Genomic DNA, 56,735 nt, shown 5'->3' with positions numbered 1-56,735 from the left:
AGCCGCCGAACTCCGCGCCCAGGCCGACGCGTACCGTCTCGCCGCCTCGGACAAGCGCCCGCACGGCATCCGTGTCCGCCTCGGCTGGACCCTCGTCGAGGTCGGCCTGCGTCTCGCCGCCGCCCCCAGAGCCGTACCCGCCCTCTAGCAGCTGGGCACGGGCCCCTTCCCCTTTTCCAGCGCCACCAGGGACGTCACCGCGCTTTTCAGTGTGGTCACCGGAACCAGCCGGAGCCCCTTCGGCAGTTCCGACCGGGCTTCGGTGCACTCGGCCTTCGGTACCAGGAAGACGGTCGCACCGTCCCGTCGCGCGGCCTGGGTCTTCAGGGCCACGCCCCCGACCGCGCCCACCTTCCCGTCGGCGCCGATCGTCCCCGTACCGGCGATGGTCCGGCCGCCCGTCAGGTCGCCGCCGCTGCCGTCGCCGTCCAGCTTGTCGATGATCCCGAGGGAGAACAGCAGCCCCGCGCTGGGCCCGCCGACGTCGGCGAGCTTCAGCGTGACCTTGACGTCCTGGCCGCTCAGACCCAGGTACTTCAGCGCCGCCACGGTCGCCGCGTCCTGGGACTGCTGCATCTGCTCGGCGTTGTGCCGCTCGATCTCCTTGACGCTGTCGCCGGTCGGATAGACCGAGTCGCGGGGCATGATCGCCCGGTCGGTGCGGAACCAGTTGTCGATCACATCGGCGAGTGAGACCTGCGCGTCCGGCGAGGTCGCCTCGATGGTCGTCATCCGGAGCTGCCCACTCGTCTCACGGGTCGGCGCACCGGAGACCGTGATCACCGCGGTGCCCTTGTTCTTCCCCAGCACGTTCGCCGTCATCCCGGGCTGTGCCACCGAGAACGGCAGCGGCGCGAACACCGCGGTGGCGACCAGCGCCACGACGGGCACAGCACAGACGGCGACGGCCTGGAGACGTGTGAGACGAGAGAGCACAGGATCAATCTACGGGACACCCTTTCAGCCGCCGCAGCGGCAACCCCGCACCTCATCACCGGGCAACCGCACCCGGCCGAGCTCAGCGCAGCGCCTCCGCCACCTCTCGCGCCGCGTCCACCACCCGCGGCCCCACCCGCTCCGGCACGGCGTCCGCCAGCATCACGACACCCACGCTCCCCTCCACCCCGGTCACCCCGAGCAGAGGAGCCGCCGCCCCGCTGGCCCCCGCCTCCAGCTCCCCGTGCGTCAGCGTGTACCCCGGCTCCGACGACGTCGAGTGCCGCGCCGCGAGGATCGCCTTGCCCGCGGCTCCCCGGTCCAGCGGATGCCGGAACCCTGCCCGGTACGCCACGTGGTAGTCCGTCCACGTCGGCTCGACCACCGCGACGGCCAGCGCCTCGGCCCCGTCGACCAGCGTGAGATGAGCCGTCGCCCCGATGTCCTCGGCCAGCGACCGCAACGCGGGCAGCGCGGCCTCCCGTACCAGCGGGTGCACCTGCCGCCCCAGCCGCAGCACCCCCAGTCCGACCCGGGCTCGCCCGCCCAGATCACGGCGTACGAGGGCATGCTGCTCAAGCGTGGCGAGCAACCGGTACACCACGGTCCGGTTCACCCCCAGCTTGGTGGAAAGCTCGGTGACGGTCAGCCCGTGGTCCGTGTCGGCCAGCAGTTTGAGGACGCGCAGTCCCCGGTCGAGCGTCTGAGAGGTCTCCGCGGTCACGACGCCCACTCCTTAAGTGGTGAGGTCGGCAACCTCTCAGCGACGGATGCGTCACCGAGTCCCGTCAGCGACGCGCTACAGAGGCTGCCGATCGGCAGGACGGCCCGGCGGCTCCGGGCCCAGTCGCTTCACGGCTGCGCTCCGCGGCGGCGCTGCCACGGGGCGTATGCGTAGCGGGACAGTAGCGAAGGCGGTTCGCTGAGCGGAAGTATCCGTCCAGAATCCGGGCACCGCCCGACATGACCTGCGACGTTCGTCCTGATACGTACAGCGCGTGCCCTCCGACACACGCCCCACCGGCACACGCCGCGCCCGGCACCGCCCCGCCCGCGAACCCGCGGACGCGTCACCGCATCCGCGTGGCCCACTCCTGCACCTTGGCGATCCGCTGCCGCAGCTGACCGGCCGTCGCCTCGGCGCTCGGCGGGCCGCCGCACACGCGCCGCAGCTCGGTGTGGATCACCCCGTGCGGCTTGCCGCTCTGGTGGACGTACGCGCCGACCATGGTGTTGAGCTGCTTGCGCAGCTCCATCATCTCCTTGTGCGAGACGACCGGCCGCCGCTCGGCGGGCAGTTCCAGCAGGTCGGCCTCCTCGTCCGGCTTCTTGCGGCTGTGCGCGATCTGCCGGGCCTGCCGCTTCTGCAGCAGCATCTGCACCTGATCGGGTTCGAGGAGCCCGGGGATGCCGAGGTAGTCCTGCTCCTCCTCGCTCCCGGGGTGGGCCTGCATGCCGAACTCGGCGCCGTCGTAGAGCACCCGGTCGAAGACGGCGTCGGACTCCAGCGCCTCGAAGGGCAGCATGTCCTGCTCGCCGGTGTCCTCGTCCTGCTCCTTGTTCGCCTCCTCCATCTCCTTCTCGGATTCGGCGTACGGGTCCTCCTCGCCCTCCTTCTTCGGCTTGTCGAGGGCGTGGTCGCGCTCGACCTCCATCTCGTTGGCGAAGGTGAGCAGGTCGGGAACGGTCGGCAGGAAGACGGAGGCGGTCTCGCCGCGCCGCCGGGACCGTACGAAGCGGCCGACGGCCTGGGCGAAGAACAGCGGGGTGGAGATGGTGGTGGCGTACACCCCGACCGCCAGCCGGGGCACGTCGACGCCCTCGGACACCATGCGCACCGCGACCATCCAGCGGTCGTCACTCGCGCTGAAGTCGTCGATCCTCTTCGAGGCGCCGGTGTCGTCGGACAGGACGAGCGTCGCCTTCGTGCCCGTGATCTCCCGGATCAGCTTGGCGTACGCGCGCGCCGATTCCTGGTCGGAGGCGATGACGAGGGCGCCCGCGTCCGGGATGGCCTTCCTGACCTCGGTCAGCCGCTGGTCGGCGGCGCGCAGCACGCTGGGCATCCATTCGCCGCGGGGGTCGAGCGCGGTGCGCCAGGCCTGGCTGACGGCGTCCTTGGTCATGGGCTCGCCGAGCCGGGCGGCGATCTCGTCACCGGCCTTGGTGCGCCAGCGCATGTTGCCGCTGTAGGAGAGGAAGATGACCGGCCGGACGACGTGGTCGGCGAGCGCGTTGCCGTACCCGTACGTGTAGTCGGCGGCGGACCGCCGGATACCGTCCTGCCCCTCCTCGTACGTCACGAAGGGGATGGGGTTGGTGTCGGACCGGAACGGCGTACCCGTGAGCGCGAGCCGCCGGGTGGCCGGTTCGAAGGCCTCCAGACAGGCCTCGCCCCAGGACTTGGAGTCGCCGGCGTGGTGGATCTCGTCGAGGATCACGAGCGTCTTGCGCTGCTCGACCCGGTTGCGGTGCAGCATGGGCCGGACGCCGACGCCCGCGTAGGTCACGGCGACGCCCTGGTACTCGCGGCCGAGCGGCCCCGCGCTGTACTCGGGGTCGAGCTTGATGCCTATCCGCGCGGCCGCCTCCGCCCACTGCTTCTTCAGGTGTTCGGTCGGCGCGACCACGGTCACCTGCTGCACGACGTGGTGGTGCAGCAGCCAGGAGGCGAGCGTCAGCGCGAAGGTCGTCTTGCCGGCGCCCGGCGTGGCGACCGCGAGGAAGTCACGCGGCTGCTCCTGGATGTACTTCTCCATCGCCCCCTGCTGCCAGGCACGCAGCTTGCTGGCGGTGCCCCAGGGGGCGCGGCCGGGGAAGGCGGGCGAGAGGTGGTGGGAGTGGGTGGAGGAAGCAGACATAGGGGTGGGCCCGGAGGGCCCTCCGTTGAGGGTGGTGGCGGGTGACGGGCGGGCGGTAGTCACGGTCTCCGTGGATCGATCTGGGGGGTCGGCTACGTATGACAACCGGGCCACCCTACCGGCGCCCCGGCGGTGCCGACGCGCGGACGAGGCCGGGTCGCCCGTGGGTGGGATCCACGTCACAGCACGCGCGGTGGCGCGGCGATCACAGCACGGCGCAGGCCGCCGTACCGAACGTCCGGGCCCGCGGCCGACGGTGAGTGTCCCGTCGCTCACCGCTCCCGCAGCCGCCTCGTCACCCACGCCCCGGCCAGCGCCACTGCGGCCATCGGCAGGAACACGGCGGCGAAGGCCGCCGGATGGGCGCCGGTCGCGGCCTGCGCCCGCGTGGTGGTCGCCGTGCCGCCCCCGCCCAGCGTCGCGAAGGCCGCGCCGGTCGCCGCGAGGAGGACGACGTTGGCGAGGGCGTCGGAGATCTGCAGGGCGGCCGAGTTGGCGCCGGCCTCCTCCGGGGCGGAGAGCTGGAGCAGGAGCACACTGGAGGAGGAGATCACCAGTCCCATCCCGAAGCAGCCGAAGGCCCAGGCGACGGCCACCGTCCAGACCGGGACGCCGTGGACCAGCACGCTGGGCGCGGTGGCGATGGCGGCGGCGACCAGCACCATCCCGAGGGTCATCAGCCGTTCCCGGTACGGCTCCACCCGCGCCCGCGACTGCACCCACGACCCCAGCGCCCACGTCCCCCCGCCCGCCGCGAGCGAGAACCCGGCCAGCGTCGGCGACAACCCCCGCTGGGTGACCAGCATCAACGGCACGAAGGACTCGGCGGCGATGAAGGACCCCGCGGCCACCCCGCGCAACAGCACGACCGACGGCAGCCCGCGCGCCGCCCGGTAGGTGCCGCGCGGGAGCAGTCCCCGCACGGCCGGCATCAGCAGGGCGGCGCCGGCGACGCCGGGGACCACGGAGATCCACCGCAGGTCCTGCGCCGCGTACTGGAGGAGTCCCGCCCCCAGGGAGATGCCGAGGGCGAGCCGGATCCGCCGCCGGTCGAAGGCGGCCACCATCCCCTTCGCGACAGGCCCTCCGGCCCGCAGCCGTATCTGCGGCAGCGCGAGCGCCAGCGGGAAGACGACCAGCACCGGGATGCCGATGAACACCCACCGCCAGCCGAGGTGTTCGGTCACCGCTCCCGCCGCCAAGGGGCCCACGACCGACGGCACGACCCAACTCGCCGCGAAGGCCGCCATGATCGACGCCCGCAGCCGCTCGGGATAGGCCCGCCCCACGACGACGTACAACGCCACGATCACGAGCCCGCCACCGAGCCCCTGCACGGCCCGCCCCACGATGAACACCCACATCGCCCCGGCCGTCCCGGCCACCACCAGCCCCGCCGCGAACGCCCCGATCCCGGTGGTCAGCGCCCCCAACGGCCCCCGCCGGTCCGACCACTGCCCGGCGAGCACCATCCCGAACAGGCTCGTCGTGAAGTACCCCGAGAACGCGAACGCGTACAGCGACACCCCGTCCAGCTCCCGCGCCGCGACCGGCATCGCCGTCCCCACCGCGGTCGCCTCGAAGGCGATCAGCAGCACGACGGACACGATCCCGACACTCAGCGCCCGGTAGGCCCGCCCCAACACGGTGTCCTCGGCTCCATCGGTAAGTGCGTCCGCGGCTTCGGTGTCGCGTGATTCAAGGGCGGTCATGGGCGAAAGAGTAAGGTGCGCAGCCCACTTTGGCCCCTGTCCGAAGTCTCCCCCCACCCCCGACCTTGGTCGTACGCTCCCCGTTCCACCCCCTTTCATGAACGCCGTATGGCAGTCCCATTGCAGCCCCGCCCCAGCCCTTGAGCCCCTCCCCCGCCCCGCCCTACGGTCATCTCATCAACACGGCCACATGCGGTCGTGAGGATAGGAAGTTCCTCCCGGCCGTGTGCCCGAGTGGTTTAGGGACTCGCCTGCAAAGCGAGTTACGTGGGTTCGATTCCCGCCACGGCCTCCAGCGCCTTCGCCAGGCAGAACGAAAAGGGCGGCACCCATCGGGGTGCCGCCCTTTCGTGCGGCGGCATCACCGGGCCCGGTCGCCGTACGCGGCCCTGCTGGCCTCGATGTCGGCGATGTGCTCGATCGCCCAGCCGGCGAGTGCGAGGGCGGGTGGGATGAGACTCTGGCCGGTGGGGGTCAGGGCGTACTCGACTCGTGGGGGGACCTCCGCGTACGCCGTCCGGGACACCAGGCCGTCGCGTTCCAGGTTCCGGAGTGTGAGGGTCAGCATCCGCTGCGAGATCCCGGGTATCTGCCGGTGCAGGTCGGTGAAGCGCAGGCGTCCCTGATCGAGGGTCGCCACGATCAGCAGTGTCCACTTGTCGCAGATCCGGTCGAGGACGGCGCGGATCGTCCGCCCGCCGTCGCCCCTGATCATGCACGTGTGCTCGTACTGCGACATGACAACCCCCTGTGCGTGGCGCACATGTGTGTGCCTTTTGTAAGCCCCTCGACAGGCCTTCATGATGGGGCAACTCACGCCTGGTAACCATCGTGCAGGGGGCCACTATGGACGTCGCTTACTGGATCGTCGCCGTGCTGCTGGCGGTGTTCTACCTCTACGCCGGAGGCAAGAAGGTCCTGCAGAGCCAGGAGCGACTCCAGCCCATGATGGGGTGGGTCGATCGCGTCCCCATGCCGCTCGTCAGGGTCATCGGGACACTGGAGGTCCTCGGCGCGGCGGGTCTGCTTCTGCCGCCGCTGACCGGGGTCGTGCCCGGGCTCGCCGTCGCCGCGGCGATCGGCCTCGTCCTGCTCCAGGTCGGCGGCATCGTGGTCCACGTCTCTCGCGGCGAGGCCCGGCTGATCGGACTCAATATCGCCCTGCTGGTGGCCGCCGCCGCGGCCGTCTGGCTGGGAACCACCTGGCTCTGACCGGCCCGGCGGTGCCTTCGGTGAGACCGTCGGCCCGGGGGCGAACCCTGGCGGCGCGTCAGGGTCGGCTCGGGGTGGCGCCGGGGGTTTCACTGATGGTGGCTCAGGTGGGGAACCGGCAGGCTGAGCAACATGCCGAACTTCACCGCTGATCGCCGCCGCCTGTCTCTCGCCCGCCGCGCCGGAGTTTCCGTCGCCGGTGCCGCCGCCCTCACGGGGGTCGTGGGGGCGTGCCTGCCGGGTGTCGCTCACGCCGCGCCCGCCGGCGGCGCCCCGTCCGCGGTCGGGGCCGAGGCCGATTTCGGTGACTGCCCGGACCTGCCCACCGGGGTCGATCCGGCGCGCTGGAGGTGCGAGGTGCACACGGCGGCGCCGAGACTGACGATCGGCAAGGTCACCGTGGCTCTCGCACCGATCACCATGACGCATGCCGAGGGACCGCTGGCGGACGGCGGCGACGGGCAGGTGTGGGGGGCGCTGCACAGTGCCCCGACGGCCCTGCCGGACGGGGTGCCCGGTGCGATACAGCCGGAGTACGGCGGGCGGTCCGACTTCTACACGGGGCAGTTCAGTCTGCGCTTCCGGCTGGTGAGCCCCTGGTTGCCGAAGAGCTGCGTCATCGGGGCGGGCGGGCCGGTCGACTTCCAGCTGAAGCGGTCGGGGCCCTCGGAGTGGGTCTCACAGGATCCGCCGGTGATCAGGTTCTCGGCGTACGACGACACGTTCGCCGCCCCGGCCGCCAAGCACTGCGGGCCGCTGACCGGGCCGCTCAACCGGCGGCTCGGGCTCCCGGCCACGAGCGGCAACCTGATCACCTACGACGCCACCTACACCTTCAAGACCTACGACCGGCTCCCTCAGAGCACACCGCCCGCCTCGTCCTGGAAGAGTTCCGTCCAGTAGTGCCAGTCGGCGTCGGTCGTGGTGCCGGTCGGGTCGAGGGCCGACAGGGTCTGGATCATCGTCGCGGCCAGCTGGTCGTAGGCCCCGGTGGTCAGCTCGCGGCCCAGGTGTTCGTCGATCGTCCGCTCGTGATGGAGCAGCCAGAGGGTGTAGGCGAGGGTGGAGATGTCCGTGTTCAGGGGGTAGAGAGTCGCCTCCGGCTCGCTCCAGTTGAACACCGCGCCCGTCGTGCCGTCGACCACCAGGCTGTTGTCCTCGACCAGGTAGCCGAGGCGTATCAGACGGTCGGCGTGGGCGGGGAGGTCCTCCAGGGAGTAGTCGTCGGCGCGTTCCGACGTGAAGTACTCGGTCAGCGTCGGCAGTGGCGGGTCCGTGTCCAGGTGGAAGAGGACCGCGTCCTCGGGCAGGCCGGTCTCGCGCAGGAAGCGGCGGGTCGGCTCGTGGGTGAGCGTGCCGGGGAAGTCGACGTCCTCGAAGCGGGCCACCCGGCCCTGGCCGAACTCCTGGTCCAGGAGGCGGGCGGGGAGGTCCAGGGTGAGGCCGGAGCCGGTGCCGGGGCCGGCCACCAGGGCGAGCGGGCGGATCAGCGCGGCGGCCTTCCAGTAGGGCGGGACCTCGCCGCCGGTGCCCTCCTCGAAGAGCGCCAGCAGCCGGCGGGACGCCTCGGTCACCGTCTTGGTGCCGTACTGGCCCGCCAGGGAGGCGAAACGGCCGCGCAGGCCGGCCAGTTCCTCCGTGACCGCGGCGAATCGCAGCAGGGTCTCCAGGGACGGAGCGAGCGGGCGGGGGTCGGAGGGGTCGAAGAGGTAGGCGGTCGTGATCTCGCCCGTGTCCCCGTCGAGCAGGATCGACTCCCGCTCCATGCCCGCGGGGCTGAGGAGTTCGCCTATCACCAGGCGGTCCCGCAGCTCCTCCGCCAGGCGGGACGGGCCGTCCAGGGCGTCCGCGAGCGTGCGCAGCCCGCCCGTTCGCAGGGACGAGAACGTCAGCAGGCCGCTGTCGGAGGGCAGTCCGGGGCCGGTGAGCAGGCCGCGCGTCGGCGCGTGCGTGACATAACGGTCCAGCTCGGCCTCGGTCAGCGTGATCGCCGCGACACCGGCGTCGGTCGTGCTCATCGCTCCCCCGCGATTTCTTGGCGCGACGACGTTCTTGCGTACGTCGTCGCGCGCAGTTCCTGGGCAGGGCATGTCCGGCCGTCCGGTCTCCCGTCGGAAGCGGCCGTCCCCCCACTGCCCAGAACACTACGCCGCACCACTGACAACGCCCCGCAGAAGAGGACGTCAGGCGACCTCGGCCCGTTCCGTCCCGGCGAGGATCGCGTCCACGGTCCCGTCCACCGTCAGCTCCGAGGTGTCCAGCCACAGGCCGATACGGGGAGTGCGCTGCCTCAGCTCCGCGTCCAGGCCGGCCACGGTCCAGGCCCCGTACCCGGTCTTGGCCCGCCCGGCCTCCCGCGCGGCCACCGTCCCGGGGCCCGGCGCGAGGACGACCACGTACAGGGGGCGGGTGCGGACCAGTGCGACGTACGCCGTCAGGTCCTCGCCCAGCAACACGTCCTGCACGACCGCGGTGAACCCGGCCGCCGCGTAGGTGTCCGCCGTCGTCGCCGACAGCCGGTGCCGCAGGCGGAGTTGGGCCTCGGCCTCGCCGCCGGGGGCGGATCCGGGGACGTACTCCTCGCGGCCCGACGCGATCATCCGGCGGAACACGTCCCCGCGCACATGGGCCGCACGCGGCAGCCGCTCCGCCAGGGCCTGCGCGACCGTCGACTTCCCCGACGCCATCACTCCGGTCAGGACGACGACCCCGCCGTCCCTCATGTGAGGTACACGCCGCCCAGCACCACGACCACCGCCGCGGCCAGGAACAGCAGGATCCACAGCAGCAACTTACCGACGGCGGGCGGCGGTTCGAAGCGCGGTGGCTCCTGCTCGGTCACTGGCCGGTCACCACCGCGGCCTGCGGCCGGATCGGGAGGCGGTTGACCGGGCGGCCGGTCGCCGCGCGGACGGCGGAGGCGATGGCCGCCGGGGAGGTGACCACCGGTACGGCGCTGACCGCCTTGGCGCCGAAGGGGGCGACCACGTCGCGCTCCTCGACCAGTTTGACGATCCGGATGTCGGGGGCGTCCAGGGCCGTGGGGAGCGCGTACCCGGTGAGGTCGGGGTGGCGGACCAGGCCGCGCGGGCTGCGCAGGTTCTCGGTGAGCGCGATACCGACGCCCTGGGTGACACCGGCCTCGATGCGGGCGGTGAGCTGCGCCGGGTTGAGGACCCGGCCCACGTCCTGGGCGACGGCCAGCTCCACGACCCGTACCGAGCCGAGTTCGATGTCGACGTCCACCACCGCGCGGACGGCGCAGAAGGCCAGGCCCACGAAGGCGTCGCCCTGGCCGGAGGCGTTCAGCGGCTCGGTGGGGTGCGGGCGGCACTGCGCGGTGGCCCACAGCTCCTTGCCGTCCAGCGCCTCGGTGACGGTGGTGGACAGCACACCGTCGTACGAGGTGATCTTGCCGTCGGTGATCTGCAGCAGTTCGGTCGACATGCCGAACTTGTGCGCCAGGGGTTGCAGCAGTTGCGTACGGACCATCTTGGCCGCGCGCTCCACCGCGCCGCCCGACACCCAGGTGTGGCGGCCCCGGCAGCCCGGACCGGCCGGGGGCTGGTCGGTGTCGACGGGCGCCACGTGCACCTCGTCGATGCCGAGGGTCTCCTGGACGATCTGGCGGGCGAGGGTGGTAAAGCCCTGGCCGGTCTCCACCGCCGCGCACAGCACGGTGGCGATGCCGTCGTGGACCTTCACGGTGGCCGTCGAGACCTCGTCAGCGCCCTCCGCGCCGAGCATGTGCACCATGCCCAGGCCGTAGCCGACGCCCCGGCGCACCGCGCCCGGTTCGCCCGCGCCCTCGGGACCGCCGGGCAGCAGCCACTCCTCCTCGGGCGTGTCCTTCGGCAGCGCCGGGAGCGGGAAGTCCCGTACCGCCTGCAGGAGTTCGGCGACCGGCGCGGGGCAGGTCACCGTCTGGCCGATCGGCAGGACGTCACCGGTGGCGAGCGCGTTGCGCAGGCGCAGCTCCGCCGGGTCCAGGCCGAGCTTCTTGGCGAGCTTGTCCATCTGCGCCTCGTAGGCGGCGCACACCTGCATGGCGCCCTCGCCGCGCACATGGCCGGAGGGCGGGTTGTTGGTGCGTACGGCCCAGCCCTCGATGAAGGCGTTGGGGACGACGTACGGGCCGCAGGCGAAGGAGACGGCGGCGGCCAGGGCCTCGGCGGAGGTGTCGGCGTACGCGCCCGCGTCGAGGAGGATCTGCGCCTCGACCTTGACCAGCTTGCCCTCGGTGTCGGCGTGGTGGCGGTAGCGCAGCAGCGTGGGGTGGCGGTGGACGTGGCCGAGGAAGGACTCCTCGCGGCTCGCCGTCAGCTTCACCGGGCAGCCGGTCTTCAGGGCGAGCAGGCCGAGCGGGAGCTGGAAGCCCTGGTCCTCGCGGTCGGCGGTGGCGCCGGGGACGCCGGTGACGACGATCTTCACCCGCTCGGGGGCCAGGCCGAAGACGGCGGCGGCCGTGTTGCGGTCGGTGTGCGGGTCGGTGGAGGCCAGGTAGAGCTCGACGCCGCCGTCGGGGCGGGGCACGGCGAGGCCCGCCTCCGCGCCGATGGGGGCCGGGTCCGCGCGGCCGATGCGGTACAGGCCCTCGACGACGACCTCGCCGTGCGCGTCCGGGTCGCCGTGGTGCAGCGGGATGTGCCGGATCAGGTTGCCGTCGGGGTGCAGCGGTTCCGCCTCGAAGGCGTGTTCGGGGTCGATCACCGGGTCGAGTACCTCGTACTCGACGATGACGGCCGCGGCGGCCATCCGGGCGGTGTCCGGGTGGTCGGCGGCGACGGCCGCGATGGGCTCGCCGTGGTGGCGTACGACCTCGGAGGCGAACACCGGGCGGTCGGGCGTGCCCCGGCCGTGGCGCGGGGTGCCGGGCACGTCCTCGTGGGTGACGACCGCGCGTACGCCGGGCATCTCGCGCGCGTGGGAGGTGTCGATGGACACGATGCGCGCGTGCGCGTGCGGGGAGCGCAGTACGGCCGCCCAGAGCAGGCCCTCGGCCCACAGGTCGGCCGCGTACGGAAAGGTGCCCTCGGTCTTGGCGCGGGCGTCGGCGGGGGGCAGGGAGACGCCGATGCCGTGCGGCGGTGGCTCGGCGGCGGTGGCGGGCTCCGCGGCGGTGGTCGCGGTGGCGGCTTCGTTGCTCACGCCTGGCCTCCGTCCTGGCCGTAGTGCTGGTCCTGCGGACCCGGGGTACCGAAGGTCCCCGGTGAGTCGAAGGCCGACGCGTTGACGCCGCCGGCTCCGGGGCCCGCCTGGTGCGGAATACGTGCCCCGTCGGCGTCCGTCTCGGCCTCGGCCGCGGAATGCGCCTCCCGTTCGGCGACGACCTCCTGGACGGCGTCCAGGACGCCCCGGTAGCCGGAGCAGCGGCACAGGTTGCCGCACAGCGCCTGGCGGGCCTCGAGATCGGTGGGCGCCGGATTGCCCTCCAGCAGGTCGTGCACGGTCATCGCCATGCCGGGGACGCAGAAACCGCACTGCACCGCACCGCACTTGGCGAGCGCCCGCTGCACGTCCGAGGGCCGGCCGTCCACCGCGAGGCCCTCGACCGTGCGCACCTCGCTGCCGGCGGCGGTGACGGCGGGCACCAGGCAGGAGGCGACGAGCCGTCCGTCGACCTGGACGTTGCAGGCCCCGCACTCGCCCTGCGAGCAGCCGTCCTTGGCTCCGGCGAGGCCGAGCCGCTCGCGCAGGACGTACAACAGCGACTCGCCGATCCAGGCGTCGGTGACGGGTCGCTCGGTGCCGTTGACGCGCAGGACGTAGGAGGCGAGGGGGTGTTCGTCGTGGGCGGGGGGCGGGGGCGTCTCGTCCGGGGCGGCGGCCGACTCGTGCGGTGCCGCGGTGTCGTCGGCCGTGACGGCCTCTTCGGCGACCTCCGGCTCGGTCCCGGTGTCCGTGGCCGTCTCTTGGTCCGCCGGGGCCTCAGCGAGCCCTTCAGGGGCCTCCACGGCCTCCCGTGCGTCCGGGGCGGCCTCGTCCGGCTCCGGCTCGCCGGTCTCCCGGGTGTGCTCGGCCGGGGGCTCGGCGTACGGCGTGGCGGGCTGGAAGCCCTCGTGGGCGGGCTGTTCGGGCCCCGGGTGGCCGGGCTGTTCGGCGGCCGCCTCGGTGCCGGGGACCTGCTGCCCCCAGGTCTGCCCCGCGGTGTCCGTCGCCCAGGGGGCGGGGGCGCCGCCGGGAAGGGTGGCCGGAGGGGTGCCGCCCCACTGCTCGACCAGGGCGGAAGTGGTGAACTCACCCGATTCGTCCGGAAGGTCGCCTCCCGCGACGGGGATGGACCACTCCCCGGTCACATCGTGACCGGGGGCCGGCGCGGGGGGCTCGTCGAAGACCCACTGCTGCGTACTGGCGGGGGTGTACGTGAACCGGTCGTCCGTGCCCGCGCCCGTCCCCTGGTGCGGGGCGTTCGGGTCGGGCCAGTGGGCGTCGTCGGCCGGCATCGCCCAGGTGCCGCCGGCCGTCGGGTCGGCGCCGGGGTCCACACCCGGGGCCACCGTTATCGGCGGCGGCACATAGCCGTGACCGGGTGCGGCCAGGAGGGCGTCGATGCCGCCCTCGGGGAGTTTCACGAAGGCGGTGGCACCGTCGTCGTAGTCGCCCTGGGGCAGCGGGTCCCAGCGGCCTCCGCCCTGGGACGTGCCCTCTCCGTGCTGGTCGTCGGTCACGACAGCGCCCTCCCCAGTGCTCGTCGGGCCAGTGCGGCGACGGTGCGCCGCAGGTGCAGTACGGCGGGCGGAAGCTCCGGCACGGAACCGTCCGGCTCCGGGGCCGGGTCGGGGATGCAGGCCGCGGCGACGTACTCGCCGAAGGCGTTCAGCGCCTCCGGGACGATCGCGCGGTCGTTGTCCCAGTCGATGAGCCGGGCGACCCACTGCTCGGCGTCCAGCGGCCTGAGCGGCATCGGCGCTATGGCGCCGACCGCGCACCGCACTCCGCGCCGGGCGGGGTCGAGCACCAGCGCCACGGAGGCGACCGCGCGGCCGGGACCGGTCCGGCCGGTGGCCTTCAGGAAGACCTGCGGGGCGTGCAGCAGCGGTACGCGCACGTAGCCGATGAGTTCGCCGCCGCGCAGCATCTCCACGCCGGCCAGCAGGTGCGACACCGGGATTTCCCGGCGGGCTCCGCCCGGGCCGGCGATGATCAGCGTCGCCTCCAGGGCGGCCAGGACCGGCAGCGCGTCCCCGGTGGGCGCGGCCGAGGCGATGTTGCCGCCCAGGGTGCCCGCGTTGCGGATGTGCGGCGGGCCCGCGGCGCGCGCGGCGGCGGCGAGCGCCGGGATGAGGGCCGCGAAGTCGGGGCGGCCCATCCGTGCGTGGGTGAGGCCGGCGCCGAGCAGCGCGTGGCCGTCCTGGTACTGCCAGCCGCGGATCTCGCTGATCCGGCCGAGGCCCACCAGGGCGGCGGGCCTGAGCTGTCCGGAGTTGACGGCGGCCATCAGGTCGGTGCCGCCCGCCACGGGTACGGCGGTGGGCATGGCGCCGAGCGCCGCCACTGCCTCGTCCAGCGTTGTGGGCAGCGTGACGGCCTGCCCCGCCTGCGGTGCGTGCGTGGTCAAACCGGCTGCCCCTTCCCGCTGCCCCACCTGGTCCCACCTGTGTTGCCGTACGGTACGTGCTGACAGGGCGGACGTGGCAACTCTGGCACATCTTCGCAGGGCCCGAACGCGGGGGTCCGCTAGGAGGTATTCGCCCACCTCACCGAGGAGATGGTCCGTTTTCGCACGGCATCTCCGGTGCGCCATGATTGACACTCTTCGGTGACCCCTAAGGTATTTTTCCGCTGCTTTCGCCTACCTGTTCGGAGGCGGGCCCTCGATCGGGCGTCCGGGCACTCCGGGCCGCCGCTGCCACGGGCGGGGTCCGGTGGGCGGCCGGTAGCCGACGCCCAGGGCGTCGAGCCGCCGGTAGTGGGCGGCCATCCGCCGCTCGAAGCCGGCGAAGTCGCGTTCGGCCGGGGCGGGCAGTCGGCTCCAGGCCACCTCGGCGAAGGCGGCGAGCCGCGGGAAGGCCTGGTAGTCCACGCGCGCGGGGTCCTCCATCACCTCCGTCCACACGTTGGCCTGGGTGCCCAGCACCCGGCGGGCCTCCTCCTCGGTGAGCCGCTCCGGAACGGGCTCGAAGCGGTAGACGTCCTCCAGGGTGCGGACGAAGCCGATCGGTACGGGTTCGTCAACGCCGGGGTCCTGACGGTGGTCCAGGTACACGTACTGCTCGGGGCACATGACGACGTCGTGGCCGGCCCGCGCGGCGGCGATCCCGCCGCCGTACCCGCGCCAGGACGACACGGCCGCGCCGTCGGCGAGGCCGCCCTCCAGGATCTCGTCCCAGCCGATGAGCCTGCGCCCGCGCGCGGAAAGCCACTTCGCGAAGTGCCCGATGAACCAGGACTGCAGTTCGTCCTCGTCGGCGAGCCCGAGTTCCTTGATGCGGGCCTGGGCGGTCGGCGACTGCTTCCACTGCTCCTTGGGGCATTCGTCACCGCCGATGTGGACGAACTCCGACGGGAAGAGACCGAGCACTTCGTCGAGCACCCCTTCGTAGAAGCGAAGGGTGTTGTCAGTGGGCGCGAGTACGTTGGGATTGACGCCCCAGGTGTCCCAGACGGAAAGGGCGGTGGTGTCGATGACGTCGGTGTTGCCGAGCTCCGGATACGCGGCGATGGCGGCCTGCGAGTGGCCCGGTACGTCGATTTCCGGGACGACGGTGATATGCCGTTCGGCGGCGTAGGCGACGATCTCCCGGATGTCGTCCTGGGTGTAGAAGCCGCCGTGCGGCTTTTCCTCCCACAGCGGTGAGGCCCGGTGGCCGAATTTCGTGCGCGCCCGCCAGGAGCCGATCTCGGTCAGCCTCGGATACCGCTCGATCTCGATCCGCCAGCCCTGGTCGTCCGTCAGATGGAAGTGCAGGACATTGAGTTTGTGGGCGGCCATGAGATCCAGATAGCGCAGCACGCCTTCCTTGGGCATGAAGTGCCGGGCGACATCGAGCAGGAGGCCGCGCCAGCGGAAGCGGGGTGAGTCCTCGACGATCTGGTGCGGGATCACCTGGCGGGCGCCCGGGCGGACGGGGGCCTGCCGGAAGGCGTCCGGGCCGAGCAGCTGACGCAGCGTCTGCGCGCCCCAGAACAGACCGGCCGGGTCGCCGCCCCGGATCTCGACGCCCCAGTCGACGACGGCGGAGAGCCGGTACGCCTCCGGCTCCAGCGTGTCGTCCGGATACAGCCGTACGGAGTTCCTGTCGCCCTCCGCCCCGGGCGGCAGGGGCAGGCCCAGGGCCGCGCCGAGCGTGGAGCGCAGCCAGCGCTCCGTGCCGCCGGCGCCCGGGGCGGCCCACAGGGTGGTGTCCCGGTCCAGGACGACGGCGCAGCGCATCGGACCCTCGATGGCGCGCGGTGCCGGAATCAGTTCGCTCACGTCGACCCCTCAACCCCTACTCGTTGCACCATGCGCAATGGCTGTTTCACGACTCACAACACCACGACACCACGCAGGCTAGGGGCGCGCCGACACGCCGACAAGAGGTCTCGACCACTTACCGGCAAGGGCGCGCGAAAACCCCCGGGGCGTGCGCCGTGGCACACCCCGGGGGCTCGCGAAGAGCTGTTCGCGCTACTTGTCCTTGCCGCCCTCGTCGCCGCCGGCGCCCATGGAGTCGTAGATCTCCTTGCACATCGGACACACGGGGTACTTCTTCGGGTCGCGGCCGGGCACCCACACCTTGCCGCACAGCGCCACGACGGGGGTGCCGTCGAGGGCGCTCGCCATGATCTTGTCCTTCTGGACGTAGTGGGCGAAGCGCTCGTGGTCGCCGTCGCCGTGGGACACCTGCGGCGTCGGCTCAACGAGGGTCCCCGTACCAGTCCCGCGCTCGGGCTCGAGAGTGCTCATAAGCCCCAGGGTACTGAAGCTCACACCCTTCAGTTGAGCGAAGGGTCGTCCGGGTAGGTGGCCACCATCGCCAGTTCGTTGCGCTGGCGGCGCAGCACCTCGCGCCAGAGTCTCTCCGGGGACGGCGAGGACACGTCGCCGGGCTCCGACTCGACGACGTACCAGGCGCCCTCCACCAGCTCGTCCTCCAGCTGGCCGGGCCCCCATCCGGCGTAACCGGCGAAGATCCTCAGGGAGCCGAGGGCCGAGGCGAGCAGCTCCGGCGGGGCCTCCAGGTCGACGAGGCCGATCGCGCCGTGCACCCGGCGCCAGCCGAGCGGGGCACGGTCGCCGTTCGCTCCGCCGGGGATGACCGCGACGCCGAGTGCCGAGTCCAGCGACACCGGGCCGCCCTGGAAGACCACGCCGGGCTCGCCGGTGAGGTCGGCCCAGCCTTCCAGGATGTCGCCCACGTCCACCGGGGTGGGACGGTTGAGGACGACGCCGAGCGAGCCCTCCTCGTCGTGGTCGAGAAGGAGCACCACCGCACGGTCGAAGTTCGGGTCCGCCAGGGCGGGCGTGGCCACGAGCAGCCGCCCTGTGAGCGAGGACACCTCGGTCATGCCAGACATGATCCCGCATCTTCCCTTCGTGTGGGGAGCCAATCCGGGTGTGGGAGTGAACGCAGCTCAGGGCGCACCGGCGCATCCGCCCCGGCGGTGACGGGACGTGCCCGGCGGTGAACGGTTCGTGTTGTGACACAGCTATGACCTAGCTGGGCGGTCCTTGGGCTTACGGGAGGGGGGTAATCGGCGATTACCCTGTCTCTCCAACCCCCTGCCCAACTCCACGGAACGCGAGATTCATGACCGTCAACGACGATGTCCTGCTTGTCCACGGCGGCACCCCGCTGGAGGGCGAGATCCGTGTCCGCGGCGCGAAGAACCTCGTGCCCAAGGCCATGGTGGCCGCCCTGCTGGGCAGCGCGCCGAGTCGACTGCGCAACGTTCCGGACATCCGTGACGTGCGTGTCGTACGCGGCCTGCTGCAGCTGCACGGGGTGACGGTCCGTCCGGGTGAGGAGCCGGGCGAGCTGGTGCTCGATCCGACGTACGTGGAGAGCGCGAACGTCGCTGACATCGATGCCCACGCGGGTTCCAGCCGGATCCCGATCCTCTTCTGCGGTCCCCTGCTGCACCGTCTCGGCCACGCGTTCATCCCGGGCCTGGGCGGCTGCGACATCGGTGGCCGGCCCATCGACTTCCACTTCGACGTGCTGCGGCAGTTCGGCGCGACGATCGAGAAGCGCGCGGACGGCCAGTACCTGGAGGCTCCGCAGCGGCTGCGCGGTACGAAGATCCAACTGCCGTACCCGTCCGTCGGCGCGACCGAGCAGGTGCTGCTGACGGCCGTACTCGCCGAGGGCGTCACGGAGTTGTCCAACGCGGCCGTCGAGCCGGAGATCGAGGACCTGATCTGCGTTCTGCAGAAGATGGGCGCGATCATCGCGATGGACACCGACCGCACGATCCGCATCACCGGTGTGGACAAGCTCGGCGGTTACACCCACCGCGCCCTCCCGGACCGCCTGGAGGCCGCGTCCTGGGCGTCGGCGGCGCTGGCGACCGAGGGCAACATCTACGTCCGGGGCGCCCTGCAGCGCTCGATGATGACGTTCCTGAACACCTACCGGAAGGTGGGCGGCGCCTTCGAGATCGACGACGAGGGCATCCGCTTCTGGCACCCCGGCGGGCAGCTGAAGTCCATCGCGCTGGAGACGGACGTGCACCCCGGCTTCCAGACCGACTGGCAGCAGCCGCTGGTCGTGGCCCTGACGCAGGCCACGGGCCTGTCCATCATCCACGAGACGGTCTACGAGTCCCGCCTGGGCTTCACCTCCGCGCTGAACCAGATGGGCGCCCACATCCAGCTCTACCGCGAGTGCCTGGGCGGCTCCGACTGCCGCTTCGGCCAGCGCAACTTCCTGCACTCCGCGGTCGTGTCGGGCCCCACCAAGCTCCAGGGCGCCGACCTGGTCATCCCCGACCTCCGCGGCGGCTTCTCCTACCTCATCGCCGCCCTTGCGGCCCAGGGCACGTCCCGCGTCCACGGCATCGAACTCATCAACCGCGGCTACGAGAACTTCATGGAGAAGCTCGTGGAGCTCGGCGCGAAGGTGGAACTCCCGGGCAAGGCCCTCGGCTGAGCCACCCCCGACCGCCCCACCCCGGCCCCGGGCAGCCCGCTCCCGGCCGGGGGTCCGGGGGTTGCGCCCCGGGCAGGCACAGCATGGAGAAGCTCGTGGAGCTCGGCGCGAAGGTGGAACTCCCGGGCAAGGCCCTCGGCTGAGCCGCCCCCGCCCCCGGGCAGGAACGGAAAACGATGGGGCGGCCACCCTTGCGGGTGGCCGCCCCATCGGCGTCCTGTGAGCCGTACACCGTCCCGTGGTGTACGGAGGGCGAAGGTTACTGGCCCTTGGCCGCTTCCTTGAGCTTGCTGCCCGCGGAGACCTTCACGCTGTAGCCGGCCGGGATGTTGATGGGCTCACCGGTCTGCGGGTTACGAGCGGTACGAGCGGCACGGTGGGTGCGCTCGAAGGTCAGGAAGCCAGGGATGGTGACCTTCTCGTCGCCCTTGGCGACGATCTCGCCGACGGTCTCGGCGAACGCGGCCAGCACGGCGTCGGCGTCCTTGCGGGTCACCTCGGCGCGGTCGGCCAGCGCGGCCACCAGCTCACTGCGGTTCATGTTGTTACTCCCGTGTTCTTCTTGCCGTTGAGGCGTGAGATCGTAAGCCGATGCTGCCAGGGTCCTCGGTGAGTCCCCGGACCCGGGTCCGTCGTCAGACCCTCGCGCCCAGGGACGCATCCTGCCCCTACCTGCGGCGGGAAAGCCAATCCGGCACCCGTAGGAGTCGTGAGAACACCCTTGGGAGTCACACGAAAAGAGTGCCCGAGCGTGGCCGACACCCTAGATGGCGGCTCCGGGTGCCGGGTTCCACGACGCGCCGTGTCAATGCCCAGCCGTGTCGATGCTCACAGGCTACGACGCCGCCCCCACCGCCTTGGCAGCCTCCCGCACCGCGCCGGCCACGGCACCCGCGACCTTGTCGTTGAACACGCTGGGGATGATGTAGTTCGGGTTCAGCTCGTCCTCGGTCACCACGTCGGACAGCGCCTGCGCGGCGGCGAGCATCATCTCGGTGTTGACCGTCCGGGACTGCGCGTCCAGCAAACCGCGGAAGACACCCGGGAAGACCAGCACGTTGTTGATCTGGTTGGGGAAGTCGGAGCGGCCGGTGGCCACAACTGCGGCGGTCTGACGGGCGATTGCCGGGTCCACCTCGGGGTCCGGGTTCGCGAGCGCGAACACGATCGCACCCTCGGCCATGGCGGCCACGTCGTCGCCGTCGAGGACGTTCGGGGCGGAGACGCCGATGAAGACGTCGGCGCCGCGCACCGCCTCCTTCAGCGTGCCGGTCAGGTTCTCGGGGTTGGTGTTGTCGGCGATCCAGCGCAGCGCCGAGCCGGCCGGGGCGTCCACCAGGTCCTCGCGGCCGGCGTGCACCACGCCGTGGATGTCGGCGACGACGGCGTTCTTCACGCCCGCCGCGATCAGCAGCTTGAGGATGGCCGTGCCGGCCGCGCCGGCGCCGGACATCACGACGCGGATGTTCTCGATCGCCTTGCCGGTCACGCGGAGCGCGTTCTTCAGGGCGGCGAGGACCACGATCGCCGTGCCGTGCTGGTCGTCGTGGAAGACGGGGATGTCGAGGGCCTCGCGCAGCCGGGCCTCGATCTCGAAGCAGCGGGGCGCGGAGATGTCCTCCAGGTTGATGCCGGCGAACCCGGGGGCGATCGCCTTGACGATCTCCACGATCGCGTCCGAGTCCTGGGTGTCCAGGCAGATCGGCCAGGCGTCGATACCGGCGAAGCGCTTGAACAGGGCCGCCTTGCCCTCCATCACGGGCAGCGCGGCCTTCGGGCCGATGTTGCCCAGGCCCAGCACGGCCGAACCGTCCGTCACGACCGCAACGGAGTTGCGCTTGATGGTGAGGCGGCGGGCGTCCTCGGGGTTCTCGGCGATCGCCATGCAGACGCGGGCGACACCCGGCGTGTAGACCATGGAGAGGTCGTCACGGTTGCGGATGGGGTGCTTCGACGCCATCTCGATCTTGCCGCCGAGGTGCATGAGGAAGGTACGGTCCGAGACCTTGCCCAGCGTGACGCCCTCGATGCCGCGGAGCTCCTGGACGATCTCGTCGGCGTGCGCGGTCGAGGTGGCCGCGATGGTGACGTCGATCCGGAGCTTCTCGTGGCCGGACGCGGTGACGTCGAGGCCGGTCACCGAGCCTCCGGAGGACTCCACGGCGGTGGTGAGCTGCGAGACGGCGGTTCCGCTCGCGGGCACCTCCAGCCGGATGGTCATCGAGTAGGAGACGCTGGGCGCCGTTGCCATGGCCGACTTCCTCTGCTTTCACCGTGTCGTGAATAGTGCCGTCCGATCGTCGCACCTACCGCCGAGTAGGCGTTAGCCAGGCAGGATTGCGAACGTTGTGTTCTCAAACGAAAGAGGCCCACGTCACATCGGACGTGGGCCTCTCGAACGTTCAGTGACACCGACCCGCCATGCTCGCCTCGCGGCAAGTGGTCGCTCGTAGCGACGAAGGTTGGGCCCGGGGGCTTGGATCGGGCCGGTGCCACACCCAGGCTAACAAACGGATCCCGGAAGCCATTCCCGTACGGAAGGTTCACAGGAATCCCGCCCTCCTGGCTCAGTCTCTGAGCAGATCCGGCACCCCCGCCGCGTCCGGCTCGTCCCGCTCGGTGGAGACCACCGTCAGCTGCTGGGTCGCCCGGGTCAGCGCGACGTACAGCACCCGCAGCCCGGCCGGCGACTCGTCGGCGATCTCCGCGGGTGAGACGACCACCGTGGCGTCGTACTCCAGGCCCTTGGCCTCCAGGCTGCCCAGCGCCACCACCCGGTCGCCGAGCCCGGCCAGCCAGCGGGCGGCCTCCGCGCGCCGGTTCATGGCGACGACCACGCCGACCGTGCCGTCGACCCGGTCCAGCAGCCGCTCGGCCTCCGCGCGCACGGTCTTCTCCAGCGAGTCCCGCACGACGCCGAAGCGCGGCTCGACCCCGGTGGACCGTACGGCCGACGGGGACTCGGAGCCGGGCATGGCGAGGGCCAGCACCTTCGCGGCCAGCTCGGCGATCTCCGCGGGGTTGCGGTAGTTCACGGTCAGCTGGAAGCGGCGGCGCGGGCGGGTGCCCAGCGCCTCGTCGCGGGCCTCGGCCGCCTCGTCCGGGTCGGACCAGGAGGACTGGGCGGGGTCGCCGACGACCGTCCAGGTGGCGTGCCGGCCGCGGCGGCCGACCATCCGCCACTGCATCGGCGTGAGGTCCTGCGCCTCGTCCACGATGACGTGCGCGTACTCGATGCGCTCCTGCGCCAGCCGCTCGGCCCGCTCGCGCTGCGACTCCTCGCGGACCGGCATCAGCTCCTCGAGGCCGCTGAGCTGGTCCAGCGGGTCCAGCTCACGCCGCTTCCTGGGACGGACGGGGGCGCCGAGGACGGCCTGGAGCTCGTCGAGCATCGCGATGTCGTGCACGGAGTGGCCCTCGCGCTTGAGGGAGCGGGCGACCTTGCGGACCTCGCCGGGGTTCAGGATGCGGCGGGCCCAGCGGCCGAGCCGCCGCTCGTCCGCCATGGCCGCGAGGACGGCCTTCGGAGTCAGCTCGGGCCACCACGCGTCGAGGAACGCGATGAAGCTGTCCTCCGTACTGACGTCCTCGTCGAAGGAAGACCGCAGCTCGGCGGCCAGCTCCGGGTCCGTGTGCCGGGTGCCCGCCCCGGACCGGGCCCAGAGGGCGTCGAGGAGCAGCTTGCGGGCGCGGGGGCGCAGCAGGTTGACGGGCGCGGTGCCGCCCAGGGCGGTACGGCGGACACGGTCCAGCTCGTCCGCCTCCAGCTCCAGCCGCCGCCCGAAGGCGACGACCCGGAGCCGGGTGGGCGGACCGGCGGGGGCCTGCTCCGGTACGTCGCCGAAGGCGAGCTGGCCCGGCGCGGCGCTGTCCGCGCGGCCGGTGCCGGCACCCGGGGCTCCGGCCCCGCCCGGCCCCATTTCCAGGGCTCCCCGGGCCGCCTTGCGCAACACTTTCAGCATCCGGTACGAGCCCTTGGCGCGGGCCACGGCCGGGGAGTCGTACAGCGTGGCCTCGGCGCCGTCGACGAGGGAGCCGATGGCGCGGATGGCGACCTGCCCCTCCTCGCCGAGCGACGGCAGCACGCCCTCGGTGTACGCCACCAGCAGCGGGGTCGGGGAGACGATCAGGATGCCGCCCGCGTACCGGCGCCGGTCCTGGTAGAGGAGGTAGGCGGCCCGGTGCAGGGCGACGGCGGTCTTGCCGGTGCCGGGGCCGCCCTCGACGTAGGTCACGGAGGCGGCGGGCGCGCGGATGACCATGTCCTGCTCGGCCTGGATCGACGCGACGATGTCCCGCATCGTGTGGGTACGGGCCTGGCCGAGCGCGGCCATCAGGGCGCCGTCGCCGATCACGGGCAGCTCGTGGCCGTCGAGGAAGGCCTTGAGCTCGGGGCGCATCAGGTCGTCCTCGACGCCGAGCACCTTGCGGCCCTTGGAGCGGACCACACGGCGGCGGACGACCCGCCCGGGGTCGACCGGGGTGGAGCGGTAGAAGGGGGCCGCGGCGGGTGCCCGCCAGTCGATGACGAGCGGGGCGTAGTCCTGGTCGAGGACGCCGATGCGGCCGATGTGCAGGGTCTCGGCGATGTCGGCCGTGCCGTCCTCGCGTACGGCCCCTTCCGCGGGCTCGACGGCGGTGTACGCGCCGTCCGGCCCCTTCTTGCCGTCCTTGCCGGGCAGCAGGTCGATCCGCCCGAACAGGAAGTCCTCGAACTCGTTGTTGAGCCGGTTCAGGTGGACGCCCGCCCGGAAGACCTGCGCGTCCCGCTCGGCGAGTGCGCCGGGCGTGCCGACGTGGCCGCGCTGGGCCGCGTCGTGCATGAGGAACTCCGCCTCGTGGATCTTCTCCTCGAGGCGCCGGTACACCCGGTCGAGGTGTTCCTGTTCGACGCTGATCTCTCGGTCCCGTACGGAATCGTGTCCGGTGGTGTGAACCGAGTCGACCGCGGATACCTGCTGAGCCTGAGCGGCCACCGGGCCCCCTTCTGACGTGCTGGGCAGCCGTCAACCGTACGCGAAAAGGGCCCGTCGAGGCGAGAGGCCTGCCCGGCACCTCGCCGGGCAGGCCTCTGCGCGCCTGTGCTGATCGGAAGTCGTGTCTTTGCCTGGCCGGATCCGCCGGCCGGTTTCATGCGTCGATCTGGACCAGTTTCTTGCCGTCGAAGGTCATGACCTCGAAGTGGTCGATCTCGTTCGGTGTGAAGGCGGAGCCGCCCTGGGCGTAGAGCGGTTGCTTGGCCTCCTCCGTCTTGGCGTTCGGGATGCCGTAGCCCTCCGCGGAGACCGACCAGGAGGTCATCGTCTCGCGTTCGCCGTTCTTGCCGACGGCGATGAGCGAGCACTTCAGCGGGCCCTTGACGTTGCTGAGCTGCACGACCGCGCCGGTGCCCCAGAGCTTCTTCGACATCGCCACGGTCGCGTGGACCTTGGTGTTCGAGTCGGTCGCCGTGACCTTGTCGGTCATGGAGTTGAAGGTGTCCTTGGCGGTGGCCGCCAGCGGCTGGGCGGTCTGGCCGCCGGAGTCGTCGCCGCCGTTGACCGCCATCACGGCCACCGGGCCGGTGATGATCAGCGCGACGGCGGCCGCCAGCATGAAGAAGCTGCGGCGGCGCTTCTGGGCGCGTTTCTCGGCGACCTCGTCGACGAGCTTGTCGATCACCCGCGGACTGGGCTTGGCGGACAGGGATTCGCCGATGGCGGGTGTACCGGAGCCCGGCAGGTCCGCGAGGGCGGCCAGCATCGGCTCCATCCCGGCGAGTTCGTCGAGCTGCTGGGCGCACCATTCGCAGGTGGCGAGGTGCGCCTCGAAAGCGGTTGCTTCAGCGTCGTCGAGTAGGCCGAGGGCGTAGGCGCCCACGGTCTCGTGCTCGTTGGGTGCCGGGGTTCCCTGCCTGGGGCTCATGGGGCCAGACATACCCGGACCACCCGCTCCGAATCCCCCGTAGACACTCATCACGCCGTCACCCCCCGCTCCTCCAGTGCCAGCTTCATCGACCGCAGGGCGTAGAACACCCGAGAGCGCACCGTGCCGCTGGGAATGCCCAGCGTCTCGGCCGCCTCGTTGACGGTACGCCCCTTGAAGTACGTCTCGACGAGGACCTCCCGGTGGGCAGGGGTCAGGTCGTCGAGCGCGTCCGACAGCGTCATCAGCCACAGCGCCTTGTCGATCTCGTCCTCCGCGGGGATGACCTCCAGCGGCGACGGATCGACCTCCTGCGGCCGGGCTTGCCGGCTGCGATGGCCGTCGATGACGATGCGACGTGCGACCGTCACCAGCCAGGGGCGTACAGATCCGGTCGCTCGATTGAGCTGACCGGCGTTCTTCCAGGCACGGATTAGCGTCTCTTGTACGACGTCCTCGGCACGCTGCCGGTCTCCGGCAACCAGGCGCAGGACATACGCAAGCAAGGGTCCGGCGTGCTCTCGGTACAGAGCACGCATCAGCTCCTCGTCAGGTTCCGAGGGCTGGGACATGCGATGTCGGGCCCTCGATCCACGTTCATTGGCCACGGCCGCATCCTTGCGCACGCCCACCTCCGGTGTCCGGGGGTTCCCCCAGTCGGTCGCTCGCCCACCCGTACGGATGTGGCCCGCGGCTTGTTCAAAGCGGGGTGACACTTTTCTCCGGAGTGACGTGACGAGCGGGACATGCGCGCACATTCCCACCGCGTGATCTTTACATTTCCGACACATCGCCGAGGGGGCTGGGACTGCCCGCGCGACGGCGGAGGCAAACGCGGTGTTGTCGAAATCACTTCGACGCCAGACCGGCACCCAGTACGCGTAAGTAACCTAACGGACAATCAGGCTCGGGCGACAGCCGCTCGCCGACGGTGCCGCGCCACCCGTTCCCGGTTCCCGCAGACCTCGCTCGAACACCAACGTCTGCGACGCCCGCGGGAGGTGTCCAGATACACGATGGTGCAGTTGTCACCTTCGCACTCCCGCACCGCCGCCCGTGCGACGGGGTCGGTCAGCAGCTCCACGGCGTCCCGGGCGACGGCCGCGAGCAGCGCCGCGCACCGCGGCGGGCCGTCCAACTCCCGGGCCAGCGTGCCGTCCTCGCCGCGCACCGCGCGCGGGGCCGGGGGCGCGGGCCGAGCGGCCTCGTTGAGGTGGGCGAGCGCGAGGTCGTACGGCCGCGCCTCGTTCGCGCATCCGGCGCGCACCAACTGTCCTATATGCCCGCGTAGTTCACGGAAGCCCTCGAGCCAGGAGGCGTCGGCGTGCGTCAGCGGGGTGCGGGGCGGGACGAGCCCGGCGCCGACGATCCAGGCGCGCAACGGCTCGACCCCGTCGAGCCGTTCCCCGGGGTGCGTGGTCGCGAGGAGATCCAGACAGATCCGCCCGGCGTCGAACCGCAGCTCGTACGGGGCCGTGGCCGTACCCAGTGCCATGTGCCTGTCACCGCCTTGGACAGGGAACCCGGGAGGGGAAACCGGGAGGAGGAAACCTTCCCTCTCACACTGCCTGCCCGGGCGGGCGGCCGGAACCCCTCGTACCGGCTCTCGACGCCCGCTTACGCGAACGCGCCCGCCGTACCGCTCACGCGTCCGCGTACTTCGTGTCGGCGGCCGGGTCCAGCGCCAGCCGGTAACCCCGCTTCACCACCGTCTGGATCAGCTTCGGCGCCCCGAGTGCCGTACGCAGCCGGGCCATGGCCGTCTCCACCGCGTGCTCGTCCCGCCCGGCACCCGGCAGCGCCCGCAGCAGCTCCGCCCGCGACACCACCCACCCCGGCCGCCGCGACAGCGCCCGCAGCAGCGACATCCCGGCCGGCGGTACGGGCTTGAGGGCGCCGTCCACCAGCACCGCGTGCCCCCGGATCTCCATCCGGTGCCCGGCGACCGGGAACGCCCGCGCCCGGCCCGGCAGTTCCTGGCACAGCAGCTGTACGAGGGGCCCGAGCCGGAACCGCTCCGGCTGGACCGTGTCGATCCCGTGCGCCTGGAGCGGCAGCGCGGTGACCGGCCCGACGCAGACGGTCAGCACGTCGTGGTTGAGGGCGCTGAGCACCTCGGCCAGCAGCCCCCGCTTCTCGGCCCGGGTGAGCAGCGACGCGGCGGCGGGCGCGCTGGTGAAGGTCAGCGCGTCCAGCCCGCGCGAGACGGTCGCGTCCAGCAGCCGGTCGACGGGCGCGATGTCCTCCGGCGGCATCCACCGGTACACCGGCACCGGAACGACCTCCGCTCCCCCTTCCCGCAGCGCCTCCACGAACCCGGGCAGCGGCTCACCGTGCAGCTGTACGGCGACACGGCGCCCCTCGACGCCCTCCTCCAGCAACCGGTCCAGCACCTCCGCCATGGACTCGCTGGACGGCGACCACTCCTCGTTCAGACCGGCGGCCCGGATCGCGCCCTTGACCTTGGGCCCGCGCGCCAGCAGCTCCACCCCGCGCAGCCGCCCGAGCAGTTCCTCGCCGAGCCCCCACCCGTCCGCGGCCTCGACCCACCCCCGGAAGCCGATCGCGGTGGTGGCGACCACCACGTCCGGCACCTGGTCGATGATCTCCTTGGTGGCGGCGAGCAATTCTCCGTCGTCGGCGAGCGGCACGATGCGCAGGGTGGGCGCGTGCACCACCGCCGCACCGCGCCGCTGGAGCAGCGCCCCGAGCTCGTCGGCCCGGCGCGCGGCCGTCACACCCACGGTGAAGCCGGCGAGGGGGCCGTGCTGCCCGGGGGCTGGTCGCTGCTGTTCGTCGTACATGGCTCTCCTACCTGGCCTGCATGCCGAACGAGCCTGTCAACGGCGCGTGACAGGCTCGGTTCGGGTTGATGTCGCCGGTGTTACGTCACACCTCGGCGTAGCTGAGCTGCGGCTTCGCCTCTGCGGCGGCCGTCGCCGCGGTTTGGCCGGCCGGACGGCGAAGGTATACGGCCCAAGTGACCGCGAAGCAGGCGCCGTAGAAGGCCAGGAAGGCGACGAAGGCGCCCGTGCCGGAGCCGTAGGAGAGGAAGGACTGCCGGAAGGCCAGGTTGATGCCGACTCCGCCGAGCGCGCCGACGGCACCGATCAGCCCCATGGAGGCCCCGGACAGCCGCCGCCCGTAGGCCGCCGCCTCCTCGCCCTCAAGACCCTTGGCCAGGGCCTTGGCCTGGAAGATGCCGGGGATCATCTTGTACGTCGACCCGTTGCCGAGCCCGCTGAGCACGAACAGCACGACGAAGACGGGGACGAACAGCGCCAGCGACTTCTGCATGCTGGCCCCGACCAGGACGGCGGTCGCGGCGGCCATCCCGACGTAGTTGTAGAGGGTGATCTTCGCCCCGCCGTACCGGTCGGCGAGCCAGCCGCCGACGGGCCGGATCAGCGAGCCGAGCAGCGGGCCGATGAAGGTGAGGTACGCGGCCTGCAGCGGGGTCCGCCCGAACTGGTTGGTGAGCACCTGCCCGAAGGCGAAGCTGTAGCCGATGAACGACCCGAACGTCCCGATGTAGAGGAACGACATGATCCAGGTGTGGGCGTCCTTCGCGGCGTCGACGGCTGCGCCGGTGTCGTTCTTCACGGAGGCGAGGTTGTCCATGAAGAGCCCGGCGAGCACGGCGGCGACGACGATCAGCGGGATGTAGATCCCCAGCAGCACGCGCGGCCCGCCGCTCGCCCCGATGATCGCGAGGGCGATCAGCTGGATGACCGGCACGCCGATGTTGCCGCCCCCGGCGTTCAGCCCGAGCGCCCACCCCTTCTTCTTCAGCGGGAAGAAGGCGTTGATGTTGGTCATGCTGGACGCGAAGTTGCCGCCGCCGATACCCGCCAGCAGACCGACCAGCAGGAAGGTGGAGAACGAGGTCCCCGGCTTCATCACCGCGAACGCGGCGGCGGTCGGGATCAGCAGCAGGCTCGCCGAGATGATCGTCCAGTTCCGCCCGCCGAAGACGGCGACGGCGAAGGTGTAGGGCACCCGGACGACGGCACCGACGAGCGTGACCATCGACGTGAGCAGGAACTTGTCGGCGGGGGTCAGCCCGTACTCCGGGCCCATGAAGAGCACCAGCACGGACCACATGGTCCAGATCGAGAACCCGATGTGCTCCGAGAGGACGGAGAAGAGCAGGTTCCGGCGGGCGACCTTCTCCCCGGTCTCCTTCCAGAACGCCTCGTCCTCCGGGTCCCACTGCTCGATCCAGCGGCCCCCCTTGCCGCGCGCGGCGGGGGCCGTATTACGGGCTGGGGCTGTCATTACGCCTCCACGGTGCTCCGGGTGCTGGTGCTCGGTGTGCCTACGACTCACTGAGCCCGAAGGTAGGGAGGGCGCGTTTCCGGCCTGTGGCTGTGGGTGACCGCGAGGGAACTTTGCTCTCACCCTGGGGGGAGGGCGGGTGAGAGGTTGTTGGAGGTGATCTTGGGGGTGATCTTGGAGGGGGCTAGTGGGGGGTGGTGGGGGGCTGGGGGTGGTGTGGCTGGGGATACGGGGCGGCGTAGGGGGTGTGCGGGCTGGGGGTGTACGGGCCGGGGGTGTACGGGCCGGGGCTCGCAACGGCGCTGCCATACGGCCCCGGGGCGTACGAGGGTGCGTACGGAGTCCCATATGAAACGCTGCCCGGCGGCAGATAGCGCACCCGCCCGTCCTCCTCGGTCACCGGCTGGAATCCCGCGGCCCGCAGCCGGGCGGCGAACTTGGCATTACGCGCCCGGGTCACCAGGAACCCGATGCCCATGATCCCCATGAAGATCACCCAGGCACCGCCCGCGGCGGCGAGGTTCAAGGCGCCGCCGCCCTTCTGCACCGTGTAGAGCAGCAGCCCGATGGTGATCCCTCCGGCACCGTAGGCCATCCGCTTCTGGCCGTTCTTTCCGGTGAGGTCGAACTGGATCCGCGCCTTGAGAAGCTCGACCGCGTCCGGGACGACGGGCGGCAGGGAGAGACCGTCGGCGGCGTTCGGATACTGCGCCCAGTTCTGCGCCGCGCGGGCCCGGGCCTGCGGGCTGTGGTCCGGCACGATCAGCATCTTGAGCACGTTGTTGCGGGACCCGGTGTACCGGGCGTCGGCGTACTCGTACCCGAACTGCTGAGCGATGAAGGCCAGCCGAGCGAGCTTCTTCACGGAAGCCATCGCATGGGTGACCTCCACGGGCTCCCCACTCCCCATCAACCGCAACATCTTCCGCACCCGCCGCTTACCCACCGCGCCTGCTCCCCATCGACGACCACTTCACTCTCTTCACTTGCGCAACTCGGGCAGTCTTCCACGCGGTTAGGAGTCGACATGGTCGAAGGAAGCCTGGTTGACGGGAACTTGGCCGAGCCTTGAGAGAGGTGTGGACGGTGTGGACGGTGTGGACGGTGTGGACGGTGTGGACGGTGTGGACGGTGTGGACGGTGTGGACGGTGATGGGGGCGTTGCCGTGGGGGCCGCCCGCTTCCTTGCAGTGTCGTGCTTCCACGGCCCGCCTCAAGGGCGCTTCGCGTCGGCTTCGCCGATCGGCCTCCGGCCGACCCTCGACCCGGGCCGCTCCAGCACGGGTTAGAAGCGAGCGAGCGGCCCGGAAAGGCGGGGTCCCGGGCAGGGTTTTACCTTGTGCGGGCTGCGGTCGCGTCCGGGGTTGGGGGGCGCGGTCGCGCCTCGCCAGCACGCCGGGACGGCTTAGCGGCGATCGGTGAGTGGGGGGTGGGGGTGGCGGCACGCAGGGGCGGCTCAGCGACTGACGGCAGGTGGGGCGGGTGCAATTGGGGGATTTGGGCCACGGCTGAGTCAGCCCACTGCGGCTATGCCTTCCGGCCGTGACTCAAATCCTCCAACCGCTCGGCGATCGTGACCGATGGGACTGGTGGGACTGTGGGACAGACCTCGCTTCAGCGGTTGACCGACTGAATCTCCTGCACCACGACATCCTGGGTCGCCCCGAAGGTGCCGTCGGGAAGGCGGTCGCCCGTGTTGCCCGTTCCGGTCCAGTGGATCTTCCAGGTGATGGTGGCCTTGAGGGGGTATGTGCCGTCGCCGGAGGAGCGGAGGTATTTCACTCCACAGGGTGGGGTCTCGTCGGACTTGCCCTTGGCGTAGGCCTCGCCGATGCTGCCGTTCTTGATCTCGCAGACACCGGATGCCGGATAGGTCGTCGCGTCCGTCGTGCCGGGGTCGATCTTGAGGGAGACCGGTTCCGCGGTCGTCGTCGCGGAGATGCCGAGGACCGGGATCGAGGCGGTGACGGAGACCGGCTTGAACTTGGCACCGTCCAGCCAGGCCCAGGTGGGGAGATTGACCTTCGTCTGGTTCGCGGGGGCCAGGGTCACCTTTGTGCTGGGGACTCGGATTTCGTTGTAGGCGAGTTCGGCGAGGATCTCGGGGGTGATGGCGTTCTTGATGTTCGCCGGTGGGGGGTCACCCTTGTCGACCCAGAAGTAGGGCTCGTCGCACTTGTCCCAGCCGGGCGGGAAGTCCTTGTTGACGTACGAATCCCACCAGAAGCCCTTGCCGGCCTTGTCCTCGTTGAAGTCCTTGTACGGGTGACCGTTGACGTACCGGTCCCGCTGTCCGGCGTCCCACTGAGCACCGGTGGAGTCCGCCCCCCAGATCGGCTCCAGGTATGCCTTGAGCTGGGCGGGGGTGTACTTCGGCGCGTACCAGCAGGCCGGCGGCGTCCAGGAGGAGACGGAGGTGACGGCACCGACGGAGCTGCCGGAGCCGTTCTTGGAGCGGTCGTAGACGATCACGCCGACGGTCGAGGAAAGGGTGCCGTCGCTGGCGTTGCCGTGCTGCTCCGTCTGGCCCGCGTTTCCGTCGTCGCCACGCCCACCCGCATAGGCGGTTGGAGACATCAACAGGGATACACAGGCGAGTGAAAGAACCGTCGTGATCCTCGCCAACTTGCCTACGGCTGGCACGCCTTGTCCCCCCGATTCGAAACGATGTCAGTGGTCTGCCAAACGCCCTGGGCGTTCTTGGTGAGCTTGGTGTGGTACAGCACGTAACTGTCCGCCGATGTCGGCGTGTTCTTGACCTTCTTGGTCTTCTTGTCCTTGAGGAAGGACTTGCTCTCGTCGGAGCAGTAGGTGACGTACGCCTCGTTCTTTCCTGAGAGCGTCACCTTGCGGTCGAAGTACCGAGTCTTGCCGATCCAGGTGTCGTTCTTGTCGATGTATCCCTGCACGTACGCAATCGCCGAGCTCAGCGCCTTGTCGGTGTTGTAGAAGCCGAGAGCCTTCGTGCTCGCACTTCCCTGAAAGATCGCCTCGTCCATGGAGTTGACGCTGAGGGCGCTGTCCGCGAGCACCGCGTCCTTCGTCGCGTCACCGGTCTTCTGATCCTCGAAGATGTTTTCCGCGTCGGACGGGAAGGTGATCTTCGGCCGGTCAGCCGAAGCGGACGCCGAAGCACTCGGCGAAGCCGACGCCGTCTCCCCCGTATCCGCCCCCGCGATCTTGTCGTTGTCCTTCGAGCTGCCGTCGCCGCCCCCGCCGCAACCGGTGAGGAGAAGTGCGGCCATCGCTCCGGCGGCGGCTGTGGGGAGCAGGCGGGGGCGGCGGGTCACGGTGGGCTCCTGGTGGGGCGTTCGGGGTGGGTGAAGCAGGCGATACGGTACCGAGGTCGCCGGTGGGGGCACCAGGGCGGATTGCCTCAACTCGTCGGTACGAAGCGGGTATAGCGGGGCAAGTCAGCGACTGGTGGCAGTCCCGGGAAGCGGTGATCACCCTCTCGTGACATTGCAACACGGGCGCCTCAATCCCCCACGTACGCCAGCGTGTCGCTCCCTCCGTCGTCCCACTGGATGTCGACGCTGTCGCCCGAGCGGGTCATGGTCGCCGTGAGGTAGTCCTCCTCCTTGGCGCTCGCGGTGCTCATGGGCTTGAGGACCATGCGGAAGGTGCCGTCGCCGCGGTCCGCGCCGAGGCCGGTGAGGATGCCCTCGCCGCCGGGGTCGATGTAGGAGATGGGGTATTTGCCCTTGTAGGAGCCGGACGTGTACTCGTCGCCGATGGTGAGGGTCTTGTTGTCGTCGTCCTGCCACTGGCCCTGGAAGCCCGTCGCGGGCGCCGTGGAGGTCTCCTCGTCGCTCGGGTCGTCCGTGTCCTGCGTGGGGTCCGAGGCGTCCGTGGGTGATGAGGACTCGCTCGGCTCCGCGGACACGCTGACGTGGGACAGCGGCTTGTTGTCGTCCTTGTCGCCGCCGCTCGTGGCCAGGTAGACGCCGCCGCCGACCAGCGCCACGGCCGCGAGGGCGCCGGCCACGATGAAGGCCGTCTTCTTCTTGCCTCGGCCGCCGCCCTCGGGGGGCGGGGGCGGGTAGGCGCCGTACTGGCCCCCGCCGTACGGCCCGCCACCGTAGGGTCCGCCGCCGTAAGCGGGCTGCGTGGCGTACGGGTTGGGGGGCTGCCCGGGGGCCTGGGCGGGAGGCTGCGGCGCGTACGGTCCCGGGTACGGCGGCTGCTGGGGCTGCGGCTGCTGCGGGGTGCCGTAACCGCCCTGCGGCGGCCAGCCGGGAGGCTGCGTCATCTGCGGTTGTCACTCCTTGGGTCGGGGCGGAGGGCGGATCGCGGACATCGGCTGGATCAGCCGAATCAGCCCACTCACCCGCCCCACATGCCCCCAACCTTCACCACCCCGTCCGTCCCGCGCAAGCGCGTTCCAGGTTCGGCGGTGGTCAACTGGGGCCCTGGTGTCAGGGCCTTCGCCGGGAACCTCCACGGTGTGCACCGTTCGGCCACAACCTCGGGGCCCGTCGGGCCGCGATGTCCTCGATCCAGCCGAGGGCGAGGATCGTCAGGCCGATCAGGGGCCAGACGAGGAGGAACATCCAGAGCATGTACGTGGTGTCGAGCGCCGCCACCGCGCGGTCGCTCTGCATGAAGGGGAGGTCGTACGCCTGGTCGATGATCGGCACGGTCGCCATGATCAGCAGGTTGTGCCACAGGTAGATGGTGACCGCGCGGTTGTTGGAGAGCGTGACCAGCTTGTCCCAGCGCGCCAGTCGGCCCGGGAGCCGCTGCCACGACGGGGAGTACTGGAGCAGGATGACGACGAACCCGAAGGACCAACTCGCCTGTGCGAGCGGGATGTCGTTCAGGTCCCAGCCGTCGGGGCCCAGATGGCCCGACGCCCACCACAGGCCGAAGGCCATCAGGAGGGCGGAACCGGAGACGGCGAGGTAGCGGGGGACGCGGGCGAGCAGGCCCTCGTGGTGGGCGAAGCCCAGGATCCAGCAGCCGCCGTACACCGCGAAGTCGGTGACCGCGTTGCCGGTTTCGCCGGGGATGGTCACCAGGCCGGTGCCGAGGACTGCCGTCAGGCCCAGCGGGGCCAGCAGCGTCGGCCACGGCGCCCGGCGGAACGCCCACAGCAGCAAGGGGGACGCGGCTACGAACCACAGGTATGCGCGCAGGTACCACAGCGGGCCGGCCGCCTGTACCGCCCAGGTGTCCTCCAGCAGGCCCGACTCCGAACCGATGTGCCAGGGGAAGGGCGGGGCGCCGATGGGGATCAGGTAGCCGACGAGCTTCAGCAGGCCCCAGGTACCGCCGTTGTCCGGGTCCTTCACCGGGTTCCAGCCGCCCGCGAACATCAGCGCCAGCACCACCGCGCCGAACACCCAGAGCGGAGGCAGGAGTCGGCGGACGCGGCCGAGGATGACGCTCGGTGCGGGGCGGTCGAGGGAGCGCGCCATCAGGGAGCCGGCCAGCGCGAACATCACGCCCATGGAGGGGAAGAGGACCGTCAGCCACGCCCAGCCGAAGAGGTGGTAGACCACCACACGGACGAGGGCGACGGAGCGGAGGAGGTCCAGGTATCGGTCCCGTCCTACCGGCGGTTTGGGGGCGGCGGAAACCTCCGCGGTCACTGGAGCGGTCATGCCACGGGCCTCCGATCACCACTGTCGTGCGTCCGCCGGCTCGGCACCGGGCCGCCGGGGGCCTCGACGACTCCCGTGCGCCGCAGCTTCTGCCAGCGCAGTCGGCCGCCGGTGAGTGCCGTGATCCAGGACTGGAGCAGTACGACGTACATGAGCTGTCGGTAGAGGATCTGCTGCAACGGGAGTGAGATCAGGTGTGTCATGCGTTCGCGGTCCAGACGGAAGGCGTACGCCGCGCACACGGCCTGGACCGCGAGCACGCCCAGCCAGGCCAGGATCGTCCTCTGGGTGGGGCCGAACACGACGCCGTACAGCAGGAAGACGTCGATCAGGGGTGCCAGCAGCGGGGCCACCACCATGAACAGGGAGACGAGGGGCAGGCCGACCCGGCCGAAGCGGCCCGACGGGCCGCGATCCAGGAGCGCCCGGCGGTGTTTCCAGATGGCCTGCATGGTGCCGTACGACCAGCGGTAGCGCTGGGACCACAGTTGCTGGACGGACTCCGGGGCCTCGGTCCAGGCGCGGGCCTTCTCCGCGTACACCACCCGCCAGCCGTCCCGGTGCAGGGCCATGGTGATGTCGGTGTCCTCGGCGAGCGTGTCGTCGCTCATGCCGCCGACCCGTTCCAGGGCGGAGCGGCGGAAGGCGCCGACGGCGCCGGGGATGGTCGGCATGCAGCGCATGATGTCGTACATGCGGCGGTCGAGGTTGAAGCCCATCACGTACTCGATGTGCTGCCAGGCGCCGATCAGGGAGTCGCGGTTGCCGACCTTGGCGTTGCCGGCGACGGCGCCGACGCGCGGGTCGCCGAAGGGCTGGACGAGTTCGCGGACCGTGGCGGGCTCGAAGACGGTGTCGCCGTCCATCATCACGATCAGGTCGTGGCGGGCGTTGAGCAGGCCCCGGTTGAGCGCCGCGGGCTTGCCCGCGTTGACCTGGCGGACGACGCGGACGTCGGGCAGGTTCAGTGCCTCGACGATGCGGGCCGTGCCGTCCGTCGAGCCATCGTCGACGACCAGGATCTCGACGGGGTGTTCGCTCGCCACCAGGGAGCGCACCGTGTTCTCGATGCACTTGGCCTCGTTGTACGCCGGCACCAGCACCGAGGCCGGTTCGGTGACCGGCGGCCCCCAGGAGAAGTCGCGGCGGCGCACCCGGCGGGCGTGGATGCCGGACAGCAGGAACATGAGGACGAAGCGGCCGATGACAAGGCAGCCGATCAGCGCGAGGCCGGCCGCCATGACGCCGGTGATGTCGTCCGAGGCCTGGACCAGGAAGATCCACGCCCTGCCCTTCCACAGGCCGGGGCCGGTCACCGGGGTGTGGGCGCTGGGGGCGCTCAGGGCCTCGGTGAGGTTGTCGAAGGTGTAGCCCTGCTTCTGGAGCTGGGGCAGGAACCGGTCCAGGGCCCGCACGGTCTGGTGGCGGTCGCCGCCGGAGTCGTGCATGAGGACGATGGCGCCCTTGCCGTGGTGCGGGGTGGCGCGGCGGATGATCTCGGCGACGCCGGGCTTGCGCCAGTCCTCGCTGTCGGTGTCGTTGACGACCGTGATGTAGCCGCGGGTGCCGATGTACTCGGTCACCGGCCAGGACTTGTCGTCCATGGCGTCGGCGAAGGAGGAGTACGGGGGGCGGAAGAGGGACGTACGGATGCCCGCGGCGCCGGTGATCGCCAGTTGGTTCTGGGACAGCTCCCAGTCGATGCGCTTCTTGGACTGGTACGAGAGGTCGGGGTGGTTGAAGGTGTGCAGGCCGACCTCGTGGCCCTCGGCCACCATGCGCCGGACCAGGTCCGGGTAGCGGGAGGTCATGGTGCCGGTGACGAAGAAGACCGCGTGCGCGTGGTGCTTCTTCAGCATGTCGAGGACCTGCGGGGTCCAGGTGGGGTCGGGGCCGTCGTCGAAGGTGAGGACCAGGCGGTGGTCGGGGACGCGCAGGCTGGTGGGGTGTCCGCCGCGGGTGTCGATGACGGGGCCGCCGTCGAGGATCTTCTGCGGCACCTGGTCGGCGGAGGCCTCGGGCCGGACGCGGTGGTCGGCGAGGATCTCGCTGTGCACGTAGCCGCGCAGCATCAGCATGGCGCTCAGGGCGACGAGGGCGAGCAGGGGCAGCAGCAGGCGCAGGGGCAGGCGGCGGCGCCGGGAGCCGTCGCGGGCCGCGGGTCCGGACGCGGGCCGGGGCCCGGAGCCGTGACGGCGGGTGCGGGGTGCCATCGGGTGTGGTGCTCCGGTCACAGGGAGGTCGGGGAGGACGGCGTGGCGGCCGGTGAGGCGGTGGGGCCCGGCTCCTGGGCGACGGGGCCGGGTGTGGCCGGGCCGTCGGCCACCGTGTCGGTGCCGGTCCCCGTTCCGGTGCCCGTGCCGCCGTCCCCGGCGGCCGGGGTCGGGGAGGGGCCGGCGGAGCCGTCGGCGGGGCCGCTCGGGGCGGGCGGGGTGGTCGAGGGCGTCGGGGCCGGGGGCTCGGGGTCCGGGGAGGAGCCGCCGCCGGCATCGGTACCGGGGGTGGTCCTGGTCGCCGTGGGCCGGGGGTCGGCGGAGGTGCCCGGATGCTCGGCCGTCTCGCGGGTGGCGCCGGGGGCGTCCGTGCCGGTGCCCGGTGACGGGGTGGTGCCGTCGCTCATGGTCGGGTTCACGCCGGGCGGCGCGCCGGCGCGGTCGGACGGCCGGGCGGAGTCGGCGGGCAGGGGGGAGGTGTCGACCTTGGAGGCCGGCTTGTCCTCGCCCTGGCCGGGTACGGGCAGCCAGGGCGCGTCGGAGCTGCCGGACAGGAGTGTGGCGACGATGACGACGGCGTAGACCGCGCAGGCGATGCCGACGGCCGAGCCGAGGCGGCGGAAGGTGCGGCTGCGGCGGCCGGACTCGTCGACGAAGACCGGTCCGTCGGAGGCGTCCTGGGCGCCGCCGCGCGGTGCCCGTCCGCCCTCGGCCGGGCGCCGGTGTGCCTCCGCGATCCGGTCGGCGTCGAGCTGGACGGTGACCTCGTGCGGGTCGTTGCCGGGTGGCGCGGCCGTTTCGGACCCGGTCGCGTCGGCACCGGTCTCGGCGGAGTCGTCCCAGGGGTCACGGAGGAGATTTCCGGTTTCCGGGAAATTCTGGGTGTCCGTCCCCGTCACCGGCAGGTCCTGGGTCGCGGATGCGATCTCGGGCCACTCCGGTCGGGCGTTGTCCGGCCATTTCTTCACGCGCACGTACGTTCCCCCCACGGGAGTGTTTCCGGGTGCGCATACGACTCCGAGCCCCTGCCGCCGGACCAGGCCCCCACCTGTCCGCGCGCCCCTCTTGTCTCACCGTGCTCGGCGCTCCCGAACGTAGCGCCCGTGGGTGTTCCGATTTTCCGAAGTATCAATGGTGAACGGAATTGACCGATACATCGTCGACTTCATCCTCAGCTGGAATCCATCCCCTTTCGGGTCGTCGCAACCATCCCTGTTCCGCGGTCAGTTCGGCCGCCGCGCGTCGAACCGCGTCGAACGCGGGATGTGCCAGCCCTCTGCGCCACACCAGCGACACGGGCGAGAGCGGGACGGGGTCGACGAGCGGGCGCACGACCGTCCTCGGCAGCGCCGGGAAGTCGGCCACCGCGAGGACGGGGTTGCCGGTCTTGGCCATGAGCCGCTCGAACTCCTCCACGCCCACGGCCAGCGGCGCCGGTGGCGCGACCGCGATGCCGCGTCCGTAGAAGAGGCGATGCGCGAGGTCGGTCCACTCCGGCGTGCGCGGATTCCCCGCTCCGGCGTACACGCTCTCGCCCGCCAGCGCGTCCAGCGGTATCGCGGCGAGCGAGGCCAGCCGGTGGTCCTCGGGCAGCACGAGCGCCATCGGCTCGTACCGCACGAGCTGGTGCCGCAGCCCGGCCCGCAGCGCCGGATCCAGTCCCGCGAAACGCCCGAAGGAGGCGTCCAGGCGCCCGGCGAGCAGCTCGGCCGCCGCCCCCGTGAGCCCGCTCTCGTAGCGGGCCATCAGCTCGTGGTCGGGGGCGAGTTCCCGGGCCCGGTGCAGCACGCGGCGACCGGTGACCAGGCCCGGGGAGTTGAGGTCGACCAGGAGGGGGCGGGTCTCGCCGAAGGCGGCGAGCAGGTCGTCCTGAGCGGCGAGGACGCGGCGGGCGTGCGGCAGGAGGCGTTCGCCGTCGGCGGTCAGCGCGACCTGCCGGGTGGTGCGGACGAACAGCTCGGCGCGCAGCTCCCGCTCCAGCCGCCGTACGTCCCGGCTGAGCGCCTGCTGGGCCACATACAGACGGGCCGCGGCGCGGGTGAAGTGCAGCTCCTCGGCGACGGTGACGAAGGCGCGCAGGAGGCGGGGGTCGAGGTGGTCGGGAGTGGGCACCGCGTGAACCTACAACAGGGGTGCGTGAATCGGTACCGAGAAGGTGTTGGACCCCTTGATCCACTCCGGGCGACGGTAGAGCCATGCCCCGACTCCCGATAGCGCCCTACCGCCGTCTCTTCACCCGCCCCGGCACCCGTGCCTTCACCGCCGGGAACCTGATCGCCCGCCTGCCGATGGGCATGTTCGGCGTGAGCTCGGTCGTCATGATCGCCGGGGCGCGGGGGTCGTACGCGCTGGCCGGTGCCGTCACCGCGACCGGGCTGGCGGCGACGGCGGTGGCCGGGCCCGGGATCGCGCGGCTCGTCGACCGGTACGGGCAGGCCCGGGTCGCCGTACCGGCCACGGTCACCGCCGTGCTGGGCGGCCTCGCCCTGCTGCTGTGCGTGCGCTACGGCGCCCCGGACTGGACCCTGTTCGCCGCGTACGCCGCCACCGCGACCGTCCCCAACATCGGCGGCATGTCCCGGGCCCGCTGGGCCCATCTGCTGCGGGACGACCCCAAGGCGCTGCACACGGCGAACTCCTTCGAACAGGCCGCCGACGAGCTGTGCTTCATGCTCGGCCCGGTCCTGGCGTCCTTCCTGACCGGCACGTTCTTCCCGGAGGCGGGCACGCTCGCCGGCTCGGTGCTGCTGCTCGCCGGGATGCTGCTGTTCACCGCGCAGCGGGCGACCGAGCCGCCGCCCCGGGCCCGTACCAGGGCAGCGTCGCCGCTGCGCACCCCCGGCGTTCCGCCGCTGCTGGCGAGCTTCGTCGCGACCGGGGCGGTGTTCGGCTCGATGGAGGTCGTCACGATCGCGTACGCCGATGCCCAGGGCCACCGCTCGGCGGCCGGTGTCGTGCTCGCGCTGCAGGCGGCGGGCTCGTGCGCCGCGGGTCTGGTGTACGGGGCGCGGCGACCGGACGGCCCGGCTGAGAGCCGTCTGCCGTGGTGCCTGCTGGCCATGGCCGCGCTGATGTCGCTGCCGCTGCTCGCCGCCCGTACCGCCGGAACGCTTCCCGCGCTGGCGGTGGCCCTGCTGGCGGCGGGCATGGCGACCGCCCCGACGATGGTGACCGCGATGACCCTGGTCCAGGACCGTACTCCCGAGGACCGTCTCAACGAGGGCATGAGCCTGGTCGTCACCGGTCTGCTCACCGGCATAGCCTGCGGCTCGGCGGCCGGCGGCTGGGCGGCGGAGCACACCTCCCCCACGGCCGCCTTCGCGGTGCCGCTCGGGGCGGCCGTCGCGGCCCTGGCGGTCAACGCGGCCGGGCAGGGCCTCGGTTCGGCCCGTCGAACCGCTTGCTGCAATTCCCGTCGGACCCATTGACGCTCCCACGGCCCCCACATACCTTCCCCCGTCGAAGCGCTTCGACGTCACTCGTCGAATCGATTCGATGAACGCTGCGTGACACCCGGATATCCAGCCCGAGATCCGTTCGACTCCCCTGGAGGCACTGGATGTTGACGGCACGAAGGCGTGGGGCGGCCATGGCGGTGGTCCTCTCCGGATCGCTGCTCCTGGCCTCCTGCGGCGACTCGGACAGCGGCTCCTCCGACGCCAAGACGCTCCGGCTCTGGCACTACGAGGCCCCCAACAGCGCGATGGGTCAGGCCTGGAACGAGGCCATCAAGGAGTTCGAGGCCAAGCACCCGGGCGTGCGGGTGAAGTTCGAGGAGAAGGGCTTCGAGCAGATCCAGAAGACCGCGCCCATGGTCCTGAACTCCTCGGACGCGCCCGACGTCATGGAGTACAACAAGGGCAACGCGACCGCGGGCCAGTTGTCGAAACAGGGCCTGCTCACCGATCTGACCGCCGAGGCCACCAAGCGCGGCTGGGACGCGAAGCTCAGCGCGGGCGTGCGCACGACCAGCCAGTACGACACCGACGGGGTGATGGGCTCCGGCAGGTGGTACGGCGTGCCCGACTACGCCGAGTACACGATGGTCTACTACAACAAGGACCTGTTCGAGAAGTACGGGATCGCCGAGCCGAAGACGATCGACGAACTGACCGCCGCCATGGACACCCTCGTCGGCAAGGGCGTCACCCCGCTCGCCAACGGCGGCGCCGAGTACGTCGCCCAGCAGTACCTCTACCAGCTGGCCCTCTCCAAGGCCGACCGCTCCTGGGTCGACAAGTACGAGCTGTACAAGGGCAGGACCGACTTCCACGACGCGGCCTGGACGTACGCGGCGAACACCTTCGCCGACTGGGTGGAGAAGGGCTACATCGGCAAGAAGTCCACCAGCGCCAAGGCCGAGGACGCGGGCGTCTCCTTCATCCAGGGCAAGGCGCCGATCCTGTTCTCCGGCAGCTGGTGGTACGGCCGTTTCCGGACGGAGGCGAAGTTCGACTGGGGCACCTTCCTGTGGCCCGGCTCGAACCTGACCCTGGGCTCCGGCGGAAACCTCTGGGTGGTCCCCAAGAACGCCAAGAACAAGGAGCTGGCCTACGACTTCATCGACATCACCCTGTCGAAGAAGATCCAGAACCTGCTCGGCGACAAGGGCGGCGTCCCGGTCGCGGCCGACGCGAACGCCGTCACCGACCCGAAGTCCAAGACCCTGATCGAGAACTTCAACACCCTCTCCGGCAGGGACGGCCTGGCCTTCTACCCGGACTGGCCGGTCACCGGCTTCTACGACGTCCTCGTCTCCGAGACACAGAAGCTGATCACGGGCAGTGAGAAACCGGACGACTACCTCACCGCCCTGCAGCAGGCGTACGACAAGGGCGCGCCGAAGCGATGACGGTCACCGTCGAACGGGGTGCGCGGGCCGTCGCCAAGCACCGGCACGCCGACCCGCGCCGCCCCCGCAGGCCCGACTCGTACGCCCTCTTCCTGCTCCCCGGGGTCCTCGCGTTCCTCGCCGTCATCGTCGTCCCGTTCCTGATGAACACGGGCGTGAGCTTCACCGACTGGCAGGGGGTCGGCAGCCCGGAGTGGTCCGGGCTCGCCAACTACCGCGAGCTGCTGGACGACTCCGAGTTCTGGGCGTCCTTCCGGCACAGCCTGTTCATGGTCCTCGCCATGGCGGCCGTACCGACGGTGATCGGTCTGGTCCTGGCCGCCGCGCTGTTCGACTACATCGGCAAGCACTTCGGGTCGAAGTGGGCCGCGGTCCTGCGCGCCTGCTTCTACCTCCCGCAGGTGCTGCCGATCGCGGTCGCCGGCATCGTCTGGAGCTGGATCCTCGCCCCCGACAACGGCTCCCTCAACGAGCTGCTGAAGGCGGTCGGACTCGGTGGACGGCAGCAGGACTGGCTGGGCGACCCCGACCTCGCGCTCTACAGCGTCATGGGGGTCATGGTCTGGGTCCAGATCGGCTTCCCGCTGGTCGTCTTCATGGCGGGACTGCAACGCGCCGACCCCCAGCTGCACGAGGCGGCCGAGCTGGACGGCGCCGGCTGGTGGCGGCGCTTCTGGCACATCACGCTGCCGCAGATCCGGCCGGAGATCTACGTCGTGCTGACCTGGTGCACGATCGCCGCGCTCAAGGTGTTCGGCGCGGTGTACGTGCTGACCAAGGGAGGCCCGGGCGGGGCGACCGACGTGCCCTCCTACTTCTCCTTCACCACGTTCTTCGAGAAGACCCAGGTCGGCTACGGCGCCGCGATCTCCACCGTGCTGACCGTGATCATCCTGGCCCTGGCCCTGCTCGGGCTGAAGCTCCAGACCCGCGCGGAGGACGCCGAGGAAGGGATGCGCGCATGACCACCGCACTGCGCCGGTATCCGGTGCTGATCGCCCTGTGTGTCGCGGCCCTGTTCATGGTGGTGCCGTTCCTGATCGTCGCGGTCAACGCGGTGAAGTCGCCGGCCGAGTACAGCCGGCACGGTCCGCTGAGCCTGCCGAAGAGCGTCTACCTCGACGGGCTGAAGGACTTCTGGCAGCGGGTCGACTACGGCCAGAAGCTCGTCAACTCCGTGCTGATCAGCGGCTCGGTGGCGGTGCTGGCGGCGATCTTGTCGATCCTGAACGCGTACGCGATCGGCATCGGGCGGATCCGGGGCCGGGCCTGGGTGCTGGCGTTCTTCGTGCTGGCCAACATGCTGCCGCAGGAGGCGCTGGTCTACCCGGTCTACTACCTGAGCAAGCAGGCCGGCCTGTACGACACCCGGCTCAGCGTGATCATCGTGTTCACGGTGATCCAGGCGGCCTTCGGCACGTATCTGCTCTCCTCGGTGCTCGGGCAGTTCCCGCGCGAGATCATCGAGGCCGCCCGGATCGACGGCGCGAACAAGTGGCAGGTGCTGTGGCGGGTGGTGGTGCCGGTCAGCCGGCCGACCATCGGCGTGCTGCTGGTCTTCTTCTTCATCTGGACCTGGAACGAGTTCCTGCTCCCGCTGGTCATGCTGATCTCCAACGACAACCAGACCGTGTCGGTGGCGCTCGGCGTCCTCCAGGGCCAGCGCCTGATGGACGCCACGATGACCAACGCGGCGGCCCTGCTGGGCGTGCTGCCCGCGATCGTCTTCTTCCTCGTCTTCCAGCGGACGCTCACCCGCGGCATCGCCGTGGGCGCGGTCAAGTGAGGGGTCCCGCGTGAAGTTCACCGACGGCTACTGGCTGCTGCGCGAGGGCGTCACCGCCGCCCACCCGGTCGAGGTCCTCGACGTCACCGCCCCGGACGGCGCGCTGGAGATCCACGCGCCGACCCAGCCCATCCGCCACCGCGGAGACCTGCTGAAGGGACCGGTCGTGACGATCACCGCGCACACCCCGATGCCCGACGTCATCGGCGTGACCCTCACCCACTTCGAGGGCGATCAGCCGCGCGGGCCCGAGTTCGAGCTCACCGGGACGGAGGTCGCGGCCCACACCGAGTACGACGACGAGCACGCCACCCTCACCTCCGGCGCGCTGTCGGTCAGGGTGGCCCGCACCGGCCCCTGGCACGTCGACTTCCTCGCCCACGGCCGCGTGCTCACCTCCAGCGGCCCCAAGGGCATGGGCATCATGCGGGACGCGACCGGCGGCCACTATCTGCGGGAGCAGCTGAGGCTGGGGGTGGGGACCAGCGTCTACGGCCTGGGCGAGCGGTTCGGACCGCTGGTGAAGAACGGGCAGGTCGTCGACATCTGGAACGCCGACGGCGGCACGGCGACCGAGCAGGCCTACAAGAACGTCCCCTTCTACCTCACGGACGCGGGCTACGGCGTCTTCGTCGACCATCCGGGCAAGGTGTCCTTCGAGGTGGGCTCGGAGACGGTGTCGCGGGTCCAGTTCAGCGTCGAGGCGCAGCAGTTGACGTACTACGTGATCCACGGGCCGACCCCGAAGGAGATCCTGCGCAAGTACACGGCCCTCACCGGGCGTCCCGCCCTGCCGCCCGCGTGGTCGTTCGGGCTGTGGCTGTCGACGTCGTTCACCACGTCGTACGACGAGGAGACGGTGACCTCCTTCATCGACGGCATGCGCGAGCGCGAACTCCCCCTCTCCGTCTTCCACTTCGACTGCTTCTGGATGCGCGAGTTCAACTGGTGCGACTTCCGCTGGGACCCCCGGGTGTTCCCGGACCCGGAAGGCATGCTGGCCCGGCTGAAGGACAGGGGCCTGCACGTCTGTGTGTGGATCAACCCCTACATCGCGCAGCGCTCCCCGCTGTTCGCGGAGGGCAAGGCGCTCGGGCACCTGCTGCGGCGGCCCGACGGCAGCGTCTGGCAGTGGGACCTGTGGCAGCCGGGGATGGCGCTGGTCGACTTCACCAGCCCGGCCGCCCGGGACTGGTATGCGGCGAAGCTTCGGGCGCTGCTCGCGCAGGGCGTCGACTGCTTCAAGACCGACTTCGGGGAGCGCGTCCCGGTGGACGTGGCCTGGGCGGACGGCTCGGACCCGGAGCGGATGCACAACTACTACAGCTACCTCTACAACCGCACCGTCTTCGAGGTGCTGCGGGGGCACCGGGGCGAGGGCGAGGCGGTGGTCTTCGCCCGCTCGGCCACCGCGGGCAGCCAGCGCTTCCCGGTGCACTGGGGCGGCGACTGCGAGGCGACGTACGAGTCGATGGCCGAGTCGCTGCGCGGCGGGCTGTCGCTCGGCCTGTCCGGGTTCGGGTACTGGAGCCATGACATCGGCGGCTTCGAGGGAACGCCGACGCCCGCGCTGTTCAAGCGGTGGCTGGCCTTCGGACTGCTCTCCTCGCACAGCCGTCTGCACGGCTCCTCGTCGTACCGCGTGCCCTGGCTCTTCGACGAGGAGTCCGTCGATGTGCTGCGCCTGTTCACCAGGCAGAAGCTCCGTCTCATGCCCTACCTGTACGAGGCCGCCCGCGCCGCCCACACCGAGGGCGTGCCGATGATGCGGGCGATGGTGCTGGAGTTCCCGGACGATCCCGGATGCGCGCATCTGGAGCGGCAGTACATGCTCGGGCCGGACCTGCTGGTGGCGCCGGTGTTCAACGACGAGGGGGACGTGAGCTACTACGTGCCCGAGGGCACCTGGACCCACTTCCTGAGCGGGCGGACGGTGACCGGGCCACGCTGGGTGCGCGAGCGGCACGGGTTCCTCAGCGTGCCGCTGCTGGTCAGGCCGGGGGCGGTGATCCCGGTGGGCGCGGTGGACGACCGGCCCGACTATCCGTACGCCGACGGGGTGACCCTGCGGGCGTACGGGCTGCGGCGGGGCGCGCAGGTGACGGTGCCCGTCGGTGAGGTGACCTTCACCGTCGTACGGGAGGGGGACACGCTGCGGGCCTCGTCCAGTGACCCTTCGGCGCCGTGGACGCTGGCGGCCGGGGACCGGGTGGCGCGGGCGCGGGCCGGAACCGGCTTTCTCACGCTGGAGCTGAACTGATGGAGCCGAACTGATGGAGGTGGCCGGATGGTCAAGATCACCGATGTGGCGCGGCACGCCGGGGTCTCCCCCAGCACCGTCTCCTACGCGCTGAGCGGCAAGCGCCCGATCTCGGAGGAGACCCGGCAGCGCATCGAGGCCGCCATCCGCGAGCTGGGCTACCGGCCGCACGCGGGCGCACGGGCGCTGGCCAGCAGCCGCTCGAACGTGCTGGCGCTGGTGGTCCCCTTACGGGCGGGCATCCATGTCCCGGTCGTCATGCAGTTCGCGGTGTCCGTGGTGACCACCGCCCGCCGCTACGACCACGACGTGCTGCTGCTCACCCAGCAGGAGGGCGAGGAGGGGCTGCGCCGGGTCGCGGACACGGCGCTGGTCGACGCGCTGATCGTGATGGACATCCAGCTCCACGACCCCCGGCTGCCGTTGCTGCGGTCGCTGGACCGGCCGTCCGTGCTCATCGGGTTCCCGCTCGAATCCAAGGGGCTGACCTGCGTCGACCTGGACTTCAAGGCGGCCGGGGAGCTGTGCGTGGAGCGGCTCGCGGGGCTCGGGCACCGGGTGGTGGCGCTGATCGGGTCGCCGCCGGAGGTGTACGTGCGGGAGACGGCGTTCGCGCAGCGGGTCGTGCAGGGCTTCACGGCCGCCGCCGACCGCAACCGGCTCGCCTCCTCGGTCCACCCGTGCGAGGCCCAGCCCGCCGCCGCCCGCCGGGTCGCCGAGCAGCTGCTGCGCGAACAGCCCGCGCTGACCGGGGTCGTCGTGCACAACGAGGCGATCCTCGAACCGCTGATCGACGCCTTCGAGCAGCTCGGGCTACGGGTCCCCACCGATCTGTCCGTCACCGCGATCTGCCCCGACGAACTGGCCGCCTCCCTCCGCGTCCCCGTCACCTCGGTCGCCCTGCCGTCCACCGAACTCGGAGAGCGGGCCGTGGAGTTGCTGATGACCAAGCTCGCCGGCCCGGACGCCCCCGAGGCGACACTGCTCCCACCCCGGATGACGGAACGCGCGAGCACGGCCCCACGGGCGCTCGCATGACGAAGGCCCCGTCGCCCGAAGGCGGCGGGGCCTTTGCCCACATGGGATGAGTGGAGATGGCGGGAATCGAACCCGCGTCCAACGGTGCAGAATCAGGGCTTCTCCGTGTGCAGTTCGCTGTGATTTTCTCGGCCCCGGCGATCACGCGAACAAGTCGCCGACGGGCCCAGTCACTGTTTGGTTTCCCTCTTCACCCCGTGACCGGGATCAAGGTTTAGTCCCCTAGCTGATGCCAGGATCCGGGTCGGGAACAGCCCCGGGCTGACACTCCTATGAGAGTTCGCTAGCTGCTAATTAGGCAGCGAGGGCGAACGAGGAGGAATCGCGCTTGGTGTTGGCGATTATTTTTTGCGACATGTGGTTTACGAGATCATTGCCGCTTCCTCGACACGCTTCCCCTGCTTCGACAGCCGCTGTCGAAACCGATCATCCCCATGTTGTTTTTTCAAACCGCTACACACCTGCTGTGAGGTGCTGCAGCCATCGTACGTGACCAACGCACGACGATGCCAGCTCATTCCCGGCGACCGGGCCGGCTAGGCCCCCCGCTGCTTGCGCTTCGCCGCCGCGATCGCCCGGTCCGACTCCCGCCGGTCCTGCTTCTCGCGCAGGGTCTGCCGCTTGTCGTACTCCTTCTTGCCTCGGGCGAGGGCGATCTCGGCCTTCGCGCGGCCGTCCTTGAAGTACAGGGCGAGGGGCACGATCGTGTGACCCGTCTCCTGGGACTTGGACTCCAGCTTGTCGATCTCCTCGCGGTGCAGGAGCAGCTTGCGCTTGCGGCGCACGGAGTGGTTGGTCCAGGTGCCCTGGCTGTACTCGGGGATGTGGGCGTTGTGCAGCCAGGCCTCGTTCCCGTCGATCTGGACGAAGCCGTCGGTCAGCGAGGCGCGTCCCTGGCGCAGCGACTTCACCTCCGTGCCGGTGAGCACGAGCCCGGCCTCGTAGGTGTCGATGATCGCGTAGTCGTGCCGTGCCTTCTTGTTCTGCGCGACGATCTTGCGCTTGCCGTCCTTGGCCGCCTTCGCGGCCCCTCCGCCCTGCTTGGGCTGGGACTCCTTCGGTACGTACATTCCCTTGCTCATAGTGCCCACCATTTTCGCACCATGGAGGGGGTGGGGGGAAAGCCCATTAAGCGGCGCTACGACGGGTCGCCCAGTCCCCCGAGGACCGTCTCCGCCCGCTGCAGCGCCTGCTGCCCGGCCTCCAGGTCGGGCGTGATGCCCCGGCCGTCGACGGCCCGGCCGGCGGGGGTGCGGTAGTGGCCGACGGTCAGCTCGGCGACGGAGCCGTCGGGCAGCTTGCTCGGCATCTGGACGGAGCCCTTGCCGAAGGTGCGGGACCCGATGACGACCGCGCGGCCCCGGTCCTGGAGGGCGCCGGTGAGCATCTCGGCCGCGCTCATCGTGCCGCCGTCGACCAGCGTGACCAGCGGTCGGGCGGTGTCGCCGCCGGACTCGGCGTGCAGGGCGCGCTGCTCGCCGTCGACGTCGTAGGTGGCGACCAGGCCGCCGTCGAGGAAGGCGGAGGCGGTGGTGACGGCCTCGGTGACCAGGCCGCCGGAGTTGCCGCGCAGGTCGAGGATGATCCCCCCGTCGGCGGGGGCCTGCCGTACGGCGGTGCGGACGGTGTCGCCCGCGCCCTTGGTGAAGGCGGCGATCTTGATGACGGTGGCGCCGTCGGCGAGCTTGCGGACGGTGACGGAGTCGGTGGAGAGGCGGGCCCGGCGCAGCGTCTCGCTCCACGCGCGCGTGCCGCGTTCAAGGCCCAGGCGGACGGTGGTGCCCGCGGGGGCGTCCTTGGCGTCACCGCGCAGTAACGAGACCACCTCGGTGACCGGCCGCCCGTCGACCTTCTCGCCGTCGACGCTGCGCAGCCGGTCGCCCTTGCGGATCCCGGCGGCGGACGCGGGCGACCCGGACTGCACCTTGGTCACCTCGATCCGGCCGTCGCGCTCGCGCCGCGCCCACAGTCCGACGCCGGTGTACTCGCCGTCGAGGGCCTCCTGGAACTCCTGGTACTCGCCCTCGGAGTAGACGGCGCCCCAGCGGTCCCCGCTGCGGCTGACGGCCCGCTCGGCCGCCTCCATGGGGGACTTGCCGTCGGCCGCGGCCTCGGCGGCGGCCCTCTCGACGTCCTCGTGCCGGGGCGCGGTGCCGGCCGCGCCCTGCGTGGCCCGGTGGCCGGATACACCGGGGTGACCACCCTCCGGGAGGGACCCGGTGGCGGCGCCGGCGACCAGGACACCGGCGAAGACCAATGTCAGGGCGGCCCCGCGGCGGATGCGGCGGGGCTGGCAGAACAGGTCGCGGCCTGACATGCGGGTGAGTCTAGGACAACGCGAAGGGCCGTACGGTCGGTTGACCGCACGGCCCTTCTTGGCATGCGTCACACCTTGAGGTACTTGCGCAGCGCGAAGAACGCGGCCAGCGCGGGCATCAGCACACTGGTGGCGAGGATGAGCGGGAGCTTGGTGAACACGGCGTCCCAGCCGACGAAGTTGATGAGGTTCAGCTTCGAGGACAGGGCCATGCCGTGGTCGATCGTGAAGTACCGGCCGATGACCAGGAAGAGGCAGGCCAGGCCGCCGCCGATCAGGCCCGCGACCGCGGCCTCCATGATGAACGGCGCCTGGATGTAGAAGCCGGAGGCGCCGACCAGCCGCATGATCCCGGTCTCCCGCCGACGGCTGAACGCCGAGACGCGCACCGTGTTGACGATCAGCAGCAGCGCGACGATCAGCATGAGCGCCATCACACCCAGCGCCGCCCGGTTCATCAGGTTCAGCAGCCCGAACAGGTTGTCCAGAATGCCCTTTTGGTCCTGTACCGACTGCACGCCGTCCCGGCCGTCGAAGGCGGTCGCGATGACCTGGTACTTCTCCGGGTCCTTGAGCTTGATCCGGTACGACTCCTGCATCTGGTCCGGCGTGAGCGAACTGGCCAGCGGGGAGTCGCCGAACTGCTCCTTGTAGTGCTTGTAGGCCTCGTCCTGCGACTCGTACGTCACCGTGTCGACGACCGACATCTTGCCGAGGTCGGCCTTGATCTGCTTCTTCTGGTCCTCGGTGACCGCGCCCTTGGCGCAGTTGGGGTCGGACTCGGCGTCGCTCTTGTTGCAGAGGAAGATCGAGACGTTGACCTTGTCGTACCAGTAGCCCTTCATGGTGCTGACCTGGTCGCTCATCAGCAGCGAACCGCCGAACAGGGCCAGCGACAGGGCGACGGAGACGATGACGGCGAAGGTCATCGTCAGGTTGCGGCGGAGACCGACGCCGATCTCCGACAGGACGAACTGGGCGCGCATGGCGTCTTCTCAAGCCTTTCCGTGGATCCAGGACCCTGGGGATCGTCAGTGCTGGTAGCCGTAGACGCCGCGTGCCTGGTCGCGGACGAGGCGGCCCTGCTCCAGCTCGATGACGCGCTTGCGCATCTGGTCCACGATGTTCTGGTCGTGCGTGGCCATCACGACGGTGGTGCCGGTCCGGTTGATCCGGTCGAGCAGCTTCATGATGCCGACCGAGGTCTGCGGGTCGAGGTTGCCGGTGGGCTCGTCGGCGATCAGCAGCTTGGGCCGGTTCACGAAGGCCCGGGCGATGGCCACGCGCTGCTGCTCACCACCCGACAGCTCGCCCGGCATCCGGTCCTCCTTGCCGCCGAGTCCGACCAGATCGAGTACCTGCGGTACGGACTTGCGGATCTCGCCGCGCGACTTGCCGATGACCTCCTGCGCGAAGGCCACGTTCTCCGCGACCGTCTTGTTGGGCAGGAGCCGGAAGTCCTGGAACACCGTCCCCAACTGGCGCCGCATCTGCGGGACCTTCCAGTTGGACAGGCGCGCGAGGTCCTTGCCCAGGACGTGCACCTGGCCGTGGCTGCACCGCTCCTCGCGAAGGATCAGCCGCAGGAAGGTGGACTTTCCGGAGCCGGAGGACCCCACGAGGAACACGAACTCGCCCTTCTCCACTTCCAGGGACACATCCCTGAGTGCGGGGCGGGTCTGCTTGGGGTAGACCTTGGAGACATTGTCGAATCGGATCACGGATGCACCACGGGTCGCCGGGGGTAGATGTGCGTGACCATACGCGAACCGGGTGCGGGAGTGCAGTCGCCGGTCGAGGTTGTGAGAGGCTTGTGCGTTTTTGTGCCGGGTGATGTCTTCCCGGCTCACAGGGCCGGCCTTGGCTCCGGCCCCGCAGGAATCGGCGGAACCTGGCACAGTGGAGGGGGAACGTTCTCGGTTCCGGAAACGTTGTATGTGTGATGGCCGGTGCAAGGAGGGCGAGCGCATGACGTACGACCGGTTGGTGTGCGCGAACTGCGCGGCGCCCGTGAACGAGGGCCGGTGCCCTGTGTGCCGTGCCAACCGCGAGCGACTGCAGCAGGAGAACTTCTTCGCGGGACTGAACCCGATGACGCTGATCGCGCTGCTGGCGGTGCTGATCGCCGCGGTGGCGCTGCTGGCACACCAGACGGCGTAGCGGCAGGGCAGGACGCCCGAAGGGCCCGGAGCAGCACGCTCCGGGCCCTTCGTCGTACCAGGTGCGTACGTTCCGTACGCGTACGGCTACCGTCAGGCAGCCGCGCCGCCCCGGCCGCCCACGAGGCGCGGCAGGACGCGGAAGCCGATGCCACCGGCGATCATGGTGGCGGCGCCGACGATCAGGAACGCCGTCTGCCCGGCACCCGTCTCGGCGAGCTCGTCACCGCTGCCCTGGGCCTGGGTGTTGGAGGACGTGTCCGAGCCCGTGTCGGTGAGGGTGGAGGTGCCCTCCTCCTGGGCGGACGTGCCGGAGCCGCCGTCGGGGTCGGCGTTGTTGCCGCCGCTCCCGTTGCCGTTGCCATTGCCGTTGCCGTTGCCGCCGCCGTTCCCATTCCCGTTGCCGCCGCCCTGCGTGGGGTCGGCGGTGGGCTGGGCCGTCGTCGGCTCCGGGTCCTCGGTGGGCTCGGTCGGCTCCTCCGTCGGGTCCGTCGGCTCCTCGGCCGTCGGGGTGACCGGGTCGGTCGGGATGACGGTCGGCGGGTCGGTCGGCGTCGGGTCGGTCGGGTCCGGGTCCGGGCTCGGCGACTCCTTGGCGCACAGAACGCCCAGCACGCAGCCGTCGGACTCCGTGGCGGAGGCGGCGCCCGCGGCGGTCAGCGAGGCACCGGCGGCGATCACGGCGCCGGCGGCGATTCGCGCGATCCGGATCCGCGTCTTCTTGGTCATGTGGTTGCTACCCCCAGTAGCTGTTTGTCAATGAGCGGCGCTTGGGGCCGGCCGTGATCGACGGAGGCAGCAGACGAAGTTCAAGTCACCGTGCAGGTCCCCCGGTTCACATGCGCCCCAGAGATACGCATGCCACGCTTCACCCTTCCCATTTTTCAAAGCAACGTCAAGGCCGTTGCGCGCGCAATGTCCACTGGTGGGTCGTATGACGGGAGTTGCAGCCTGTGAGTGTGATGTAAAACCCAGACATAACAGCAACTGCCGCCCGATGGGCGGCAGTTGTCAAGTCGACAAAGTTACTTCTCGCGCTGCTTGCGCCAGCGAATGCCCGCCTCGAGGAACCCGTCGATCTCACCGTTGAACACGGCCTCCGGGTTGCCGACCTCGTGCTCCGTACGCAGGTCCTTGACCATCTGGTACGGGTGCAGCACGTACGACCGCATCTGGTTGCCCCAGGAGTTGCCGCCGTCGCCCTTGAGGGCGTCCATCTTGGCCTGCTCCTCCTGCCGGCGCCGCTCGAGCAGCTTGGCCTGGAGGACGTTCATCGCGGTGGCCTTGTTCTGGATCTGCGACCGCTCGTTCTGGCAGGAGACGACGATGCCGGTGGGGATGTGGGTCAGCCGCACCGCGGAGTCCGTGGTGTTCACGCCCTGGCCGCCGGGCCCGGACGAGCGGTAGACGTCCACGCGCAGCTCGGACTCGTCGATCTCGATGTGGTCGGTCTGCTCGACCACGGGAAGCACCTCGACGCCCGCGAAGGAGGTCTGGCGGCGCCCCTGGTTGTCGAAGGGCGAGATCCGGACGAGCCGGTGCGTGCCCTGCTCGACGGAGAGGGTGCCGTAGGCGTAGGGCACCTGCACGGCGAAGGTGGTGGACTTGATGCCCGCCTCCTCCGCGTACGAGGTCTCGTACACCTCGGTCTTGTAGCCCTTCTGCTCCGCCCACCGCAGGTACATGCGCTGGAGCTTCTCCGCGAAGTCGGCGGCGTCCACGCCACCGGCCTCGGCGCGGATGTTGACCAGCGCCTCACGGGAGTCGTACTCACCGCTGAGCAGCGTCCGGACCTCCATCTCGTCCAGCGCCTTCTTGACGGCGGCGAGCTCGGACTCGGCCTCGGCACGGGTGTCCGGGTCGTCCTCCTCCTCCGCCATCTCGAACAGCACGGCGAGATCGTCGATCCGCCCGCGCAGCGCCTCCGCCTTCCTGACCTCGGCCTGGAGATGGGACAGCTTGCTGGTGATCTTCTGCGCCTCGTCCGGGTTGTCCCACAGGGACGGCGCGGCCGCCTGCTCCTCGAGCACGGCGATGTCTGCCCTCAGCTTGTCGAGGTCCAGAACGGCCTCGATCGACTCCATGGTCGAGGAGAGGGACTTGAGCTCTTCGGATACATCGACGACTGCCACGCCTCCAGCGTAACGGCTCCGCCAAGGGGGAAGCGCCGAGCGGGGTGCGCCGGGGCGCAGGGGCGATGCCCTGCCGGGGTGCAGGGGCGAAGCCCCGCGAGGGGTGCAGGGGACGGAGTCCCCGCCGGGGTCTGGGGCGGGGCCCCAGGGAGGGTGACCTCTTGTCCTACCGAGTCGGGTGGGTGGGTGGGTGGGCGAGCGGGGCCCAGGGACGGAGCCCCTGGCGGGGTCGGGGGCGGAGCCCCAGGGACGGTCACCCCCACTCAGGGCGTGGCCGAACTATGGGTCTCGCGCGGAGTCGCCCCCGCATCGTCCCCGGAAGCCGCCCACCACGCCCCCACCCCCACCGCCGCCGCGACCACCACACCCGCGACCCCCAGCGTCACCCTCCGCCGCCGCGCAGCGGCACGGTGCCGAGCCGAGCCGGGCCTGGGCGCGCCGGAAGCGCGGGGGGCCCGCGCGGTGCCCCGCGCGCCCCCGGCCAGCTCGTCGGGCGCGGGCACCCGCATCGAGGTGTGCGTGTCCCGGTTGGAGTCCGGCTTGGCGCCGGGCACCAGCGACACCGCTCCACGCCGCCGCGCCTGTTCCCCACCCGTGGCCGGCACCGCCGCCGACGACTCGTCGTCCGCGTCCTCGGCCGGCTCCGAGTCGGGCTCGTCCACCTCCAGCGGCGGCATCCCGGCCAGCACCGGCAGCTGCTCGCGCAGCCGCGCCGCCAGCTCCGACGCCCGCAGCCGCGAGGCCGGGGCCTTGGCCAGGCACTGCACGAGCAGCTGCCACAGCTCCTCGGGGATCCCGGGCAGCGGTACGACCGTCTCGGTGACATGCCGCCGCAGTACGGCCCCGGGATGCCCGCCCCCGAAGGGGGTGAAGCCGGCCAGCAGCTCGTACAGCACCGTGGCCAGCGCGTAGATGTCGACCGAGGCGCGCGGCGGCAGGCCCTCCACGATCTCCGGCGCCAGATAGTCCGGCGTCCCGATGATCTTCGTGGCGCGGGTCCGCTTCGGCGAGTCGATCAGCTTGGCCACCCCGAAGTCGGTCAGCAGCGCCGGGTGCGCGCCGCCGGGGCCGAGCGGTCCCTGCATGTCCAGCAGGACGTTCTCCGGCTTCACGTCCCGGTGCACGACCCCGGCCGCGTGCGCCGCCGCCAGCCCGTCGGCGACGTCCGCGGCGATGGCCACCGCCGCCTCGGGCGCCAGCCGCCGCTCGCGCTCCAGCCGGGTGCGCAGGTCCGTGCCCCGGACCAGGTCCATGACGAGCGCGAGGTCGTTGCCGTCGACCACGAGGTCGCGTACCGACACGACGTTCGGGTGTTCCAGGCCGAGCAGTGCCGTGCGCTCCTGCACGAAGCGTCCGACGAGTTCCTGGTCGGACGCGAGGTCCTCGCGCAGCAGCTTGATGGCGACGGGACCGTCCGGCCCCTCACCCAGCCACACCGTGCCGGCGCTGCCCCGCCCGAGGATCTGGTGGGCGGTGTACCGGCTGCCGATCTTCCGTGCCAAGGCTGCTCCTACAGACGCGTGTTGTCGTTAAAACTACGCGTCCGACGAGCCAACCTTCACCGCGGAGACGGAAATCACCCGTCAGATGTCGACAAATCCCCAACCCGACGATCAGTTGCCGCCGACGACGCTCCCGAGGTCCTTGACCCACCCGCTCACCTGGTCGACCCAGTGGTTCAGCTCCTGCCAGTAGCTCCTGCCGGTGCCGATCCACTCCTGCAGCGGGCTCAGCTCCCAGACCAGCCAGCCCGCGACGAACAGGATGACGATCGTGAACAGGCAGCCCTTCAGACAGCCGAGGCCGGGGATCTTCATCGGGTTGGCGCTGCGCTGACGCGGCTCGCGGGGCTCCCGCGCCGGCCGCCGGGGCTCCGTCGGTGCGGGCGGCGCGTACCGCTGCGGCTGCTGGTGCTGCGGCGGGGCGTACTGCTGGGGCTGTTGCTGCTGCGGGTGGCCGTAGCCGGGCGGCGGCCCCTGCTGCTGGCGCTGCCGGGCCTGGCGCGGCTGGGGCTGCTGCGGACGGGCCTGCTGCGGCTGCCGCGGCGGCTGCTGCTGGGGCCGGGCCACCTGGCGCTGGGGGCGGCGGCGCAGCGGGTCCTCGTTCGGGTCGAGGTACTGGATCTGGGTCTGCTCGTTGCGGTCGCGGGCGGCGCGCAGCTGGCTCTGCCAGGGGTGCGGCTGCTCCGGCGGCTGCTGGCCCTGCTGCCCGGCGCCGGGCTGGTTCGGGGGCACCGGCGGCATCACGGCGGTCGGGTCGGCGGCCCCGGTGTTCGGCAGGACGGCGGTGGGGTCGGCCGCGCCCGCCGGGCCGCCGGTGTGGGGCAGGAAGCTGGTCGCGGCGTTCGGGTCGTACGCCCCCGGCGCGGAGCCCGTGGGCAGTACCTGCGTGGGGTCGGCGGCCCCGGGCACGCCCGGCACGGCGGCCGGCGCCGGATCGGGGGCGAGCAGCGCGCCGACGCCCTCGGCGGCGGCGATCTGCGCGCTGTTGGCGTGCACGCCGATGCCCTCGGCGACCACGCGCAGGCCGCGCGCGAGGTTCTCGGCGCTGGGCCGTTCGTCCGGGTTCTTGCGCAGGCAGCGCTCTATGACCGTCCAGAGGGGGTCGGGCACCGTGGACGGGCGGCGCGGTTCGGCGCTCAGGTGCTGGTGCAGGACTTCCAGGGCCGAGCCGCCGGAGAACGGAGGGCGGCCGGTGACCAGCTCGTAGAGCAGGATGCCGGCGCCGTAGATGTCGACGGCGGAGGTCTGCGGGCGGCCCTCGGCGGACTCCGGCGCGACGTACGCGGGCGTGCCGACGAACTCGTGGGTGCGGGTCAGGCCCGGGGAGTCGGCCAGCCGGGCGATGCCGAAGTCGGTCAGCAGCGGGTGCATCTGGCCCTCGTACTGCTGGAGCAGCACATTGGCCGGTTTCAGATCGCGGTGGACGACGCCGTCGGCGTGGCTGGCGGCGAGCGCGTCGGCGATCTGCGCGGTCATCAGCGCGGCGGCGACGGGCGTGAAGGGTCCGTTCTCGCGCAGGTAGCGGTGCAGGTCGGGGCCGTCGACGAGGTCCATGACCAGCGCCAGCAGATCACCCTCGACCACCAGGTCGCGCACCCGCACGATGTTGGGGTGGGTGAGCCGGAGCAGGACGGACCGCTCCCTGAGGAACCGCATGACGACGTCGGCGTCGTTCGCCAGCTCTTCCTTGAGGACCTTGATGGCGACGGTCTCACCGGGCTGGCCGGGCACGGCCGCCTCGGCGCCCGCGGTCTCACGCTGGCGGGCTCGCCAGACGGTGCCCGTGGCGCCGCGTCCGAGCGGCTCCTCGAGCAGGTACTTGCTGCCTACCGGCCGCACGTCATGCGCTCCCTGCTGCTTGCCTTACCTGGTTCCGACCCACTGTAGTGCCGC

General features: G+C 71.1%; 49 protein-coding genes, 1 tRNA gene and 1 other RNA gene (1 of these 51 only partly in view). 12 read left to right on the top strand and 39 right to left on the bottom strand.

The features are described from left to right. Positions 1 to 148, top strand: partial view of a hypothetical protein gene (locus ACZ7L0_RS11805; protein ID WP_471242736.1) — the 3' portion only. Its footprint begins 38 nt before the window's first position; only the last 148 of its 186 coding nucleotides appear in the window; the start codon falls outside the window, past its left edge; the stop codon is at positions 146 to 148. Here ACZ7L0_RS11805 and ACZ7L0_RS11800 read toward each other — a convergent pair. From ACZ7L0_RS11800 to ACZ7L0_RS11785, 4 genes are all read right to left on the bottom strand, one after another. Further along, positions 145 to 936 carry a S16 family serine protease gene (locus tag ACZ7L0_RS11800; protein WP_471242288.1) on the bottom strand — a complete coding sequence of 264 codons (792 nt, stop codon included), beginning with the start codon at positions 934 to 936 and terminating at the stop codon, positions 145 to 147. The genes ACZ7L0_RS11805 and ACZ7L0_RS11800 overlap by 4 nt on opposite strands. A gap of 82 nt (positions 937 to 1,018) precedes the next feature. Next, entirely contained in the window at positions 1,019 to 1,660 is a 642-nt protein-coding gene (locus ACZ7L0_RS11795) for an IclR family transcriptional regulator (RefSeq protein WP_471242287.1), read from the bottom strand. Positions 1,661 to 2,006: 346 nt separating this feature from the next. Further along, complete coding sequence (locus ACZ7L0_RS11790) at positions 2,007 to 3,797, bottom strand: DEAD/DEAH box helicase (protein ID WP_471242286.1); 1,791 nt, start codon at positions 3,795 to 3,797, stop codon at positions 2,007 to 2,009. A 272-nt stretch (positions 3,798 to 4,069) separates the two neighbouring features. Then, positions 4,070 to 5,509, bottom strand: coding sequence for an MFS transporter (locus tag ACZ7L0_RS11785; RefSeq protein WP_471242285.1), 1,440 nt, complete (start codon positions 5,507 to 5,509; stop codon positions 4,070 to 4,072). 220 nt (positions 5,510 to 5,729) lie between these two features. Between ACZ7L0_RS11785 and ACZ7L0_RS11780 the strand changes: the two genes are divergently transcribed. Continuing rightward, positions 5,730 to 5,804 (top strand) — tRNA-Cys (locus ACZ7L0_RS11780). Positions 5,805 to 5,870: 66 nt separating this feature from the next. Here the strand turns inward: ACZ7L0_RS11780 and ACZ7L0_RS11775 are convergent. Further along, entirely contained in the window at positions 5,871 to 6,248 is a 378-nt protein-coding gene (locus ACZ7L0_RS11775; protein ID WP_471242284.1) for a winged helix-turn-helix transcriptional regulator, read from the bottom strand. Positions 6,249 to 6,355: 107 nt separating this feature from the next. On the opposite strand from ACZ7L0_RS11775, the gene ACZ7L0_RS11770 reads away from it, so the two are divergent. After that, the gene (locus ACZ7L0_RS11770) at positions 6,356 to 6,721 is read left to right on the top strand and encodes a DoxX family protein (protein ID WP_471242283.1); all 366 of its coding nucleotides are present in this window, start codon (positions 6,356 to 6,358) and stop codon (positions 6,719 to 6,721) included. A gap of 132 nt (positions 6,722 to 6,853) precedes the next feature. After that, on the top strand, positions 6,854 to 7,624 hold the full coding sequence (locus ACZ7L0_RS11765; protein ID WP_471242282.1) for a hypothetical protein: 771 nt from the start codon (positions 6,854 to 6,856) through the stop codon (positions 7,622 to 7,624). Here ACZ7L0_RS11765 and ACZ7L0_RS11760 read toward each other — a convergent pair. From ACZ7L0_RS11760 to ACZ7L0_RS11720, 9 genes are all read right to left on the bottom strand, one after another. Next, on the bottom strand, positions 7,579 to 8,739 hold the full coding sequence (locus ACZ7L0_RS11760; RefSeq protein WP_471242281.1) for an SUKH-4 family immunity protein: 1,161 nt from the start codon (positions 8,737 to 8,739) through the stop codon (positions 7,579 to 7,581). The genes ACZ7L0_RS11765 and ACZ7L0_RS11760 overlap by 46 nt on opposite strands. Before the next feature lie 165 nt (positions 8,740 to 8,904). Beyond that, complete coding sequence (locus ACZ7L0_RS11755; protein WP_471242280.1) at positions 8,905 to 9,444, bottom strand: AAA family ATPase; 540 nt, start codon at positions 9,442 to 9,444, stop codon at positions 8,905 to 8,907. After that, positions 9,441 to 9,563, bottom strand: a complete 123-nt coding sequence (locus tag ACZ7L0_RS11750; protein ID WP_471242279.1) for a hypothetical protein — start codon at positions 9,561 to 9,563, stop codon at positions 9,441 to 9,443. Before ACZ7L0_RS11750 ends, ACZ7L0_RS11755 begins: the two co-directional genes overlap by 4 nt. Next, on the bottom strand, positions 9,560 to 11,869 hold the full coding sequence (locus tag ACZ7L0_RS11745; protein ID WP_471242278.1) for a xanthine dehydrogenase family protein molybdopterin-binding subunit: 2,310 nt from the start codon (positions 11,867 to 11,869) through the stop codon (positions 9,560 to 9,562). The genes ACZ7L0_RS11750 and ACZ7L0_RS11745 overlap by 4 nt, the downstream gene beginning before the upstream one ends. Continuing rightward, on the bottom strand, positions 11,866 to 13,389 hold the full coding sequence (locus tag ACZ7L0_RS11740; protein WP_471242277.1) for a (2Fe-2S)-binding protein: 1,524 nt from the start codon (positions 13,387 to 13,389) through the stop codon (positions 11,866 to 11,868). The genes ACZ7L0_RS11745 and ACZ7L0_RS11740 overlap by 4 nt, the downstream gene beginning before the upstream one ends. After that, positions 13,386 to 14,279, bottom strand: a complete 894-nt coding sequence (locus ACZ7L0_RS11735; RefSeq protein ID WP_471242276.1) for an FAD binding domain-containing protein — start codon at positions 14,277 to 14,279, stop codon at positions 13,386 to 13,388. Before ACZ7L0_RS11735 ends, ACZ7L0_RS11740 begins: the two co-directional genes overlap by 4 nt. Before the next feature lie 234 nt (positions 14,280 to 14,513). After that, entirely contained in the window at positions 14,514 to 16,136 is a 1,623-nt protein-coding gene (locus ACZ7L0_RS11730) for a beta-N-acetylhexosaminidase (RefSeq protein WP_471242275.1), read from the bottom strand. A gap of 195 nt (positions 16,137 to 16,331) precedes the next feature. Beyond that, positions 16,332 to 16,610: a DUF3039 domain-containing protein gene (locus ACZ7L0_RS11725; protein ID WP_471242274.1), complete on the bottom strand. Its 279-nt coding sequence runs from the start codon at positions 16,608 to 16,610 to the stop codon at positions 16,332 to 16,334. Between the two features lie 29 nt (positions 16,611 to 16,639). Then, positions 16,640 to 17,212, bottom strand: coding sequence for a YqgE/AlgH family protein (locus ACZ7L0_RS11720; RefSeq protein ID WP_399405674.1), 573 nt, complete (start codon positions 17,210 to 17,212; stop codon positions 16,640 to 16,642). Between the two features lie 242 nt (positions 17,213 to 17,454). Here ACZ7L0_RS11720 and murA point away from each other — a divergent pair, with 242 nt between their 5' ends. Further along, on the top strand, positions 17,455 to 18,795 hold the full coding sequence (gene murA / locus ACZ7L0_RS11715) for a UDP-N-acetylglucosamine 1-carboxyvinyltransferase (RefSeq protein WP_471242273.1): 1,341 nt from the start codon (positions 17,455 to 17,457) through the stop codon (positions 18,793 to 18,795). A gap of 259 nt (positions 18,796 to 19,054) precedes the next feature. Here murA and ACZ7L0_RS11710 read toward each other — a convergent pair whose 3' ends face one another. The 16 genes from ACZ7L0_RS11710 to ACZ7L0_RS11635 all read right to left on the bottom strand — a co-directional run bounded on the left by ACZ7L0_RS11710 (position 19,055) and on the right by ACZ7L0_RS11635 (position 38,908). After that, positions 19,055 to 19,336: an HU family DNA-binding protein gene (locus ACZ7L0_RS11710; protein WP_361452885.1), complete on the bottom strand. Its 282-nt coding sequence runs from the start codon at positions 19,334 to 19,336 to the stop codon at positions 19,055 to 19,057. A gap of 294 nt (positions 19,337 to 19,630) precedes the next feature. Further along, positions 19,631 to 21,046 carry an NAD-dependent malic enzyme gene (locus ACZ7L0_RS11705; RefSeq protein WP_471242272.1) on the bottom strand — a complete coding sequence of 472 codons (1,416 nt, stop codon included), beginning with the start codon at positions 21,044 to 21,046 and terminating at the stop codon, positions 19,631 to 19,633. Between the two features lie 316 nt (positions 21,047 to 21,362). Next, entirely contained in the window at positions 21,363 to 23,771 is a 2,409-nt protein-coding gene (locus tag ACZ7L0_RS11700) for a HelD family protein (RefSeq protein ID WP_471242271.1), read from the bottom strand. A gap of 154 nt (positions 23,772 to 23,925) precedes the next feature. Next, positions 23,926 to 24,699: an anti-sigma factor family protein gene (locus tag ACZ7L0_RS11695; protein WP_471242270.1), complete on the bottom strand. Its 774-nt coding sequence runs from the start codon at positions 24,697 to 24,699 to the stop codon at positions 23,926 to 23,928. A 50-nt stretch (positions 24,700 to 24,749) separates the two neighbouring features. Next, a complete protein-coding gene (locus tag ACZ7L0_RS11690; protein WP_010039908.1) occupies positions 24,750 to 25,271 on the bottom strand; it encodes a sigma-70 family RNA polymerase sigma factor in 522 nt (173 codons plus the stop codon). 329 nt (positions 25,272 to 25,600) lie between these two features. Further along, positions 25,601 to 26,194, bottom strand: a complete 594-nt coding sequence (locus ACZ7L0_RS11685) for a CGNR zinc finger domain-containing protein (RefSeq protein WP_471242269.1) — start codon at positions 26,192 to 26,194, stop codon at positions 25,601 to 25,603. 148 nt (positions 26,195 to 26,342) lie between these two features. Beyond that, entirely contained in the window at positions 26,343 to 27,503 is a 1,161-nt protein-coding gene (locus ACZ7L0_RS11680; protein WP_471242268.1) for a uroporphyrinogen-III synthase, read from the bottom strand. An 85-nt stretch (positions 27,504 to 27,588) separates the two neighbouring features. Continuing rightward, a complete protein-coding gene (locus tag ACZ7L0_RS11675) occupies positions 27,589 to 28,977 on the bottom strand; it encodes a nitrate/nitrite transporter (RefSeq protein ID WP_471242267.1) in 1,389 nt (462 codons plus the stop codon). A 184-nt stretch (positions 28,978 to 29,161) separates the two neighbouring features. Further along, positions 29,162 to 29,851: a hypothetical protein gene (locus ACZ7L0_RS11670; RefSeq protein WP_471242735.1), complete on the bottom strand. Its 690-nt coding sequence runs from the start codon at positions 29,849 to 29,851 to the stop codon at positions 29,162 to 29,164. Positions 29,852 to 30,591: 740 nt separating this feature from the next. Further along, entirely contained in the window at positions 30,592 to 31,620 is a 1,029-nt protein-coding gene (locus ACZ7L0_RS11665) for a hypothetical protein (protein ID WP_471242266.1), read from the bottom strand. Then, positions 31,608 to 32,267, bottom strand: coding sequence for a hypothetical protein (locus ACZ7L0_RS11660; RefSeq protein WP_471242265.1), 660 nt, complete (start codon positions 32,265 to 32,267; stop codon positions 31,608 to 31,610). Before ACZ7L0_RS11660 ends, ACZ7L0_RS11665 begins: the two co-directional genes overlap by 13 nt. A gap of 188 nt (positions 32,268 to 32,455) precedes the next feature. After that, positions 32,456 to 33,229, bottom strand: a complete 774-nt coding sequence (locus ACZ7L0_RS11655; protein ID WP_471242264.1) for a hypothetical protein — start codon at positions 33,227 to 33,229, stop codon at positions 32,456 to 32,458. A 166-nt stretch (positions 33,230 to 33,395) separates the two neighbouring features. Then, a complete protein-coding gene (locus ACZ7L0_RS11650) occupies positions 33,396 to 34,583 on the bottom strand; it encodes an acyltransferase family protein (protein WP_471242263.1) in 1,188 nt (395 codons plus the stop codon). Beyond that, complete coding sequence (locus tag ACZ7L0_RS11645) at positions 34,580 to 36,796, bottom strand: polysaccharide deacetylase family protein (protein ID WP_471242262.1); 2,217 nt, start codon at positions 36,794 to 36,796, stop codon at positions 34,580 to 34,582. The genes ACZ7L0_RS11650 and ACZ7L0_RS11645 overlap by 4 nt, the downstream gene beginning before the upstream one ends. 17 nt (positions 36,797 to 36,813) lie before the next feature. Next, positions 36,814 to 37,770 carry a hypothetical protein gene (locus ACZ7L0_RS11640; RefSeq protein ID WP_471242261.1) on the bottom strand — a complete coding sequence of 319 codons (957 nt, stop codon included), beginning with the start codon at positions 37,768 to 37,770 and terminating at the stop codon, positions 36,814 to 36,816. Positions 37,771 to 37,924: 154 nt separating this feature from the next. Continuing rightward, on the bottom strand, positions 37,925 to 38,908 hold the full coding sequence (locus ACZ7L0_RS11635) for a LysR family transcriptional regulator (RefSeq protein WP_471242260.1): 984 nt from the start codon (positions 38,906 to 38,908) through the stop codon (positions 37,925 to 37,927). Positions 38,909 to 38,991: 83 nt separating this feature from the next. On the opposite strand from ACZ7L0_RS11635, the gene ACZ7L0_RS11630 reads away from it, so the two are divergent. The 6 genes from ACZ7L0_RS11630 (at position 38,992) to ACZ7L0_RS11605 (ending at position 46,732) form a co-directional block, all read left to right on the top strand. After that, positions 38,992 to 40,224 carry an MFS transporter gene (locus tag ACZ7L0_RS11630; RefSeq protein WP_471242259.1) on the top strand — a complete coding sequence of 411 codons (1,233 nt, stop codon included), beginning with the start codon at positions 38,992 to 38,994 and terminating at the stop codon, positions 40,222 to 40,224. Positions 40,225 to 40,355: 131 nt separating this feature from the next. Further along, positions 40,356 to 41,648, top strand: a complete 1,293-nt coding sequence (locus tag ACZ7L0_RS11625) for an ABC transporter substrate-binding protein (RefSeq protein WP_471242258.1) — start codon at positions 40,356 to 40,358, stop codon at positions 41,646 to 41,648. After that, the gene (locus ACZ7L0_RS11620) at positions 41,645 to 42,613 is read left to right on the top strand and encodes a carbohydrate ABC transporter permease (RefSeq protein ID WP_471242257.1); all 969 of its coding nucleotides are present in this window, start codon (positions 41,645 to 41,647) and stop codon (positions 42,611 to 42,613) included. The genes ACZ7L0_RS11625 and ACZ7L0_RS11620 overlap by 4 nt, the downstream gene beginning before the upstream one ends. Continuing rightward, the gene (locus tag ACZ7L0_RS11615) at positions 42,610 to 43,434 is read left to right on the top strand and encodes a carbohydrate ABC transporter permease (RefSeq protein WP_471242256.1); all 825 of its coding nucleotides are present in this window, start codon (positions 42,610 to 42,612) and stop codon (positions 43,432 to 43,434) included. Before ACZ7L0_RS11620 ends, ACZ7L0_RS11615 begins: the two co-directional genes overlap by 4 nt. Positions 43,435 to 43,444: 10 nt before the next feature. Next, positions 43,445 to 45,694: an alpha-xylosidase gene (yicI, locus tag ACZ7L0_RS11610; protein WP_471242255.1), complete on the top strand. Its 2,250-nt coding sequence runs from the start codon at positions 43,445 to 43,447 to the stop codon at positions 45,692 to 45,694. Between the two features lie 27 nt (positions 45,695 to 45,721). After that, on the top strand, positions 45,722 to 46,732 hold the full coding sequence (locus tag ACZ7L0_RS11605; RefSeq protein ID WP_471242254.1) for a LacI family DNA-binding transcriptional regulator: 1,011 nt from the start codon (positions 45,722 to 45,724) through the stop codon (positions 46,730 to 46,732). A gap of 48 nt (positions 46,733 to 46,780) precedes the next feature. Here the strand turns inward: ACZ7L0_RS11605 and ssrA are convergent. The 5 genes from ssrA to ftsE form a co-directional block, all read right to left on the bottom strand. After that, positions 46,781 to 47,166: a transfer-messenger RNA gene (gene ssrA / locus ACZ7L0_RS11600) on the bottom strand. 102 nt (positions 47,167 to 47,268) lie between these two features. Continuing rightward, positions 47,269 to 47,814 (bottom strand): SsrA-binding protein SmpB, encoded by a 546-nt coding sequence (gene smpB / locus ACZ7L0_RS11595; protein ID WP_361452803.1) that lies wholly within the window; start codon positions 47,812 to 47,814, stop codon positions 47,269 to 47,271. A gap of 56 nt (positions 47,815 to 47,870) precedes the next feature. Next, positions 47,871 to 49,049, bottom strand: a complete 1,179-nt coding sequence (locus tag ACZ7L0_RS11590; RefSeq protein ID WP_471242253.1) for a S41 family peptidase — start codon at positions 49,047 to 49,049, stop codon at positions 47,871 to 47,873. 68 nt (positions 49,050 to 49,117) lie between these two features. Further along, positions 49,118 to 50,035 (bottom strand): permease-like cell division protein FtsX, encoded by a 918-nt coding sequence (gene ftsX / locus ACZ7L0_RS11585; protein WP_471242252.1) that lies wholly within the window; start codon positions 50,033 to 50,035, stop codon positions 49,118 to 49,120. A 45-nt stretch (positions 50,036 to 50,080) separates the two neighbouring features. After that, positions 50,081 to 50,770 (bottom strand): cell division ATP-binding protein FtsE, encoded by a 690-nt coding sequence (ftsE, locus tag ACZ7L0_RS11580; RefSeq protein ID WP_126392634.1) that lies wholly within the window; start codon positions 50,768 to 50,770, stop codon positions 50,081 to 50,083. Between the two features lie 247 nt (positions 50,771 to 51,017). Here ftsE and ACZ7L0_RS11575 point away from each other — a divergent pair, with 247 nt between their 5' ends. Then, the gene (locus ACZ7L0_RS11575) at positions 51,018 to 51,209 is read left to right on the top strand and encodes a hypothetical protein (RefSeq protein WP_471242251.1); all 192 of its coding nucleotides are present in this window, start codon (positions 51,018 to 51,020) and stop codon (positions 51,207 to 51,209) included. Positions 51,210 to 51,301: 92 nt separating this feature from the next. On the opposite strand, the gene ACZ7L0_RS11570 is transcribed toward ACZ7L0_RS11575, so the two are convergent. From ACZ7L0_RS11570 to ACZ7L0_RS11555, 4 genes are all read right to left on the bottom strand, one after another. Continuing rightward, the gene (locus tag ACZ7L0_RS11570; protein ID WP_471242250.1) at positions 51,302 to 51,937 is read right to left on the bottom strand and encodes a hypothetical protein; all 636 of its coding nucleotides are present in this window, start codon (positions 51,935 to 51,937) and stop codon (positions 51,302 to 51,304) included. 296 nt (positions 51,938 to 52,233) lie between these two features. After that, on the bottom strand, positions 52,234 to 53,340 hold the full coding sequence (gene prfB / locus ACZ7L0_RS11565; RefSeq protein ID WP_471242249.1) for a peptide chain release factor 2: 1,107 nt from the start codon (positions 53,338 to 53,340) through the stop codon (positions 52,234 to 52,236). A 263-nt stretch (positions 53,341 to 53,603) separates the two neighbouring features. Next, a complete protein-coding gene (locus ACZ7L0_RS11560; protein ID WP_471242248.1) occupies positions 53,604 to 54,842 on the bottom strand; it encodes a serine/threonine-protein kinase in 1,239 nt (412 codons plus the stop codon). A 111-nt stretch (positions 54,843 to 54,953) separates the two neighbouring features. Then, positions 54,954 to 56,681: a serine/threonine-protein kinase gene (locus ACZ7L0_RS11555; RefSeq protein ID WP_471242247.1), complete on the bottom strand. Its 1,728-nt coding sequence runs from the start codon at positions 56,679 to 56,681 to the stop codon at positions 54,954 to 54,956. Positions 56,682 to 56,735: the final 54 nt, after the last annotated feature.

This window comes from Streptomyces sp. NPDC039424, from assembly GCF_055639495.1.
This window is presented reverse-complemented; position numbering and strand designations above follow the sequence as displayed.

Bases quoted from the DNA above. Each gene is read 5' to 3' on its own strand.
- ACZ7L0_RS11790 (WP_471242286.1), bottom strand. From the start codon at position 3,797: ATGTCTGCTTCCTCCACCCACTCCCACCACCTCTCGCCCGCCTTCCCC.
- ACZ7L0_RS11785 (WP_471242285.1), bottom strand. From the start codon at position 5,509: ATGACCGCCCTTGAATCACGCGACACCGAAGCCGCGGACGCACTTACC.
- ACZ7L0_RS11775 (WP_471242284.1), bottom strand. From the start codon at position 6,248: ATGTCGCAGTACGAGCACACGTGCATGATCAGGGGCGACGGCGGGCGG.
- ACZ7L0_RS11770 (WP_471242283.1), top strand. From the start codon at position 6,356: ATGGACGTCGCTTACTGGATCGTCGCCGTGCTGCTGGCGGTGTTCTAC.
- ACZ7L0_RS11765 (WP_471242282.1), top strand. From the start codon at position 6,854: ATGCCGAACTTCACCGCTGATCGCCGCCGCCTGTCTCTCGCCCGCCGC.
- ACZ7L0_RS11760 (WP_471242281.1), bottom strand. From the start codon at position 8,739: ATGAGCACGACCGACGCCGGTGTCGCGGCGATCACGCTGACCGAGGCC.
- ACZ7L0_RS11755 (WP_471242280.1), bottom strand. From the start codon at position 9,444: ATGAGGGACGGCGGGGTCGTCGTCCTGACCGGAGTGATGGCGTCGGGG.
- ACZ7L0_RS11725 (WP_471242274.1), bottom strand. From the start codon at position 16,610: ATGAGCACTCTCGAGCCCGAGCGCGGGACTGGTACGGGGACCCTCGTT.
- ACZ7L0_RS11720 (WP_399405674.1), bottom strand. From the start codon at position 17,212: ATGACCGAGGTGTCCTCGCTCACAGGGCGGCTGCTCGTGGCCACGCCC.
- murA (WP_471242273.1), top strand. From the start codon at position 17,455: ATGACCGTCAACGACGATGTCCTGCTTGTCCACGGCGGCACCCCGCTG.
- ACZ7L0_RS11710 (WP_361452885.1), bottom strand. From the start codon at position 19,336: ATGAACCGCAGTGAGCTGGTGGCCGCGCTGGCCGACCGCGCCGAGGTG.
- ACZ7L0_RS11705 (WP_471242272.1), bottom strand. From the start codon at position 21,046: ATGGCAACGGCGCCCAGCGTCTCCTACTCGATGACCATCCGGCTGGAG.
- ACZ7L0_RS11695 (WP_471242270.1), bottom strand. From the start codon at position 24,699: ATGAGCCCCAGGCAGGGAACCCCGGCACCCAACGAGCACGAGACCGTG.
- ACZ7L0_RS11690 (WP_010039908.1), bottom strand. From the start codon at position 25,271: ATGTCCCAGCCCTCGGAACCTGACGAGGAGCTGATGCGTGCTCTGTAC.
- ACZ7L0_RS11685 (WP_471242269.1), bottom strand. From the start codon at position 26,194: ATGGCACTGGGTACGGCCACGGCCCCGTACGAGCTGCGGTTCGACGCC.
- ACZ7L0_RS11680 (WP_471242268.1), bottom strand. From the start codon at position 27,503: ATGTACGACGAACAGCAGCGACCAGCCCCCGGGCAGCACGGCCCCCTC.
- ACZ7L0_RS11675 (WP_471242267.1), bottom strand. From the start codon at position 28,977: ATGACAGCCCCAGCCCGTAATACGGCCCCCGCCGCGCGCGGCAAGGGG.
- ACZ7L0_RS11670 (WP_471242735.1), bottom strand. From the start codon at position 29,851: ATGGCTTCCGTGAAGAAGCTCGCTCGGCTGGCCTTCATCGCTCAGCAG.
- ACZ7L0_RS11655 (WP_471242264.1), bottom strand. From the start codon at position 33,229: ATGACGCAGCCTCCCGGCTGGCCGCCGCAGGGCGGTTACGGCACCCCG.
- ACZ7L0_RS11650 (WP_471242263.1), bottom strand. From the start codon at position 34,583: ATGACCGCTCCAGTGACCGCGGAGGTTTCCGCCGCCCCCAAACCGCCG.
- ACZ7L0_RS11645 (WP_471242262.1), bottom strand. From the start codon at position 36,796: ATGGCACCCCGCACCCGCCGTCACGGCTCCGGGCCCCGGCCCGCGTCC.
- ACZ7L0_RS11630 (WP_471242259.1), top strand. From the start codon at position 38,992: ATGCCCCGACTCCCGATAGCGCCCTACCGCCGTCTCTTCACCCGCCCC.
- ACZ7L0_RS11625 (WP_471242258.1), top strand. From the start codon at position 40,356: ATGTTGACGGCACGAAGGCGTGGGGCGGCCATGGCGGTGGTCCTCTCC.
- ACZ7L0_RS11620 (WP_471242257.1), top strand. From the start codon at position 41,645: ATGACGGTCACCGTCGAACGGGGTGCGCGGGCCGTCGCCAAGCACCGG.
- ACZ7L0_RS11615 (WP_471242256.1), top strand. From the start codon at position 42,610: ATGACCACCGCACTGCGCCGGTATCCGGTGCTGATCGCCCTGTGTGTC.
- ACZ7L0_RS11605 (WP_471242254.1), top strand. From the start codon at position 45,722: ATGGTCAAGATCACCGATGTGGCGCGGCACGCCGGGGTCTCCCCCAGC.
- smpB (WP_361452803.1), bottom strand. From the start codon at position 47,814: ATGAGCAAGGGAATGTACGTACCGAAGGAGTCCCAGCCCAAGCAGGGC.
- ACZ7L0_RS11590 (WP_471242253.1), bottom strand. From the start codon at position 49,049: ATGTCAGGCCGCGACCTGTTCTGCCAGCCCCGCCGCATCCGCCGCGGG.
- ftsX (WP_471242252.1), bottom strand. From the start codon at position 50,035: ATGCGCGCCCAGTTCGTCCTGTCGGAGATCGGCGTCGGTCTCCGCCGC.
- ACZ7L0_RS11575 (WP_471242251.1), top strand. From the start codon at position 51,018: ATGACGTACGACCGGTTGGTGTGCGCGAACTGCGCGGCGCCCGTGAAC.
- ACZ7L0_RS11570 (WP_471242250.1), bottom strand. From the start codon at position 51,937: ATGACCAAGAAGACGCGGATCCGGATCGCGCGAATCGCCGCCGGCGCC.